This is a genomic window from Corynebacterium sp. LK2537, from assembly GCF_040946485.1.
Taxonomy (GTDB): Bacteria; Actinomycetota; Actinomycetes; order Mycobacteriales; family Mycobacteriaceae; genus Corynebacterium.
In genome coordinates this window covers 55826-112587 of record NZ_JAYWLQ010000007.1, presented here as the reverse complement: position 1 = coordinate 112587, position 56762 = coordinate 55826, and the positions used below count along the sequence as shown (strand labels likewise).

The following is a 56762-nucleotide window of genomic DNA, read 5'->3' as shown; positions in this document are numbered from 1 at the left end:
TTCGCGGGCGGCGTCGTAATCGTCGAAGGTATCCAGGATCTCCAGATCCTGGTCGCTGCGCTGGGAGACCACCACATAACGGGAGCCGGCGGGCGCTTCCACCCGCAGCTTGGTCTCGGCAAACGGGTGGTTGAAATAGAACTCGGCCATAATTATTTTTCCTGCACTCTCTGCCGCGCACGGCATAAGGTTTTCATTAATCGGTGAACACCAGACTAGTACGATCCTCGGGACCGGGCAGGGAAAGAAAAAACGCCAGGCGGATTCGCCTGGCGTTTGTGGTGATTGTGGAGCATAGGAGAATCGAACTCCTGACCTCCTGCTTGCAAAGCAGGTGCTCTACCAATTGAGCTAATGCCCCATGTTCCGTGGTGGGCCTAGCTGGAATCGAACCAGCGACCTCATCGTTATCAGCGATGCGCTCTAACCGACTGAGCTATAGGCCCCTGTGTGGAACGACTATGAACTTTACATACCCCCTTCAACCTTTAGCAAATCGCCAGGTCAAAGAGGGTATTCACGGAAAGTTTACCTAGTCATCGAAGTCGCAAGTAAACCCACCGAAAAGCTCCGCGATGGCGTTGTAGATAATCGCTATCACCGGAACGAAAATGGCTACCAAGATAGCCATGATGGCGCCCACGAGGGCGCTGGCGGAAAAGACTACGCCGAAGGTGACATGAAAATCACCGCCCACGTCACCGACCAGCGCGTTGACCGAGTCCCAGATGCCGGCGGCAGCCATGCCGAAGTAGAGCAGGGTCACGGCCAGCAACCAGGCGATGAGCCCGACCAGGGCCATCGCCATGCCAACCTTGAAGGCGGAGACCGGTACGATGCGCGAAAGCGTTACTTCCCGTCGTGCCATGTATTACTCCTCGTCCTTGGCGGAATCGTTCGCCTTGAGCTGTTCGGCCTGCACGTCTTCCACGGTCTTTTCGCCCTTAGCTACTGCTTTGGCTTCTTCTTCGCCGCTTTCTTCGACGTTGCGGTCGATGGCCAAAAGCTCCACGCCGTCGGCCAGGTTGACCAGGCGCACGCCCATAGTAGCGCGCGAGGACGGGCGAATCTGGTTGACCTCGGTACGGACCACGCCGCCGGCGGAGGTGATGGCGAAGATCTCGTCTTCCTCATCCACCGAGATGGCGGCGATGAGCTTGCCGCGCTTCGGGTTGTACTTGAAGGTCATCACGCCCATGCCGCCGCGGCCCTGCGGGGTGTATTCCTCGATGGCGGTGCGCTTGCCGTAGCCGCCGGAGGTGGCCACCAGCAGGAACTCGCCGTCGTGGACGACGGACATGGACAGCAGCTGGTCGTCGCCCTTGAAGCGCATGCCCTTCACACCGGCGGTCGCGCGACCCATCGGGCGCAGCTGGTCGTCGTCGGCGGTAAAGCGAATTGCCTGGCCCTGCTCCGAGGTGAGCAGGATGTCGTCGCCTTCACCCACCAGGGACGCGCCGATCAGCGCGTCGCCCTCGTTCAGGTTGATGGCGATAAGACCGGCCGAGCGCGCCGACTCGTAGTCGGTCAGGCGGGACTTCTTAACCCGGCCCTGCTGGGTGGCCAGCACCAGGTACGGGGCGTCCTCGTAGGACTGGATTTGGATGATCTGGGCGATCTTTTCCTCTGGCTGGAACTCCAGCAGGTTGGCCACGTGCTGGCCGCGGGCGGCGCGGCCGGCCTCCGGCAGCTCGTAGGCCTTGAGGCGGTAGACCCGGCCGAAGTTGGTGAAGAACAGGATCCAGTCGTGGGTGGAGCAGATGAAGAAGTTCTTGACGATGTCGTCCTGCTTCAGCTCCGCGCCGCGCACGCCCTTGCCGCCGCGCTTCTGGGCCTTGTAGGAATCCACCTTGGTGCGCTTGGCGTAGCCGGTGCCGGTGATGGTGACCACGACGTTTTCGCGGGCGATGAGGTCTTCGTCCGTGACGTCGCCGGTCGCGGCAACGATCTGAGTGCGGCGATCGTCGCCATACTTTTCCACGATCTCGGCGAGCTCGTCGTGCACGATCTGGCGCTGGCGGGTCTCGTTGGCCAGGATGTCCTTCAGGTCGGCGATGACTTCTTCGATCTCGGCCAATTCGTCGACGATCTTCTGGCGCTCCAGGGCGGCCAGGCGGCGCAGCTGCATGGCCAGGATGGAGTCCGCCTGGACGTCGTCCACGTCCAGCAGGGACTTCAGGCCCTCGCGGGCCTCGTCCACGGTGGGACTGCGGCGGATGAGGGCGATGACCTCGTCCAGCATGTCGAGGGCCTTGACCAGGCCGCGCAGGATGTGGGCGCGCTTCTCGGCCTCGTCCAGGCGGAACTGGGTACGCCGGACGATGACCTCGATCTGGTGGGCCACGTAGTAGGACAGCATTTGATCCAGGCGCAGGGTGCGCGGCACGCCGTCGACGATGGAGAGCATGTTGGCGCCGAAGGAGGTCTGCAGCTGGGAGTGCTTGTAGAGGTTGTTGAGGACCACGCGAGCCACGGCGTCGCGCTTGAGGGTGACGACAATGCGCATGCCCACGCGGTCGGAGGACTCGTCCTCAATCTTGGAGATGCCGGCGATCTTGCCGTTGGCCACGGACTCCGCGACGTTGGAGATGAGGTTATCCGGGTTGACCTGGTAGGGCAGCTCGGTAATAACGATGGTCTGGCGGGAGCCGTGCTCCTCGATGCTGGTCACGCCGCGCATGCGGATGGAACCGCGGCCGGTGGTGTAGGCGTCCTTGATGCCGTTGTCGCCCACAATCAGGCCGGCGGTCGGGAAATCCGGGCCCTTCACGCGTTCCATGCAGGCGGCCAGGGCTTCTTCCTCGCTGGCGTTCGGGTTGTCCAGCAGCCAGTAGATGGCCTCGGCCAGCTCATTAAGGTTGTGCGGCGGGATGTTGGTGGCCATGCCGACGGCGATACCGCCGGAGCCGTTCATCAGCAGGTTCGGCACGCGGGACGGCAAAACGTCCGGCTCCGAGGTCTTACCGTCGTAGTTCGGGGAGAAGTCGACGGTGTTTTCGCGGATATCGCGGACCATCTCCATGGCCAGCGGCGTCATCTTACACTCGGTGTAACGCATGGCGGCCGGGCCGTCGTTGCCGCGGGAACCGAAGTTGCCCTGGCCGTCAACCAGCGGGTAGCGCATGTTCCAGGACTGCGCCAGGCGGACCAAGGTGTCGTAAATGGCGGAGTCGCCGTGGGGGTGGAACTGGCCCATGGTGTCAGAGACCGGGCGGGCGGACTTCACGTAGCCGCGCTCCGGGCGGTAGCCGGAGTCGAACATCGCGTAGAGGATGCGGCGGTGCACCGGCTTCAGGCCGTCGCGGACCTCCGGGAGGGCACGGCCGACGATGACGGACATGGCGTAGTCGATATAACTCGACTCCATCTCCTGGTTAATATCAATCGGAAAAATCCGATCGAAATCTTCTTTATTGTTGTCACTCATAACCACCTATTGTACTGGGACAAAGGCGCAGACGGGCATTCACGGGCCCAGAATATCCCGAAAAGGTCATATCTGGTATCACGGTGATACCATTTCGGGCATGGCCATGACCTTGCGACTATCCCCCGATCTAGACCACGCGCTGACCCTGCTGGCGTCCGCGTGGGGCACCTCCAAACACGAGGCCGTCGTCCGCGCCGTGACTTTGGCGGCCGCCCGCACGCTTAACGATGCCGCCATCCAAGACCTCGCCCGCTCGTTGCTGCCCGGCCGCGCCCAGCTGGAATCCGAAATCCGGTCCGCCCGATGAGCCCGGAACAGCTGCTGCTCGTGGCCCGCGAATACCAGCGTCTGCACCCGGCGGCTCGCGTGAGCAATTTCGCGGCACTGGCCGCGGCCTCAGCGGCCGCCCACGCCCACATCGACGGCATCGCCGTGCACGCCTCTGACCTGACCGCCGCCCGGGCCTTGCGCACCTGCCTGCGCGCCTTCCCGGCGCTGAGCACCGGCAACGAGGATTTCGCCGAACTCAGCGCGCGCGTCTTCCTGCGCGCTCGGGAGCAACCGGTAGATTGATCTTCTATGACCGCAACCAATCTCTCTCCCCTGCTCAAAGAACCCCGCCGGAACTCCACCGTCTCCGACCTGGAAAAGCTGGCGGACAAGATCATCGATAGCCAGACCGGCATAAGCGGCTTCGCCTTGAAGGCCGCCCTCAAGGCGGCCACGAAGGTCCGCCCCAACGTCTTGGCCCAGGCCATCGACCGGCTGCTGCCCGACGTGCTGGGCGAGCTGGAGGGCTACTGGCAGGAGTTTAGCGGCAGCAACTCCGACGACTTCGGCGTCTTCCTGTCCCCGCGCAGCCAGCAAGTCACCGACAGCCTGCTGGCCGTGGCCGACCAACACGCCGAGAAGGTCAACAACGCCACCCTCGCCAAGGCCTACCAGAGCCTGCGAGGCAAGGCCGCCGGCCTGCTGGAGCCCTACGTCACCGACATGGGACAGATCCTGCAGCGCAACCTGGGTTAGACGCAAAAAGACGGCAGTGGGAGTGAGTACTCCTGCTGCCGTCTCTTCTATGACCTAGCGTCTCCAGTCAAAGGCCCGGTCGCGTCTTTAGACGTCGAGGAAACGGACGTCCTTGGCGCGGCGGGTGATAAACGAACGGCGGGCCGAAACGTCGTCGCCCATGAGGATGGAGAACAGCTCGTCGGCGCGCTGGGCGTCTTCCAGATCCACGCGGCGCAGGATGCGGGTCGTCGGATCCAGGGTGGTCTCCCACAGCTCCTTGGCGTTCATCTCGCCCAGGCCCTTGTAGCGCTGGATGCCGTCGTCCTTGTTGATCTTGCGGCCGGCGTTCAGGCCCTCCTGAAGCTGCTCGTCGCGCTCGTCGTCGGAGAAGGCGTAACCCGGGGTGCCCTTGGACCACTTCAGCTTGTAGAGCGGCGGGTTAGCCAGGTAGACGTGGCCTTCCTCAACCAGCTGCGGCATGAAGCGGAACAGCAGGGTCAGCAGCAGCGTGGCGATGTGCTGGCCGTCGACGTCGGCGTCGGCCATCAGCACGATCTTGTGGTACCGCAGCTTGGAGATATCGAATTCCTCGTGGATACCCGTGCCCAGCGCGGTGATGATGGCCTGGACCTCGGCGTTTTTGAGCACCTTGTCCATGCGGGCCTTCTCCACGTTCAGGATCTTGCCGCGCAGCGGCAGGATCGCCTGGTAGAGGGAATCACGGCCGGCCTTAGCGGAACCACCTGCGGAGTCGCCCTCCACGATGTAGAGCTCCGAAATCTTCGGGTCCTTGGAACGGCAATCCGCCAGCTTGCCGGGCAGGCCGCCTAGGTCGGTGGCGGACTTGCGGCGGACCATCTCGCGGGCCTTGCGGGCGGCCTGGCGCGCGTGGGCCGAGGAGACGGCCTTGTTGATGATGGCCTTGGCCTCCGCCGGGTTGGCGTCGAACCAGTCGTTGACGTGCTCGTTGACCGCGCGCTGCACGAAGCCCTTGATCTCGGAGTTACCCAGCTTGGTCTTGGTCTGGCCCTCGAACTGCGGGTCGCCGACCTTGACGGAGATGACCGCGGCCAGGCCCTCACGGCAGTCTTCGCCGGAGAGGTTGCCGTCCTTTTCCTTGAGCAGCTTGTGCTCCTTGGCGTAACGGTTCATCAGGGAGGTCAGCGCCGCGCGGAAGCCCTCCTCGTGAGTACCGCCCTCGTAGGTGTTAATCGTGTTCGCGAAGGTGTGGACGGACTCCTTGTAGCCCTGGTTCCACTGCAGCGCGACCTCGACCTCGTGATCCTCACCCATGGCGTCGAAGCTGACGATGGTCGGGTGGATCGCAGTCTTGGTCTTGTTGAGGAACTTCACGTAGTCCACCAGCCCCTCGGGGTAGTAGAACGTGGCCTTCTTCTGCAGCTTCTTCTTCGGCTTGTCCTCCGCCTGCTCCTCGGCGGATTCCGGGTCGGCCGGATCCTCGTTGATGTCGGCGTCGTCGAAGGAGGCGGCATCCAGCTGCGACTCCCCGGACTCGGCCTCGGCGATGGCCTCGAGCTCGAGCTGCTCCTGGGTCACGCGCTCGTCCACCAGCTCGATGGTCAGGCCCTTGTTCAGGAAGGCCATCTCCTGCAGGCGACGCGCGATCGTGTCGTAGTCGTAGTCGGTGGTTTCGAAGATCTCCGGATCCGCCCAGAAGCGGACGGTGGTGCCGGTCCCGCGGGCGTTGCCGCCCTCGACCAGGTCCTCCGGGATGGCGTTGACGAAGTTCTGGTACCAGTGCTTCCCGTCGCGCTTGATCTCCGCCTCCACGCGTGTGGACAGCGCGTTGACCACGGAGATACCCACGCCGTGCAGGCCGCCGGAAACCGCGTAGGAATCCGAGTCGAACTTGCCGCCCGCGTGCAGCTGGGTCATGACCACCTGCACGGTGGGCGCGCCGGAAGCGTGCATGGAAACCGGGATACCGCGGCCATCATCGATGACCTCCACCCCGCCGTCCTTGAGCAGGCGCACGGTTACCTTGGTGGCGTAACCTGCCATCGCCTCATCGACCGAGTTGTCCACGACCTCCCAGATCAGGTGGTGCAGGCCGCGTATGCCGGTGGAACCGATGTACATGCCCGGGCGTTTGCGAACTGCCTCGAGACCTTCCAGGATCGTAATTGATCCGGCATCATATGCTGGTTGTTCAGCCACGGAACTACGTTCTCCTTTTGGCTATAGCTAGTTTTAAGACCTTCATCATTCTACACTGTGGTCCCCTACCGAAGGCCAGCTACCACGCCTTAAAACCGCCTTTTAAGGGCTAATTTAGCCGTAGGTGTCTTGGGAGCCTTGAGGTTTGACCCACATCCGGCCCTGGTAGTTGCGGTGTTGCTTGGGGCCTACGATCTTCAGCTCGGTGACGACGTCGGGGCCGATGGTCTCGGCGATTCGCTTGATGATCTGATGCTGCAGGTAGCGCAGCTCCGTGGCCCAGTTGGAGTTATCGGTCTGGATATAGACCGTCTGCCCATCAATCTTCTCCGGCCGGGTGTGCGCGGCGATGCGCTCTCCGACCAGCAGGGCCCAGTGCCCCATGATCCAGCCATGGGCCAGGTCCTGCTGCCACCCGCGCTCGATGATCTCGCGGCCCAGCGCCATGCCGAGGCTGGGGACGCCGATGGAGCGTGCCACCCGGCGGCCGTCGGCGCCGCTGGGGCGGCCCTCCTGATAGCCCTGGTAATTGTCTATCTCGGTATACCGCTTGAGCGAGGAAATCGAGTGAATATCCCGCTCGTCGCCGGTGTCCTGGGTCTCCTCATCCGCGTCGCATTGTTCACGCTTCTTTGAGTTTCCCAACAGCTTGCCGGCGATGCCGGGTACCGAAAGGTCCTCGCGGCCGGGTTCCATCCGCAGCTTGCGGGCCCGGCGAGCCAGCTTGGGCGGGTTCTTGGCCGTCAGGCGAATGCGGTGGAAGAACTCACTGACCGGGTCATCGGGATCAAATTCTTCGCGTTCTACCCAGCGCGCCACTACTGCTCCTCCGGGGCGTCCGCGGAATCATCTTCCGCAGAGATTTCCGAGATTCGGCCCTCGTCGGTATCGCGCACAGTGACCTCGTAGCGGTGGATGGTCTCGAGGTTGTCCGGCAGGTCCTCGTCCACCGCGGCGGTGATGAGTACCTGTTCGGCGTCGCTGGCTAGGTGCACGAGCTTCTGGCGCCGCTTCGCATCCAGCTCGGCAAAGACATCGTCCAGGATCAGCACCGGGTCGCTTCCCTCCTGGCGCAGCAGGTTGAACTCCGCCAAGCGCAGGGCGATGGTGTACGACCAGGTCTCGCCGTGGCTGGCGAAGCCCTTGGCCGGCTGCGGTCCCAGGTTCAGGACGAGATCGTCGCGGTGCGGCCCGACCAGGGAAATCCCGCGTTCAATCTCCCGGTTGCGAGCGTTGCCCAGCTCCGCCAGCAGCACGGCTTCTAAGACCTCGCGGTCGCTGGTGTCGATCGTGGACTTGTAGCTAATCTCCGCCGGGCGCGACTCGGGAGCCAGCCCCGCGTAAGCGGCGGGGATGAGCTCGGAGAGGGCATCGACAAGCTCGAGACGGGCGGCAATCACCTGGGCGCCCAGGTGCGCCAACTGCCCGTCCCACACGTCCAAGGTGGAAAGCGCCGAGGCTCCTTCGTCGTCCTGGTAGCCGCGGCGCAGGGCCGGCGATGCCGACTTCAGCAACGCGTTGCGTTGCTTGAGCACCTTGTCGTAATCCGCCTTGACCCCGGCTAACCGCGGGGTGCGCGAGGCGATGATGGTGTCCAAGTAGGCCCGGCGCTCGGCCGGCTCGCCGCGGACCAAGGCCAGGTCCTCCGGGCAAAAGAGCACGGTCTTGACCACGCCCAACAGCTCGCGGGGCGAGTTCAGGCGGGTGCGGTTGATCTGGGCCTGGTTCGCGGCATGGGGCTTGAGCAGCAGGTGCGTGGTAAGCTCCCGGCCCTGGTTGACCGCGGTGATAGAGATGCGCGAATTCTGGGTGCCCTGGCGGATGAGCGGGGCGTCGTGGTTGACGCGGTGCGAGGACAGGTGGGCGGTATAGCCCACCGCCTCGACGATATTCGTCTTGCCGAAACCGTTGCGGCCCACGAACAGGGTGATCCCCGGCTCGAGCTGTAAGTGCAGGTTGGGCCAGGAACGGTAGTCCCGCAAATCCAGATCGCGAATATACATGCGTTAGACGCACCCCGCTTTCTGTTTAACCGGGCAGGCGAACCGGCATAAGCAGGTAGGTGAAGTCGGTCTCCGGGGTCGGGAAATTACCGTCTGCGTCTGCCTCCGGCATGTTTTCGGGTTCCGGGATCATGATGGCCGGCCGGGACGGCTCGGTGAAGCCGAAAACCACGCGGTCGGTGTGCACCACGCCCAGGCCGTCCTTCAGGTAGCTCGGGTTGAACGCGATGATGAGTTCCGGAACGCCGGAGAAGGCACACGGCAGGGTTTCCTCTGCGGTACCGGAATCCGAACCGCCGGCGGACAGGATCACCTGGCCGGAGGTGAACTGCATGCGGATCTGCGCGTTGCGCTCCGTCAGCAGGGACACGCGCCGGATGGCTTCTTGCAGCGGACCAATCTCGATGGAGGCCATCGCCGTGTGGGTCTTGGGCAGCAGCGGGGCGACGTTCGGGAAGTCCGCGTCCAGCATGCGCGTGGTGGTCTCCCGGCTGTCGGCGTGCAGGCCGAATAGGCCGTCGCCGCCGATGTTCTCGCCGGTACCCACGGCGATCTCGACGGGGGTGTTCAGGCTGGTATCCAGCGTGCGGGCATTGTCCTGGAGGGTCTTCGCGGGGACCAAAAGCTTGGCCTCGATGCTGTCATCCTGCGGCTCCCATTCCACCGTGCGCATGGCCAGGCGGAAACGGTCCGTGGCGGTGAGGTGGATGGTCTTGCCCTGGATGTCCATGTGCACGCCCGTGAGCATGGGCAGGGTGTCATCCTTACCGGCAGCGGAGGCGACCTGGAAGATCGCGTCCACGAAGAGCTGCGGGTTGATGGTGCCGGTGACCTCCGGCAGCGTCGGCAGCTGCGGGTAGTCATCCAGGGGGATTAGCGGCAGCTCGAAGCGGGAGGAGCTACAGGTCAGCAAAACCTTGTTGCCATCCAGGCGCAGATCCACCGGCTGGTTGGGCAGGTTAGCCACAATCTCAGCGATCAGCTTGCCGGCAACGGCAATTCGGCCGGGGTTTTCCACTTCCGCCGGGATCCGCACGCGCGTGGATACCTCGTAATCAAAGCCGGTAAGTTCCAGTCCCTGCTCGTCAGCGGTGATCAGCATAGCGCGCAGGACAGGCTGCGTGACCTTGGTCGGCAGGTTGCGAGCAACCCAGGCGACTGCGCTGGACAGGTCGTCCTTGGCCACGCGGAATGACACGGAAGAGGAATCATCCATGGTGGGTCTAGCTCCTAGAAATTCGCGAATTATGTAAGTGCTTCCAACTTACCCGATCACTACCCGCGCTCGATCCGCGGGTTGAACGACATTTTGTCATTCTAGTCCGGGCCGTCTCGGCGGGCGAGGCGAGCCAGGGCCGGACTTTTTCACACACCCTAGTTTTGTTGGATCTCTAGAAATTTAAAGTAGCAGTAGTAGTAACCGCTGTGGGATCTGTGGATAGCGCCCTAAATGACAAGTTCGGAGCGCAGATCCGGGCTGTGGGTTCGGCTGTGATCATTCTGTGATCAAATTGACCGTTCTGTGATCAAACTCGGATTCTTGTCATTTGATCACAGGGGCGCGCGGTTTGATCACCGGAATTACACAAATTCCCTCACAGATCGGGCCGGGAGGCGTTTGCCCTGTGTAATTCATTTTTGTGAGGCGGATCTATGAATTACAAGTCTGTAATTACACAGGTGTGGATAACCGTTGTGGATAAACTTCTTTCCCCGTTGCGAGCTGGTTCGATGCCCAGTATGGGGCGGAGCCGGGAGGGCTCGTGTCGGGCCGTTAGATGTGTAATTCCAAGAATCGTGGACTCTGTGTCCGAGTTACCGAGTTTCCGAGTTATCGGGAGGACTAGGCCGGAGGAGTAGGGATGCAGAAAGGCCCGCCGTCCCTCGGGGAGATGGCGGGCCTTGGTTTTTGTGTTCTTTGTCGCGGTTAGCTGCGTCCGCGGGCCTTGATCCGTTGGGTCAGGGTTTGAATCTCGTCGTAGGTGGCGCGCTTTTCCGTCATTTCCTTGCGGATCTTGCGATCGGCGTACATGACGGTGGTGTGGTCCTTACCGCCGAAGTGATCGCCGATCTTGGGCAGGGAAAGCTCGGTGAGCTCGCGGCACAGGTACATGGCCAGCTGGCGCGCGTGGGCGACGGTGCGCTTCTTGCCGGCGCCGGTCAGCGTGGAGACCTCGATGTCGAAGTACTCCGCGGTCACGTCCATGATGGTGGCCGGGGTGATCTGGGCATCGGCGGCATCCGGGGCCAGGTCCCGCAGGGCGATCTCGGCCATCTCGACGTTGATGGGTTCGTTGACCAGCGAAGAATAGGCCGAGACGCGGATGAGCGCGCCCTCCAGCTCGCGGATCGAGGACTCGAAGCGGGAGGCGATGAGCTCCAGGACCGCGCGGTCGACGGTGGTGCCGTCGGCGGCCGCCTTCTTCATCAGGATGGCAATGCGCGTTTCCAGGTCCGGCGGCTGAATATCCGTGATGAGCCCGCCCTCAAAGCGGGTGCGCAGGCGGTCCTCCAGGGTGGTCAGCTGCTTGGGCGGGCGATCAGACGACAAGATGATCTGCTTGTTGGCCTGGTGCAAGGCGTTGAAGGTGTGGAAAAACTCCTCCTGCGTCGACTCCTTTCCCTCCAGGAACTGGATGTCGTCGACCATGAGGATGTCCAGGTTGCGGTAGCGCCGCTTGAAGGACTCCTGGCGGTCGTCGCGCAGGGAGTTGATGTAGTCGTTGGTGAATTCTTCGGAGGAAACGTACTTCACCCGCAGGCCCTTGTGCAGGTACTGCGCGTAGTTGCCGGCGGCGTGGAGCAAGTGCGTCTTGCCCAGGCCGGAGCCGCCCCAGATAAACAGGGGGTTGTAGGCGCGGGCCGGGTTTTCGGCTACTGCCACGGCCGCGCCGTTGGCGAAGCGGTTGGACGAGCCAATGACGAAGCTGTCGAAGGTGTGCTTCGGGTTCAGCGACTGATCGCGGTTCGGGTCGTGCGCCGGCTCCTCGCGCGGCATCCGGTTGCCGTAGTGCGGCGTCTGCTGCGGCTGCTCCACCGGGGCGGGGGTCTCCGGCTGTTGCTGCTGGTAGTGATCCGCCAGCTCGTCGAGGCTGGCCGGTGCGTGGGTCTGGGACCACGGCTCGCGGCGGTGCGGCTGCTCGCTGAATTCGCGCTGCTCCGGCGCCGGCTGCGTAGCGGTCTGGGCGGCGGCCGGATCCGTGATCTGGTGCGGGAAGTCCGGCATCTTGGTCACGTCGACCTGGTGCAGGCCCGGTTCGGGCTCCGGTTCGGGCTCGGGCGTGGGCTGCGGCGCGGCAGGTGCCTCGGGCGCGGCGACCGTCACGGCCAAGGCGCACGGGCTGGCCAGGTGCCGGTTGAGGGACTTGGTGATGTAGTGTCCCAGTTCCTGCTCGAGGGTGCGCTTGCCGGTTTCATCGGGCGCGGCGATCAGCGCGTAGCCGTTCATGACCATGATGGGCTGGGCGATCTGCAGGTACAGGCGCTGGGAGTGGGTAAAGGTTGGTACGTCGGAGTCTGGCTGCTCAGATTGAGCCAGGAGATCATCGACCACAGTTCGCCAGGTGGCGTTTATGTTCGCTTGCGGATCAGACACACCGTTGCCTTTTATTCTCGTTGACGGATAGGGACATATCGCAGCCAAAAGCGCGCCGGAGGACGCGCAGATTGCCGAAATTACAGTTTTCCACGGGGTTAATCACAACGGGATTTTGTGGTTAACCTCGGTTTCCACAGAAGTTTTCACAGGTGTGAAAGATCAGTTTATCCACAGCCTATACGATAGGGTGTGGATAAACTGCACTCGGGTGTTTACCGCTTGTGACCTCGGAAAACTCCGTAAGTCTCAACTATCGATTAAGGGTTATCCACACCCGAGTGCTTTCTGTGGAATATCGATTCTTCATTGATACCCCTTCGATCGTGGCGCTGTCTAGCGGGCGATTTTGCCCCTTCGCGTGTCGCTTCCCGGCGTGGGTGTCACGGTGATGGCACAATCCCAGTAAGACTGGCAAATCTATGGCCTTAGCTGGGCGAAACAACATCTTTGTAATTTCGGGTACCCCTGTGTGTCGATTTGTTTCGAGGTGGGTTCGTCACGTAATCTGTCAGGGTCTATCGCAACTTTATGGTTGCGCGTAAATGCATAACTCGCGCGGGGATCGCGCGCTTTGGTTGCGCTTTACGGAATCTAATCGTCGTGGAGGCGAGGGTTTATACTCTCCGCCTCCACACCCAAATTTCAAGGAGTTTTACCGTGGCAAAGGGAAAGCGGACGTTCCAGCCGAACAACCGTCGTCGTGCACGCAAGCACGGCTTCCGTACTCGTATGAACACCCGTGCAGGTCGCGCCATCGTGGCCGCACGTCGCAAGAAGGGTCGCGCTAAGCTGACCGCTTAAGACAACAGTGCTCCCTAAACCCCATAAGCTCACCTCGCCGACGCAATTTCGTCGGACCATCAAGGGCGGGCGCCGGGCTGGGTCACGCACCCTCGTGGTGTATGTCTTAGACACTTCTCACCAGCGTGACGAGATCGCGGTCACAGGTCCGCGGTTCGGGCTGGTGGTCTCGAAAGCCGTCGGGAACGCCGTGGTTCGCCACCGCACCTCCCGGCGGCTTCGCCATGTGTGCCTCGGGCTGCTGGACGAACTGCCCGGGCACTACGACGTGGTGATTCGCGCCCTGCCCGCCAGCGGCAGCGCCCCGAGTGCCCAGCTGGACGCCGACCTGCGGAAGGCCTTGGCCCGCGCATGCCGTACCTAAACAGCTCCGGGGAGGAAATCCCGGCTGCTCGTGGCGCTGCGGTTCCGCTGGTGGCTATGGTGCGCTTCTACCAAAAAAATTTATCAGGCCTTAAACTGGTTTCGACCTGTCGTTTCGAACCGACCTGCAGCGCTTATGCACTGGAAGCTATTTCGGTGCATGGGGCCGTGCGCGGCACCGGGATGGCACTGGCACGCTTGGCCAAGTGCGGCCCGTGGCATCCCGGCGGGTTTGATCCAGTAAAGAAGAAAACTTAGGAATTCGTTTCAGTGCTTAATATCATCTACTGGCCGATTTCGGCCGTCCTGTGGTTCTGGCACTGGCTGCTGAGCTTCGTGCTCGACCCGGCGGCCGGTATCACCTGGATCCTGGCGATTGTTCTGCTGACGTGGACCTTGAAGGCGATCATGGTCAAGCCGACCATCACGCAGATCAGGTCCTCGCGCCGCATGCAGGAGATCCAGCCGAAGATGCAGGAGATCCGCAGCAAATACGCCAACGACAAGACCAAGGCTGCCGAAGAGATGCAGAGGGTCTACAAGGAGTCGGGCGTCAAGCCGGTGGCCGGCTGCCTGCCGATGTTGGCCCAGATCCCGATGTTCATCGGCCTGTTCCACGTTCTGCGCTCCTTCGACCGCACCGTCTCCGTGGCGGGCGGCCTGGGCCACACCGCCGGCGAGCCGATGACGGTGGAGCAAAACCGCCAGACCGCGAACTACATCTTCAGCCCCGAGCTGGTCCAGCAGTTCCTGGACGCGAAGATCTTTGGCGTTCCGCTGGTAGCCAACCTGCGCGTGAACTCCCCGGTCCTCGAGGACGTCACCGTCGCGCAGGCGGCCGTCATCATCGTGCCGCTGATTGCCATCATTGCTACCCTGACCCACTTCAACGCGCGCATGAGCTTGAACCGCCAGGAGAAGCGTCGCCAGTCCGGCAAGGTCAACGCGCCGCAGGGCGATAACGCGGAGATGATGCAGCAGCAGATGGCCGTGATGAACAAGATGATGCTCTGGGTTATGCCGGGCATGCTGGTCTTCTCCGGCTTCATCTGGCCTATTGGTCTGCTGTTCTACATGCTGGCCAACACCGTCTGGACCTTCGTCCAGACCCGCACCATCTACGCCAAGATGGACGCTGAGGAAGAAGCCGAGGAAGAGGCCAAGCGCGAGCTCAAGCGCACCACGGCCCCCAAGCCCGGCGCTCGCAAGAAGGACAACCGCAGCAAGAAGCAGCGCCGCCAGGGCTAGCTCTTCGGCTAGTTTCCCAGGAGTACACCACAAGAAAACGGAGAATAGAGTGTCCCAACTGGACCCGTCTGTAGTATTCGGTTCCCGCCTGCCGCTGGCGCAGGCCTACCACGACTCGCTCGCTACGGACGGGTCCACTCGTGGTTTTATCGGCCCCCGCGAGGTCCCGCGCCTCTGGGACCGCCACCTGCTCAACTGCGCCGTGGTCGAGGAGCTCATTGCCGCCGATGCCCGCGTCGTCGACGTCGGCTCCGGCGCTGGCCTGCCGGGCATCCCGCTGGCCATCGCCCGCCCGGACCTGCACCTGGATCTGGTCGAGCCCCTCCTCAAGCGCTACAACTACCTCAACGAGGTGGTGGACCTGCTGGGCTTAGACAACGTCACCGTCTGGCGCGGTCGCGCCGAGGAAGGCCCCATTAAGAAGGCCGTTAGCGGCTGCGACGTGGTGACCTCCCGCGCGGTGGCGCCGCTGGGCAAGCTGGCCAAGTGGTCCCTGCCGCTGGTGCGCAAGGGCGGCGAGATGATCGCCTTAAAGGGCGAGTCGGTACGCGACGAGCTTGAGCGGGATGCCGCGGATATTAAGCGGGCCGGCGGCGGCAAAGCCGAGGTCACTACGGTGCGGGGAACCACCGTCATCCGGGTCCCGCGCGTGAACTAGAGTAGTGGGCATGACTACTCCCCGGCTTATCACCATCGCCAACCAAAAAGGCGGTGTCGGCAAGACCACCAGCGCCGTGAACCTCGCCGCCGCACTGGCGGACTCCGGGCACAAGGTGTTGGTGGTCGACTTGGACCCGCAGGGCAACGCCTCTACCGCTGTCGGGGCGGCTCACAATTCCGGCACGGACTCCAGCTACGAGGTGTTGCTGGGTGATTGCCGCGCGGAACAGGCCATGCAGAAGTGCCCGGACGTGGACAACCTTTACTGCATCCCCGCCACCATCGACCTGGCCGGGGCGGAGATCGAGATGGTCTCTCTGGTGCGGCGCGAGTTCCGCCTGTACGACGCTCTGCACAAGGGCTTTTTGGACGAGCACGAATTCGACTACGTCTTCATCGACTGCCCGCCCTCGCTGGGCCTGCTCACCATCAATGCGATGACGTGTGCGGAAGAAGTCATCATCCCCATTCAGTGCGAGTACTACGCCCTGGAGGGCGTGGGCCAGCTGCTGGGCAATATCTCAATGATCCGGGAGCACCTGAACGAGGATCTGCACATCTCTGGCGTGCTGTTGACCATGTTCGACGCCCGCACGAAGCTGGCCGAGCAGGTCGCTGACGAGGTCCGCGATCAGTTCGGCGCCGTCGTTTTGGGCAACGTCATCCCGCGCTCCATCCGGGTCTCGGAAGCGCCGGGCTACGGCAAGACCGTCGTGGACTATGATCCGTCCTCGACCGGTGCGCGCGCCTACGTGGCGGCCGCCCGGGAACTCGACGAGCGGGGCGACTACCGCCCCCACCCCACCACGGGCGCCATTGGGGTAAGCCCGGAAATTTTCGCGGAATTGGAGGAAGGCTAAAACCATGGCGGACAAGAAAGCAGGAGCACCCAAGGCGGGCAAGGCGCCGAAGGCGCAGCACGGCGGCCTCGGCCGCGGTCTGGCGGCGCTCATCCCGTCTGGGCCGGACGCGCCGACCCGCAAGCCGCGCCTGGGGGATTCCGCGGCGGATGTCATCCTGGGCAACGCCACCTCGCGCACGCCCGCTGAAGGTTCCGCTGAGGGCGGTTCCGAGGGCAAGCGCGTGAAGGGCGCTCCCACCATCCAGTCCGGGAACACTGGCAAGAAGAAGCAGCCGAAGCCGGCCGCTATCGGGGCCACCTACCGCGAGGTGCCCGTGGGCGACATCCTGCCCAACCCGAAGCAGCCGCGTACCGTCTTCGACGAGGACGAGCTCAAGGAGCTGGTTCACTCGATCAAGGAATTCGGCCTCCTGCAGCCCATCGTGGTGCGGCCTTCGGAGGAGGGCGGCTTCGAGCTCATCATGGGTGAGCGCCGCTGGCGCGCTTCCGCCAAGGCGGGCCTGGCCACGGTGCCAGCCATCGTGCGGGACACCACCGACGACAGCATGCTGCGCGACGCCCTGCTGGAAAACCTCCACCGCGTGCAGCTCAACCCGCTGGAAGAGGCCAACGCCTACCAGCAGCTGCTGGAGGAATTCGGGGTCACGCAGAACGAGCTGGCCGACCGCCTGGGCCGCTCCCGCCCGCAGGTGACCAACATGCTGCGCCTTCTGCGCCTGCCGGTGGCCGTGCAAAAGCGGGTGGCCGCCGGGGTGCTCAGCTCCGGCCACGCGCGCGCCCTGCTGGGCCTGGATTCGGCCGAGGCGATGGAAGAAATCGCCAACCGGATCGTGGCCGAGGGCCTGTCCGTGCGCGCCACTGAGGAGGCCGTGACGCTCTACAAGCGCCAGGGCAAGGCCGACCAGCCGGCCAAGCGCCAGGCGCCGGTGCAGCCGCAGTACTTCACCGACTCCGCCGAGCGGCTGTCCGATCGCTTCGACACCAAGGTCACGGTGACCATGGGCAAGCGCAAGGGCAAGATGGTCGTGGAATTCGGCGACCAGGAAGACTTCGAGCGCATCATGTCCCTCATCGAGGGCGAGAAGAACTAGCCGCGGCTTGCCGGGCACAACAAAAGCCAGCGTCGAGAATCTCGACGCTGGCTTTAGTGTTTACCGTGGCTTTTTTAAGTCCTAGGACTGCTCGGCCTCGAGCAGCTCGGCGAATTTGTACGTGCCGGTGGCCAGGTTGTCCTCGTCCATGAGGTAGAGGCGCTTGACGGCCACGACGATGGCCTCGGCGATGTCGTCGCGCTTGGCGGGATCGGTGAGGATCTCCGTGTCGTGCGGGTTGGTCAGGTAGCCCAGTACCACCTGCACGACGGGCATCTGGGTAAAGCGCAGCAGCTCCCAGGTGCGGCCGTGGTTGCGGCAGTTGTTCAGGTTCGTGCGGGCTACGATTTCGCGCTGGATGAACCCGGAAAGGGTCTCCCCGATGAGCGAGGAGTTGCCGGACTCGGAGCCGAAGTAGAACGTCGCCACGCCGTTGGCCTTCTCGTTGGCGTAGGAGTCACAGGCCAGGGAAATAACCAGGTCCGCGTCGAAGGCGTTGGCCATCTCGGAGCGTTCCTTGATCGACGGATCGTGCATGCGCGGGCGGGAGAGGATGGTCTCCATCCCGGCGGCAATCATGCGGCCCTCAACGCGCTGGGCGAGATCCCAGATGAGCTCTTCCTCGGTGATGTCGCCGTAGCGCCCGGTCACGGTCCGGCCCTTGCGGGAGCCGCCGAGGCCCGGATCGATCACCACGCGCTTGCCGCTCAGCTTCGGGCCCGCGTTGCGCACGCGCTCGCGCTCCTGGATGTTGTGCGCCGAGCCGCCGGTGATCCGGCGGCCCAGCAGGCTCAGTGCCCGGAGGGTAACCGGCCCGCACACGCCGTCGGCCTGCAGGCCACTGTTGAGCTGGTAATCAGCCAGCGCGTCGTGGGTGTACTGGCCGAAGTGCCCGTCCACGCGGTTGTGGTAAAAGCCAAGCTCTTCCAGCTGGGACTGGAGCTGCGAGACGTCGTCGCCGACCAGCTCGCTGCCCTGCTGGAACTGCAGGACACGGGTGCCGAGGGAATAGGACGCCAGGCGCATCTCCCGCAGCGTCATGTCATCAATGCGACCGGAGGGGATGATCCCGCGCGACTGCTGGAAGGCCTTGATCGCTTCCGCCAACTCAGTATCGAAGTACTTGTCTTGCTCCGAGTAGCTCTGCTTCTTCCAGGCGCTTACCTCGCCGGAGTACTGCGTCAGCTGGCCGAGGCGGGCCAGGTTCGCGCGTGCCTCAGCGACGCGCACGCTGGTGTCGCCCACACTTAAAACGCGATTCACATTCATTCCTTCATCCTTCAAGCATCCCTGAACCACGGCTAAAGGTGGTTGTTGATCTTGGACAGAATGTCTTCCTTGCTGCGCAGACCAGCAAATTCCTCGACCTTCTCGCCGTTTTTGAAGATCAGCACCGAGGGCAGGGACATGATCTGGAACATGGCCGCCAGGTTGCGCTGCTCCTCGACGTTGACCTTCACGACGCCGACCTTGTCGCCCAGCTCTTCTGCGATCTCGTCCAGCAGCGGGGAGAGCTTCTTGCAGGGACCGCACCAGTCCGCCCAGAAATCGACGACGACCGGCTTACCGGCCTCGATAACCTCGGAACGGAAGTTATCAGTGGTCACTTCTTTGACATTGCTCATAATAATTTAACGATTCTCCGCGAGGAAATGTTCCGCATCGATCGCCGCGCGGCAACCGGAGCCGGCGGCGGTGATGGCTTGCTGGTAGTGGTCATCGACCAAGTCGCCGCAGGCGAAGACGCCCGGCAGGTTGGTCTGGGTGCCCGGGTGGGTCACGGTGACGTAGCCGGCCTCGTTGAGGTCGACCTGGCCCTCGAGGAAGGCCGAGCGCGGGTCGTGGCCGATGGCCACGAACATGGCGGTGACATCGAGGGTCTTGGTCTCCCCCGTCACCGCGTCGCGCAGCTCCAGGCCGCTGACCTTTCCGTCTTCTTCGATAACGCGCTCGACGGTCTGGTTGAGCTCCCACTTAATCTGCGGGTTCTGCTGCGCGCGCTCCAGCATGATCTTGGAGGCGCGGAAGTTCTCGGAACGGTGCACGATGGTCACGGTCTCGGCGAACTTGGTCAGGAAGGTTGCCTCCTCCATGGCGGAGTCGCCGCCGCCGATGACCGCGATGTTGTGGCCCTTGAAGAAGAAACCGTCGCAGGTCGCGCAGGTGGACACGCCGCGGCCGGTCAGCTCCTGCTCACCGGGCACGCCCAGGTGACGCGGGGCGGCGCCGGTCGCCAAGATGACGGTGCGGGCCTCGAAGACCTCGTCGCCGACGTGCAGCTTCTTAATCTCGCCGTCGAGCTCCACGGAGTCGACGACCTCCATGCGCAGGTCAGCGCCGAAGCGGGTGGCCTGAGCGCGCATTTCCTCCATGAGGTCCGGGCCCATGATGCCCTTCTGGAAGCCGGGGTAGTTTTCTACCTCGGTGGTGTTCATCAGCTCGCCGCCGTATTCGAAACCTTCGAAGACGATGGGGTTTAACTCCGCGCGGGCCGCATACAGCGCCGCGGTGTAGCCGGCCGGGCCGGATCCAACGATGGCGACATTGTGAACGGTCATGTGTGTGTAACTCCCCTTGATTCAAATCGAGTCGCTTAACGCCCCAGATTCTACTCGGTCTAGGGAAAACTCCCGCATCGACAGCACGGGCCTGCGGGAAGTTGATACACAACCTTAACCATTCGTCGGTTTCTCACGACGAAAAAGAGATGGCTTCCTTGAGCACACCCTTGGCCCGGGCGCGGCGGGACTTGATGGTCCCGGGCGCCACGCCCTGGTGGCGGGCGACCTCGGCCACGTCGAAGCCGGCGACGTCGATCAGCCACAGCGCCACCCGCTGATCCGGGCGCAGCAGGCGCAGGGCGTTGCTGAGCGTCAGCCGCAGATCCACGTCCCGGTCGTCGGTGCAGGCCAGCAGGTGGTTGTAGTCCTCCTCCACGACGCCCGCGTCCAGTGAATAATTCTCCCGGTTGGAGCGGTGGTTGAGGAAGTCGTAGCCGGAGTTCATCACCAGCCGGTGCAGCCAGGTGCCCAGCCGGGCCTCCCGCCGGTAGGTGTGCAGCTTCCGGCTGGCGCGCAGCAGCGCCTCCTGCACGATGTCCTGGGCGTCCGTGTCGTTATGCGTGTACCGCCGCGCCACGGTGGTCAGGCGCGAGCGGTGGCGCTCCACGATGGCGGAAAAGGCCTTGCCGTCTCCCCCGATATACGCGTCGACGAGTTCCTGATCGGTCTTGTCGCGCCCCGCAGTGGCAGTGCTATTTGCGCTGTTTGCGCTGTTTGCGCTGCTTGTCTTGTCTGCGTGATCTGCTGTGTGATCTTTGTGGTCAGTTTTATGGCTGGATAGAGTCTCCCCCGAGCCCATCGCTTGAAACACCCCCGAGTTTTAAAAAGTGATGGTGACTCCTATTCCACCTTATTTTTGCGACCTGCGCCACCCGGGGAGACGAAGTTTTCTCGGGGAGGTGCTCCTAGCGCTGGGCCGGCGAGGCCTTCACGGCCTGCCGGCGGTGCAGCTCGTCCTGGCATTCGGTCAGCACGCGGGCCAGCGCGCGCGGGGGCTGGTGGCTTTCGATAAAGGCCGTGGTGGCGGCGTCACTGCCCGGCAGGTACGGGTAGAGGCCGCGGACGAGCCGGTTGGCAATCTCGATGGGGTGAGCCTCCCAGAGGTGCGAGATCTTATCGAAATAGACCTGGGCGAAGGGCTCGCGCAGGGCCTTCGAGCGCGGGGCGTTGAAGGCGGCCAGCAGGGAGTCGACCTGGGCGTTGGAGAACTTCTCCGGGGTGGTCACCAGGTCGAAGACCTCGCGCTTGGTGGCGGCGTCCGGGGTGGAATAACGCGCGCCGAGGGCGGCTGCGGCGCCGGTGAGCGTGGCATCGTTAGCCTCTTCCGCCGCCAAATCCTCGGCGCTGAAGGCGTCGCGGGCGCGCAGGGCCTTGACCAGGGACCAGCGCACATCCGTATCGAGGCGCAGCCCGGCAAGCTGCCCGTCCAGCAGCGCCTTGAGGCGCGCGACGGGGGCGTCGCCGGGCGCGGCGGCTAGGGCGGCAATCGTGCTGCGGGCCAGGATGAGCTGCTCGTCGGAGCCGGGCGCGGCCCGGTGGACAAGATCCCAGAGCCGGTCCGCGAAGTCGGTGCGGGCCGCGTCCTGCTCGGCCTCCGGCAGAAAGCAGTTGATCGCGTAGTGCGCGTTGTTCAGCGCGGTGGCCAGCAGGGTCGCGTTGGTCTCCGCGGCGGCATGCCGGGTGACCGTCTCCACGTACTGGCTGACCGGCCAGGCGCCGTCGCGGGTCATGTTCCACACCCCGGTCCAGATCACCGCCCGTGTCAGATCGCTGTCGATCTCGGACAGGCGGGTGCGGATGGTCTCCAGGGAGCGGGCGTCGAAGCCCACCTTGGCGTAGGCGTGGTCCGAGTCGTTGACCACCACCAGCGCGGGCAGGTCCAGCCCGGCGGCCTCCGGGATCTCCGTGGCTCCGGCGCCCGCGGCGATGTCGACGTCGAAGGTGGCCTGCTTGCGCAAGTGCTCGTCCAGCAGCGTCACGTCCAGGCGGTGCGGGCGGGTGGATTCCGGGTCCGCGCTTAAAACGGAAAGGTGCTCGATAGCCGTGGTGCCGGTGACCTTGGGGCGCAGGCTATCGATGCCGGTGGTGCGCAGCCAGTGCCGCGCCCACTCCGGCAGGTCGCGGTCGGTGTGCCCGGCTAGCGCGTCCAGGAAGTCGTCGAAGGTGGCGGCGGCGAAGGCGTGGGCGGCGAAGTAGTCCCGCGCGCCGGCGTAGAAGGCCTCGCGGCCGACGTAGTGGACCAGCTGCTTCAACACGGCTGCACCCTTGGCGTAGGTGATGCCGTCGAAGTTCTGGCGGGCGGCGTCCACGTCCGGGATCTCCGCCTTGATGGGGTGCGTGGTGCGCAGCTGGTCCTGCTGGCAGGCCCAGTTCTTGCGGCTGCCGGCGAAATTCGCCCAGGCCTCCGTGTAGGCGGTGGCCTCCACCGAGGAATCCGCGCCCATGAACTCGGCGAAGGACTCCTTCAGCCACAGATCGTCCCACCAGCGCGGGGTCACCAGGTCGCCGAACCACATGTGCGACATCTCGTGGAGGATGGTGTTCGCGCGCCCGGCGTGCTGGGCGCGGGTGGCCTGCGAGCGGAAGAGGTACTTCTCCGTGAAGGTGACCAGGCCCGGGTTTTCCATGGCGCCCAGGTTGTATTCCGGCACGAAGATGGAGTCGTACTTGCCCCACGGGTACGGGTATCCGTAGTGCGCGTGGAAAAACCCCAGGCCCTGTTGGGTCAGCTCGAGGATCTCGGCGTCGAGGTGGTCCGCCATGGACGCACGGGCGAAGGCGCGCAGCTGGATCGGCTGGGCGCTGTCGCTCTGAGGGGTCCAGCTATCTTCCACCACGCGGTAGGGCCCGGCCGCGAAGGCGGTCAGGTACGTCGACAGCGGCGGCGTCGGCGCGAAGGTGCAGGTCACGTAGTCCTCGTCGCAGTCGGTGCGGCTGACCTCCGGCTGGTTGGACAGGATCTGCCAGGCCTCCGGGGCCGTGATGTGGACGGTGAATGCGGCCTTCAGGTCCGGCTGGTCGAAGCACGGGAAGATGCGGCGGGCGTCCGAGGGCTCCAGGTGGGAGTAGATATAGACGGCGTCGTCCGCCGTGTCCACCATGCGGTGCAGGCCCTGCCCCGTGCGGGAATAGCGGCTCTGGCCGTGGACCTCGAGGCGCACGGTCTGGCCGACCGGTACGTCGTCGACGGTCAACCAGCCGTCGGCGAAGGCAAACGGGCACGGCTGGCCGTCGAGGGTGACGCTATCCACGCTGGCGCCCAGGTAGTCCAGGAAGACGTGCGGGTCAGCGGTGGAAAACTCCACGACGACGTGCACGCCGAAGGTCGCCTGGGTGGCCGCGGCACTCAGATCCAGGTGCAGATCGTAGGAGTCCACCCGCAGGTTCTCGCTGCGGTGGCGCGCCGCCTCCTGGGTGAGGGTGGCGGGTTCGGGCACGGAGGCAGTCTGGGAAGTCATAGCCACCACAGTAGTGCCTGAAAACGCCGGAAACCCCGGAATCGGCTCCGCAAAGTCTGCGAGCCGACCCGGGGTCTGGGTCTTGTTGGAAGGGGGCGAGCGCCTTACTGCTTGATGGCGGAGGCCTCGATCTCCAGCTTGATTTCCTCGGAGACCAGCACGCCGCCGGTCTTGAGCGGGGCGTTGAAGTCAACGCCGAAGTCGGTGCGGTTGATCTTGCCCTTGGCCTCGAAGCCCAGGCGGGTGTTGCCGAACGGATCCTCGGCGATACCGTCGGTCTCGACCTCCAGGGTGACCGGCTTGGTGGTGCCCTTGATGGTCAGGTCGCCGGTGACGGAGCCGTTGCCGGACTCGTCCAGCTGGAACTCGGTGGCGGTGAAGGTGATCTCCGGGAAGGACTCAACGTTGAAGAAGTCCTCGCCCTTGACGTGGTTGTCGCGGTCGGCGTTGCCGGAGTCGATGGAGCCAGCCTTGATGGTGACCTCGGCCTTGGAGTCAGCGATGTTGTCCGCGATGGTGATGTTGGAGTCGAACTCGGTGAAGTTGCCGCGGACCTTGGTCACCATGGCGTGGCGGGCGACGAAGCCGATGGTGGTGTGGGCCGGGTCCAGAACGAAGTTACCTGCGAGGTTGGTCATTGTTACTCCTTGAAGTAGTCGGTGTAGTAGGCGGTGTTTGTTTGGCAAGCGCCAGTCTATGAAATTCTCCGCGCACCTGTTGTTGATGCGTCTACAAACGATGATACACCAAGGTTTAAATCTGTCAACCCCTGCTAGGAGATAATTTTTTAGTTAACGGCTAAACTAACCGCTAGCTGCGGGAATCCGCCGGGGCCGCAGCGGAAGAAAAGCTACTGCGGTACTCCGGCGACGCGGATATCGGCCAGGGTGGCCTTCTTGTTCTTCGGAAGTTCGCTGACCCAGACGAGCAGGCCGTCGTAGAACTCCGGCTTCTCCTTCAGGTCCAGCGAGGTGCGCGAGCCCTGCAGGGTCTCGTTGGCCAGCTGCGGCAGCTGTTCCAACTGCGGGTTCGTGGGATCGAAGGTCTCCGAATCCACCGCGTAGATTTCCACCGTCGCCTGGGAGCTCCCCGACTGATCGATGATGACGTCGCGCAGCTGCACCGGGTCCTCAAGGCTTAAGACCACGCCGGTCTCCGCCTTCTCGGTGGACCAGCGCGTGGACTTGTCGCCGTCGATGAGTTCTTTGGCGTCCTTGTTCGCCGGCACGGTGTCGGCCGATTTGGCGTCGAGGAGCAGCGGCGGGCCCGAAAGCAGGGTCGGCTCGGCCTGCTTGACGGCCTCGGTATTGATGGGCGCGTTCTCGGCGTTGTTGCCCAGGATCGACATCACCCAGGTGGTCAGGGCCGCCATGAGCACCACGAAGATCGTGGCCAGCACGCCGATGAGCAGCACGCCGGAGCCGGAGTAGCCGCGCCCGCCGAAGCCGGCGGTCGGTTCCGGGGTCTCCTCCGGGGTATCGTCCGGCAGCTGGCTGACCGGTAGGGCCTCGTCGCCTTCCGGATCGTCCGGGGCGAAGTCGTAGAGGCGGCGGGCGATGCCGGCCAGGGTCTTGCCCTGCGCGGTGGCCAGCGCCTCCTGCTTGTCTTCCTTGTCGTCCGCGTCCGCGGCGTCGAGTTCGCGGTAGGCCTGTTCCACCTCTCCCGCGACCTCCTCGCCGGAGAGCCCGGCATCGGCCGCGATATCGCGCAGCACCTTCGGCGTGGGCGAGGTCGACTCGACCAGCATGTCGAGCGCGGAGCTCAGGCTCTCGCGGTCGGTGGACTCCGCGGCGTCGCTCAGCACCGCCGGGAAGGCCAGCACGGCCACGCCGTCGGTGGAGATCCGGATGCGGTCGCGGTGATCCAGGCCCATGAGTACGCCGGCCTCGTGGGCGGTTGCGGTGTCCTCGACCATGTAGCCCATCGCGTGGGCGACCGCGTGCGGGTCCAGCCCGTCGGAGGCGGCGACCGTCTTCAGCTCGGTGCCGGCGACCCAGTCGGCCACCACCAGGCAGCCGGAGCGGTAGGACAGCACCTCGATGTTCGGCGCCACCGAGGTCAGGCCGAGCTCGCCCAGCTTGCGGGTGTTGCGGGCCACCGCGGCGGAGCGGCGCGCGGCCTGGCCCGGGTTCGCCGGCGCGAACGGCGCCTGGTTGGTGGTGTCCACGAAGGTCAGCGCCACCGTCCGGCCGGTGGACTGCTCGCGCGCCTGCCAGAAGCGGGCGCCGGCCACGGAGCCGTGGTCCTTGAGCAGGCGGAAGCGGCCGTCGGAGACCGGCGCGCCCGGGACCAGCCGGGGGCCGCGGACAATGCCGGCGGACATGGGCGGCGGGACCGGCGAGGAGTTGAAGGAGTCCTGCGTGAACACGGACTGGATCTCCTGCAGCTCCGGCTCCTCGACCTCGATGGCCTGGGAGTTGTCGACCTTGATGAAGCGTGCCATGCCCGGGATGCGGTGCAGGGCCCGGCCCAGGTTCTGGACCTCGGGCAGGCCGGAGCGGGACAGCACTAGGCCGGTGATGACGACGAAGAGCAGCCCGAAGACGATAACGCGCAGCAGGTAGAAGATGGACGGCATGGGATCCGGCAGCACCAGGCCCACCAGCCAGTTCGCGGCCATCGTGAGGGCGACTCCCACCACGCCGGAAATCGTGGCCCACACGATCGTGCGGCTGAGCTCCTTGCCGCCCAGGGAGCCCAGCTTGCGCTTGAGCAGGAACGCGCCGATGACCGCGCCGGAGATGAAGCCGAAGCCGTTGGCGGTACCCAGCAGGATGACTACGTGCTCCGGGGTGCTGGCCACCAGCGGCGCCAGCAGGGTCAGCACCACCTTGGTGAAGGTAATGCCGGCGATGATAAACGTCGGGGTCCAGGCTTCCTCGCGGGCGTAGAAGACGCGCAGGTGCAGCAGCACCAGCGCATAAGGGATCAGCGTGAAGGCGGAGAAGCTAATAGTTAGGCCGAGCTGCTCGGCGCTGTCGGCGCCGTAGGAACCGTACTGGAAAAGAGCGCGCGCGATAGGCGTGCCGAAGGCCGTCATGAAGATGACGATCGGGATGAGCGCGATGAAGGTCAGCTTGGAGCTCAGCGTCAGGTCCCGGACCACGCCGTCGACGTCGCCGTCGGCTGCGTTGCGCGACAGCCGGGGCATGATGGCGGTCAGCAGCGTGACGCCGATGATGCCGTAGGGCACCTGCAGCAGCAGCCAGGCGTTCTGGTAGACCAGCGGCGCGCCGGCGTCGGCGTGCGCGGCCACCCGGGAGGTGACCACGTAGCCGGCCTGGGAGATGGCCACGTAGGCGATGATGGCCACCGCCATGCTGCCGAACTGCTTGATGCGTTCGTCCAGGCCCCACATCGGCCGCATGTTGATGCCGGCCTTCTTCAGGTACGGCAGCAGGATCAGCGCCTGGACCACCACGCCCGTGGTGGTGCCCAAGCCCAGCAGGATGACGTGCGGGTCGGTCACCGCGCTGGGCGCGTCCGGGTGCAGGCTGCCCGGCAGGAAGCGGTACATCAACAGCACCGAGATAGAGATGATGTTGTTGACCACCGGCGCCCACGCGCCCGGGCCGAAGATATTCTTCGTGTTCAGCACCGCCTGGGACAGCGCGAAGAGCCCGTAGAAGAAGATCTGCGGCAGCAGGAAGTAGGCAAAGGAGATCGCCTGGATCGAGTTCGCCTTGGAATCTTCGGGCAGCATCAACTCCGTCAGCAGCGGAGCGAACAGCACCGAGAGCAGCGTGACCACGCCGAGCAGGCTAAAGGCCAGCGTGAACAGCCGGCGGATGAAGACCTCGCCGCGGTCGGAGTCCTCCTTCTCCGCGCGCACCAGCACCGGCACGACCAGCGAGGTCAGCACCGCGCCCAGGACGATCTCGGTGACGAGGTTCGGGATCTGGTTGGCGGAGCTGAACGCCGTGCCGACGGCGGCGCCCAGGGTGGCGCCGATGAGCATCTGGCGGAGGAAGCCGGTGATACGCGACAGCAGCGTGGCGATGGCCATCGTGCCGGTCGCGCGCACGACGTCGCGGTCGCTGGTGGACTGCTCGGCGTTCTTGCCGCGCAGATCCGACTTGTCCTCCACCGGCTCCGCGGCCGGCACGTTCACCGGTTCGCGGCGGGTGGGCACGGGAGCCGGCGGCGACGCCGAAACGATCCGCCCGCGGAGGCCGGCGGGTTTCGGTTCTTCGTGCCTGGATTCTGATTCAGCCTCGCGGCCCTGCTGGTTGGTCATAGAAAAACTTAAGCTCTTTTACGTCTCTGATTTCTTCTTGCGCCCGACCTTAAAAAGAAGGGCCAAACCTACTGCGAGTGCAGCGGCGATGCCGATGCCATAGACACTGAGGATACCGGCTCGGGTCTGCACGGCGATACTTATTGGCTGCGAGATCATGTCGGATTCCGGGGTGGCCAGCCACAGCTCCATACGGATGCGGTCGGTCTGCTCGGGAAGATCGGCGGTCATGTTCACCGTAATAGAGCCGGTGGCGGGGATCCGAACCCGCTCCGGCGTGTTCAGCCGGGCGTTATCCGGGCCCTGGTACTCCAGCGTGGCCTCCACCGGCAGCGGCAGGCCGTTTTCCGCCACGATGAGCAGCGGCGAGGACTCCGAGACGCGCGTGTAGACGTTGCCGGGCGGCAGCAGCGTGACCGAGGAGCGCAGCTCCTGCAGCGTGTTCGAGTTGGCGTCCAGGCGCCGGACGGAGGCCTCTTCCGACTCCTTAGTGGTCGGCAGGCTGGTCCGCCGGGTGGCCGAAAGCGCCGTGAGCAGATCGTGGCGCAGCGGCTGGGTAAAGCCGTAGCGGGTCAGCGCGATATGCGGATCGTTGACCATGATCTTGGTCAGCTCGTCGGCGTACTTCGCCTGCTGCTTGATGCGCCCGGTCTGGGTGGCATCGAAAGCAGCCGGGTCCACGTAGGGGCTGCCAGCCGGCAGGCCCTGCTCCGCCGCCTCGTTGGTTTCCAGCGGCAGCGCGGAAACCGGCTTGGCACGCGCGGTGTGATCTACCAGCACGGCCTCGCCCGCGGCGAGCACCTGGTCGGCGGTGGCCGGCTCCAGGGTGGCGGGCAGCACGGCCAGGGTGTCGTCTTCCTGGGCGCCCAGCCGGAGGGCTGCGGCGGCGCTCAAGTCCCGCGCGAGGACGGAGTCCACCCGGTAGTCGTAGCGCAGCTCCGGGTTGGAATAGGCCGTGGTCTGCGGCCGCGTGCCGGTCTGGGCCAGCAGGCTACCCAGGGAGGGGTCGAAGGAAAGCGCCTGGCCGGCCCAGATGCTGTTGTTGGCCACCACGGCGGGCCGGCCGAGGTCCTCGGTCACGTAGCCCTTGCTGCCCACCAGGGCGTTGCTGGCCAGCGGGCGGCCGGCCAGGCGCTCGATAATTTCGGCGCCGTGCGCGAAGGCCTCGTGATCGAGCCAGGCGTTGTCCACGCTGCGCACGGCCGAAGGATCCGCGTCCGCCCAGGGCATGGCCATAACGCAGTCGAGCTGCTTGATCTTGGCCAGCCACTGGCTGGCGGCCCTACTGCCCTGCCCGGACTCGCCGCGATAGTCCGCGTCCTCGTTGAACCACGAATCGCGCAGGCGCTTGGCCTGGTGCGCCACCGAGGGCCGGGAGTCATGGACGGTGTAGCCGTCCTCCATGCGCTCGACCACGCTGAGCAGCGCCGGGTCCAGCGCCGCGCAGGCCGCGCCCTGCAGGTCGTGGGACAGGTAGCTATCCACCAGGCGGTCCAGCCGTCCCCCGGGCGAGAGGGACTGGGCCAGGTGATCGGACTCCAGAATCAGCGATTGCCCGCCGGTATCCCCCGGCACGATGTCCACCGTGTCAGTAATCGGATAAATAACAGACAGGTCGTGGGGCTCGGAGTTCTCTGTCTCTTCTGTGTCTTCTGCGTCTTCGGCCGCGTCGCTTGGGGACTCCTCCCCCGGCTGCGGCGCGAGATCCAGCAGCGTGCGGTCCTCCGACAGGCTGACCGGTTCCCCGTCGCGGGTGCCGGTCAGCGTGTAGAGCAACGGGTAGATGCCGGCCTCGGTGATGGCCAAAGAGCCTTCGCCCTCCAGCCCGGTCGGGATCGTCAGGCTGACCTCCCGGGTCTCCCCGGGGCCCAGGGCCCCGGGGTTGGCGCTGGCGCCGAAATACGGGAAGGAGCCTTGGGCCAGCTGCGTGCGGGCCTCGGCGGTGGTGGCCACCGCATCCCCGCGCCGGGTGGTGACCTGCAGGTCGTCTACGGCCTGATCGGTCGGGTTGTGGATCCGGAAGCGCACGGTCAGCGTGTCGCCCACCTGGACCGGGCTGGCCTCGATGAGCTCGAGGTCCAGCTGGCCCGGCTGGCGCGCTTGGCCCCAGGCGGCGGAGTCAGCGTCCTGCGCGGTCGCGTCGGGGGTGGCCGCCGGGCCGCCGATGCTGATTCCGAGCGCCACGGCCAGGCAGGCGGTCGTACCGGCGGTCAGGCGGCGGAGTCGGCGTCCCATCACCGCGGCGTGGCCTTCCCGGCGGCTGCCTCCTGACGGGCCATGTCCGGCAGGATGTCGTGGGCAATGCGGGCCAGCTTGCGCTCGTCCGCGTAGGCCAAATGCTCGATGAGTTCGGAGACGGGGATCCAGGCCACCTCGGTGACCTCCGGGTCCTCGTCGTTGAGGATGCCGTCGACGAAGCGCAGCAGGTGGTGGTGCACCGTCTTGTGGATGCGTACCCCGTCGGAGACGAACCAGTAATCAATAGTGCCGAGATCGGCGAAGACCTCGCCGTGCACGCCGGTTTCCTCCCAGACTTCGCGCTCGGCGGTGGTGTGCCGCGGCTCCCCGGGCTCCACGTGGCCCTTCGGCATGGACCACAGCAGGCGGCCGCGGCGGTCGAGCCGGCCGATCAGCGCCACGTAGATGCGGGTGAGATCCACCTCGCCGCCGTCGTGGACGGCCTCGGCGAGGCCGGAGACCACCAGGCCGCCGGCCGAAGTCTCGTCCCGGGTGGTCATGTGGCTGGCCGCCGCCTGGCGCCGGGAGTTGTTGCCGCCGCGCCCGCCGCGGGACTTGGAATGGGTGCGGGTATTCTTGCCGCCCTTGCGGGCGTTGTTCGCGCGCCCGCCGCGGCGCGACTTGGCCCCGCCGCGCCGGCGCGAGCGGCCGCGGCCCCCGCGACGGGAGGAGCTGGAACCGCTCCCGCCTGCCGTGGCAGCCGCAGGCTCGCCGCCGGGCGCGGCGTTGGTGTTGCTGGCCTTCGGGCTGGCCTCGTTGTGGTTAGTCATCCTGGTTAATCGTAGTAGACTAACGTGCGTGAATTTTCAGGACACTCAGCTAATTGGCGTTATGGCGCGGGCAGAATCCGCGATTGCCCAACTCAGTGACCTGTTGAGCGGGCTCGTGGAGCGCTTCGCGCAGCGAGGCTTTCCGCTCTACCTGGTAGGTGGTTCCGTCCGGGACGCCCTTTTGGGGCGCCTGGGCAATGACCTCGACTTCACCACCCCAGCCCGCCCCGACGTCGTCCAGGAGATCTTGGAGGATTACGCCGAGAAGGTCTGGGACACCGGCATCGCCTTCGGCACCGTCTCCGCGGTCTACCGCGGCCAGCAGATCGAGATCACCACCTTCCGCGCGGACTCCTACGACGGCGACTCCCGCAACCCGGAGGTCGTCTACGGCGACACCCTGGCCGGGGACCTAGTTCGCCGCGATTTCAAGATCAACGCCATGGCGGTCGAGCTCAAGGCCGACGGCGGCCGCGAATTCCACGATCCGCTGGGCGGCCTGGAGGATCTCGTCGCCGGGATCATCGACACCCCGGACGCGCCGGAGATCTCCTTCCACGACGATCCGCTGCGCATGCTGCGCGCCGCCCGCTTCGCCTCCCAGCTGGAATTCCACGTCGCCGACCGGGTCTTCGGCGCCATGCAGGACATGGCCGGCGAGATCCGGCGCATCACCGTCGAGCGCATCCGCGTCGAGCTGGACAAGCTGGTCGCCGGTACTGCGCCGTGGGTGGGCATCGACCTGCTGGTCGATACCGGGATCGCCGAGATCGTCATCCCCGAGATCCCCGCCATGTGCATGGCCCCGGACGAGCACGCCCAGCACAAGGACGTCTACGCCCATTCCCTGCAGGTCATGCGGCAGGCGATGGATCAGGAAGAGGACGGACCCGACCTGGTCCTGCGCTGGGCGGCGCTGCTGCACGACTGCGGCAAGCCGGATACCCGGGACACCACCGGCGGCAAGGTGACCTTCCACCACCACGAGGTGGTCGGCGCGAAGCTGGTGCGCAAGCGCCTGCGCGCGCTGAAATTCCCGAAGGCCATGACTCAGGACATCGCGCAGCTGGTCTACCTGCACATGCGCTTCCACGGCTTCGGCGAGGGGCAGTGGACGGATTCCGCCGTGCGCCGCTACGTCACTGACGCCGGCGCGCTGCTGCCGCGCCTGCACAAGCTGGTGCGCGCGGACTGCACCACGCGCAACGAGCGCAAGGCGCGCCGCCTGCAGCGGACCTACGATCACCTGGAGGAACGCATCCAGGAGATCCAGGAGAAGGAAGACCTGGCCCGCGTGCGCCCGGACCTGGACGGCAACGAGATCATGGAGATCCTGGGGCTGCAGCCGGGGCCCGAGGTGGGCCGCGCGTGGTCGTTTATGAAGGAACTGCGCCTGGAGCAGGGCCCGCTGCCCCGCGAGGAAGCAATTGCAAAGCTACGTGCTTGGTGGGAGTCTGGTAGTTAATGTACGCGGACCGACTATTTAATGCCCTCGAACGCAACGACCCGGAGCCCGGCCAACTGCTGGTCGCCGCCCCGGGCATGTTCTCTGCCGAGTTTGCCCGCTCGGTTATCCTCATCATCCAGCACGACGACTACCTGACCTTCGGCGTGAACCTGACGACCCGCAGCGAGCTGGCGGTCTTCAACGTGCTGCCCGAATACCTGCCGGTGGTCGCCAAGCCGCAGGCCCTCTACATCGGCGGCCCGCTCAACCAGCAGTCCGTGGTGGGCCTGGGCATGACCAAGCAGGGCGTGCGCTTCGAGGATCACCCGCAGCTCAGCCGCCTGGCCCCGCGGCTGGCGCACGTGGACATGCGCGCCGACCCGGAGTTTTTGGCGCAGACCCTGGACGGGATGCGGCTGTTTGCCGGCTACGCCGAGTGGGCCCCGGGCCAGCTGCAGCAGGAGATCGACCGCGGCGACTGGTTCGTCGCCCCGGCCCTGGCCCATGACGTGTTGACTCCCGGCCCGGCCGACCTGTGGGCGGACGTGATGAAGCGCCAGCCGATGCCGCTGCCGCTGTATTCCACCTTCCCCGCCGACCTGGATGATAATTAGAATTTTTATCTCCATTCTCGGGGGCGGGTGGGCGTCGCCGCCGCTACGATAAGCGCATGCACGCTGATGTTCGCCAGGGATTGAAGGACACCTGGACCGTAGCCTTGGGCCTGGTTCCCCTGGGCCTAGCCTTCGGTGTCCTGATCGTCCAAACCGGCTTCGACTGGTGGTGGGCGCCTATCTTTTCGATCGTCATCTATGCCGGCTCCATGGAGTTTTTGGCCATCAGCATGGTCACCTCCGGGGTCGGCCCGCTCTCGGCGGCGCTGACCGGCTTCATGGTCAACTTCCGCCATATCTTCTACGGGTTAAGCTTCCCCCGCCACCGCATCTCTTCGGTGGGCGGGAAGGTCTACTCCACCTACGCGCTGACGGACGAGACCTACGCGATCGTCTCGGCACTGCCCCACGCCTCCGCCCTGACCGGGCGGCGGATACTTACCATCCAGCTCTTCGCCCAGTTCCTCTGGGTCGGCGGCGGCGTGGTGGGTGCGCTGGCGGGCCAGGCCATCCCGGACAACGTGCAGGGGATTGAATTCGCGCTGGTGGCCCTGTTTGTGGTGCTGGCGCTGGATTCCTTTCGCAACAACCCGGACTTTTCCCTGCCGGCGGTCGCCGCCTTGCTGGGCATAGTGGCGGTGGTTATCACGCCCAACCAGGTGCTGATGGTCGCGCTGATCGCCTATTTCCTTTTCCTGCTGGCGCGCGTGTATTCCCCGCGCTTCGATGAACTCATCGAGTGGCGCCGCGGGCCCCACCGGGCACAGGGAGGTGAACGCTGATGCCAGCTGGCGTGAGCCTATCCATGATCCTGGCCGTGCTCATCCCGGTCTGCGTGGTCACGGTCCTGCTGCGGCAGATCCCCTTTAGCTTTGTTAAGGCGCTGCGCGGCAGCGATCTGGTCAGCGTTTTGGGCCGGACGATGCCGGTCGGCGTGATGGTGGTCTTGGTCGTCTACACCATCGTCGGGCAGTCCGCGGCCCCGGGCGGCATCCTGGCCGCCCTGCTGGGCGCGGCCGTCACCGCCGGCCTCCACCTGTGGCGGCGCGAGTCCGGGCTGTCCATCCTGGGCGGCACCGCCGTCTACATGGTGCTGGTGAACTTCGTCTTCTAGAGCCCCGGAAAGCGCAGCTGCGCCTCGACCCAGAGGGACTCGAAATCCGCCGCGGCGAGGTACTCGGCGTCGATGTCCGGGTAGGACGCGTAGGTATCCGGGTGCGGCACGGTGCTGTTGGGCTTGTCGATGCTGCCGACGCGCTGGCTGCCGCTGACCGCGCCGGCGATCTGCCCGTCCGGGGTTTGTGCGATGAGTCGGTGGATGCGGCAGCTGCGGGCGTCGAGCTGCTGCATCTCGGCCACGTGGATGGCCGCGCCGGCGCCCGGGATGTGCAGCGTGGTCTTGACGTAGAGCAGCGCCTTGTCGCTCTCGGAGTTCTCTGCGGAAGTCATGGCACCCAAGTCTAGTGCCTAGCCTTCCCGGTGTTTAACGCGCCTCGGCCGCGGGGTCTTGCCGGGCGTAGCGGGCGGCCAGCCACGAGCAGACCATCAGCTGGACCTGGTGGTAGATCATCAGCGGCAGGATCAGCAGCCCCAGCTGCCCGCCGCCGGTGGCGAAGATGACCGAGGCCATCGGCAGGCCGGTGGCCAGGGACTTCTTCGAGCCGCAGAATTCGATGGCGATGACGTCGGGGCGTGCGAAACCCAGGCGCGCGCTCACCCAGCGGGTCAGCCACAACACGGCGCTGACCAGCACGACGGCGAAGACGATGAGGAATAGCAGCTGGCCCACCCCGATATCGGACCAGATCCCGCCGACCACGCCGGAGGAGAAGGCGGAGTAGACCACCATCGCGATGGAGCCGCGGTCGACCACCTTCGTGGCCTTGTGGGCGGCGAAGTTCTTCACCCAGCGGCGGGTCAGCTGGCCCAGGACGAAGGGCATGAGCAACAGGAGGGAAATCTCCAGAAAGACCGAGGAGTCGATGTGGATGCCGTGGCCGGCGCCCATGCACAGCATCACCAGCAGCGGGGTGAGGATGACTCCGGCGAGGTTAGACAGCGAGGCTGAGACGATGGCCCCCGCCACGTTGCCGCGCGCGATGGAGGTGAAGGCGACCGAGGACTGCACCGTGGACGGGACCAGCGTCAGGTAGAGAATGCCCAGGTAGAGCTCGTCGCCCACGACGAAGGACAGGGGCCGCAGGGCCATGCCGATGAGCGGGTAAAGCACGAAGGTAGCCGCCAGGATGGTCAGGTGGAGCCGCCAGTGCTGCAGGCCCGCGAGCGCCTCCCGGGTGGATAGTCGCGCGCCGTAGAGGAAGAAAAGCAGCGCGATCGCGATGTTGGTGAGTACCGCGAAGACCTCGGCGAACTGCCCTCGGGCGGGCAAGACGATCGCGATAAGGACCGCCGTGATGATCAGGACGATGAGCGGATCTAGTCGGCGCAGTGCGTTGAGCATGTACCGCAGTTTACGCCCCGCCTCCCCCTCGGCGGCGGGGTTTCACGTGAAACCTTAGACGGTCTTCACGGTGGTTCCGTCGTCCTCGACGGAGATCTCCTCGAGCGGATCGCGGCCGGGTCCGGAGACGACCGAGCCGTCGGTGATGTCGTACTCGGTGTAGTGGGAGGTGCAGATGACGTGGGAGCCCTCCACCTCGGTAATGGGGTTGCCCTGGTGGGGGCAGGTCTGCGAGTAGGCCTTGAAGAGCCCCTCCTCCGGCTGGGCGAAAATCACGTTGTCGACGATGACGGCGGAGCCGACCGGGATCTCGGTGGCGGCGATCTCCGCCGAGGCCTGCTTGCCGCAGGCGGCGAGGTAGGCGCCAGCGAAGGTGGTGGCGGTCCCGAGCAGGAACATGCGACGCGAACACTTCATAGTCATGCCCCCTACTCTATCCCTCGGCCGGCGGGGAGACTATTTACGGCAGGCTATCCTTCCGTCGCCTCGGGCCCCACGCGGGCAACGCGAGAGACAAAAACACCCACCACAAACATTGCGTCACAGTGACAATAGTGGTGGGTGCTGCGGGTCTAGGCCGCGGCGGGCTATTCGACCGGGGATCGGCTACTGATCCGCGCGGTTGGCCGCCTGGCGGACAGCGTCGAGATCGATCTGCGCGGGCGCGGCTTCCGCTGCGGTATCGCTGCCGCAGCCGCCGGAGCCGCAGTTGCAGCTGTCGCCGCAGCCCTCGTCGGCGTTGTTGGCCTGGTCCCACAGGAGCGCCGAGCGCGCGCCCAGGTTGGCGCCCACCGACAGGGTAATGACGGCGATGATGGCGGTTGCCACCGGGATGAGCCACATCCAGCCGGTCGCGGTCAGGGCGACGATCCCGCCGAAGGCGAGCGCCACTCCCCCGAGGAACCAGACGGGGCCGGCGACGGCGTGCGCGGCATCCCAGGCCTCGCGGGACTTGCGGACCTCCTCGACGCGCAGGCCCACCACCGAGTTGCCCGGCAGTTTGCGGGTGGTGGCCAAGGCTCCGACCACGATCAAGACCGCGGCGAGGATGAGGATGACAATACCGATAACGACCATGCCTCATATCCTAACCCGCTGGGCCGGGCGAGCAGCAATTCTCGGCGGGTGCACTTAGCCATCCCCCCTTCCGGCGGGGCATACCCGTTGGGTACACTTTAATTCAGGTCGGTCTATAGAAAATATTTAGCGATTGGCCCGCTGTCTTTGAAAGTCTCATCCTGCGCACCGCGGAAACGCCGGGGCGCGGGATATAAAAATAGTTAGTGACATCATGAAATTGAAAACACTGAGCCAAAACTTGTTGTTCCGGATCGCCGTAGCCATCGTGCTGGGCATCGGCTTAAGCTTCGTCGCGCCGGAATGGCTGGGCCGGGTCTTTGCCACCTTCAACGGGTTGTTCGGCAATTTCCTCAACTTCTTCATCCCCGTCCTCATCTTCGCGCTTATCGCCCCCGCCATCGCCGCGCTCGGCCGCGGGGCCGGCAAGTGGCTCGGGATCACCGCCGGCATCGCCTGGGGTTCGACCATCATCGCGGGCCTGCTCGCCTACGGCGTCTCGATGCTGGTGTATCCGTGGATGCTGGCCGGCCAGACCATCGATACCAACGTCTCCGATATTGATGCCGGTGCGCTGGAGCCCTACTTCGAGGTCGAGATGCCCGCGCCCATCGAGGTCATGACCGCCCTCCTGCTGTCCTTCTGCATCGGCGTGGCCATGACCCAGGTCAAGTCCGACAACCTGTACAACGTCACTAAAGAGCTCGAGAACGTAGTGGTCAAGGTCATCTGGGGCTTTGTCATCCCGCTGCTGCCGTTCTATATCTTCGGCATGTTCTTGGATCTGGGCATGAACGGCAACCTCGTCGACGTGCTCGTCGCCTTCGGCAAGGTCCTGCTGCTCTCGGTCGCTATGACGCTGGTCTACCTGGTCATCCAGTACCTGATCGCCGGCGCTATCACCGGCAAGAACCCGTTCAAGGCGCTGAAGAATATGCTGCCGGCTTATGCCACCGCGCTGGGTACCTCCTCCTCGGCCGCCACCATCCCGGTGACTCTGGACAACGCGCTGAAGAACAACATCTCCAAGCCGGTGGCCAGCTTCGTGGTCCCGCTGTGCGCGACCATCCACATCGCGGGTTCGATGATCAAGCTGATGCTCTACGCCTTCGCCATCATCTACCTCACCGGCATGGACGTCAGCTTGGGCGCGGCCATGGGCTTCATGCTCTTGCTGTCTATCACCATGATTGCCGCCCCGGGCGTGCCGGGCGGCGCGGTCATGGTGGCCGTCGGCCTGCTGAGCCAGAACATGGGCTTCGACGACAACCTCGTCGCGCTGATGATCGCCGCCTACATTGCTGTCGACTCCGTCGGCACCGCGGCCAACGTCACGGGCGACGGCGCCATCGCGATGATCGTGGACAAGTTCGCCCGCGGCAAGGTCAACGCGGAGGGCGAGCCCGCTGACGCCGAGGCCGCGCGCCCGGTCGCCCAGGAGGAGCGCCCGTAGTCCGGGTCCCCTAGCCCAGCTCGGCAACGCTGTTATGCTGGGTAAATGACCAATCATCGAATACGCATATTGCGTTGGATTTCCCTCGTCCTGCTGGTCCTGGGCCTGGGCGTTAGCGCCCTGGGCGGCGTGGACCAGCCGGAATCCGCCACGGCCACCGCGCCGTCCGGCATGGATTCCACCCAGGTGGCCGAGTTACAAGAAAAATACTCGGCTCAAAACTCTGAGGGCGAGTCCGGCAGCACCGCGCTGGTCTACCTCAAGTCCGCGGAGCCGCTGGACCTGCCCGCCCTTAAGGAAGTGACCTCCCAGTGGGGTGAGGCGCTCATCCCCAGCGAGGACGGCACCGCCGCCCTGCTGCCCGTCACTGTGAATGCGGGCACCGCCTCGGAAAACGCCGAGGAGGTCGAGAAGCTCCGCGCGGATATTAACGCGGAGATGCCCGCGGGCGTTTCCGCCCAAGCCACCGGCCCCGCCGCTATCCAGGCGGATCTCGCCGGCGTCTTCGAGGGCGCGAACTTCCTGCTGCTGGGCGTCACCACGGCCATCGTCGCCTTCCTGCTCATCGTGACGTACCGCTCCCCCATCCTGTGGATCCTGCCGCTGGCCGTTATCGGCGTCGCCGACCGCACCGCAGCCACCGCGTTTACCTATGTGCTGGACGCCTTCGGCCTGTCCTGGAACGAGTCCACGGCCGGCATCCTGTCGGTGCTCGTCTTCGGCGCGGGCACGAACTACGCGCTGCTGCTCATTTCCCGCTACCGCGACGAGCTGACCGGGACCGCGGACCGCTTCACCGCGATGGCGCGGGCGTGGACCCCGACCGCCAAAACGGTCTCCGCCTCGGCGGCCACCGTCATCGTGGGCGTGGCCTGCCTGCTGTTGTCCTCGGTGCCGACCACCCAGGGCCTGGGCGCGGCCGCCATCGTCGGCATCTCGATCGCTTGGCTCTTCGCGCTTTTCGCCCTACCCGGATTCCTGGCCCTGTTCGGCCGGTGGATCTTCTGGCCGCGCATCCCCCGGGAGGGCGACACCCCCAACCACGGCGTCTGGGCGAAGGTCGGCTCCTGGGTTAACCAGCGCCCGCGCAAGGTCGTGGCCGTGGCCCTGCTGGTGCTCGGCCTCTGCTGCACCGGCTATTTCCAGACCAACACCGGGCTGATCCAGTCCGAGCAATTCATCGACACCCCGGAGTCCATCACCGCCGCGGAAGAACTCAGCCGCGACTTCCCGGATCAGTCGGCCACCCCACCGGTGGTGGCCACCCAGGACGTGGACCGCACGCAGGAGCAGCTTGAGCAGCTGGGTGCGAACGGCCGCGAACAAGGCAGCGTCGACGGCTGGACCCTCCTGCAGGTCAGCGGTGCCGACTTCGCGGAGTTGCGCGGCGAGCTGGATGGGGCGCTCGTGGGCGGCCCGGACGCGGAGCTCGCCGACGCGGAGACCGCAGCGGCCGAGGACCGGCAGCTCATCTTCCCCCTCGTGCTGGTGCTGATCTTCGCCGCCCTCGTGGTCATGCTGCGGGCCTTGGTGGCCCCGGCCATCATGATTGCCTCGGTCCTGCTGACCAATATCGCGGCGCTGGGCCTGGGCTGGTGGGTCTCCCACTACGTGCTGGGCTTCAACAATTTCGATTCCACCACCCCGCTCTACGCCTTTGTCTTCCTCGTCGCCCTAGGCGTGGATTACACGATCTTCTTGGTCACACGCGCCCGCGAGGACTCCGCCCGGGAGGGGACGGCGTCCGGTATCTACACCGCCTTGGCCGCGACCGGCGGGGTTATCACCTCGGCCGGTGTCCTGCTGGCCGCGGTCTTCGCCGCCCTGGGCGTCCTGCCGCTGGTGGTGCTGGCCCAGATCGGCGTCATCGTGTGCATTGGCGTGCTGCTGGACACCCTCATCGTGCGAACCCTGGTCGTGCCCGCGGTGGTGCAGCTGCTGGGCGAGCGCTTCTGGTGGCCGGCCCGCCCGGCAAAGAGCGCGGGCGGGAAGTCTCCTGCCCCGTCTTCTGGTGACGATGCCAATGGTGTTGCCCGGCCAATCAGAAGTAGTAGCGACTAAGAAATGACAAGACCGCCGGTCCTTTTCGGGCCGGCGGTCTTTTTGTGCCTTCTTGCCAGTACTGCCTTGCCAGTACGGCGGGCCAGTTCCTAGCGGCGGGTGGCCGCCTTCATCGCGGAGACGTACTCGTTAAGTTTGGCATCGAGTGCTGCTCGGTCGGTCACGCGGGCCGGCGAGTGCTCGTCGTCCGGATCGGTGCGCTCGACGTATTCGTTGATGATCTGGGTGATGGCGGAGCCGGTGATGGCGCCGGAGGCCCCGGCGGCGATGGCGTCCCGGACGTGCTCGGGCTGGGAGATGCCGAAGCCGAGCAGGACCGGCGGGCCGTCGTGGCGAGCGACGTTGTTCACGACCTCCTCGAGGCCCAGTGTCTCGGAGGAGCGTTCGGTACCGGTCACGCCGTCGCGGGAGATGGCGTATATATAGCCCTCGGACAGGGCCGCCACGCCGGCCAGGGTGGCATCGGTAGCGCGGGCCGGGGCGATGAAGATCGGATCGATGCCGGCCTTCTTCGCGGACTCGGCAAAGGGCTCGCCCTCTCGCACCGGAACGTCCGGCAGGAGAATGGAATCCACGCCGGCGTCGTGGAACTCCGTGTAGAACTTGTCGCGGCCGCGGGTGAAGGCGACGTTGCCGTAGATGAGCATGCCGATGGGCAGCTCGGGGAATTCGGCGCGGACGGTGCGGATGATTTCCAGGGCCTGATCCACCGTGGCGCCGCCGTCGAGGGCGCGGATGTGGGAGGCCTGGATGGTCGGGCCATCGGCGACCGGGTCGGAGAACGGCACGCCTAGCTCGAGCGCGTCGGCGCCGGCGCCCACCACCGTGCGGATGGTGGCGAGGCAGTCCTCGGCGTTCGGGTCGCTGAGCATAATGAAGGGCACGAAGGCGCCTTCGTTGCGCTCCGCGAGGGCGGAAAACATCTTTTCGTAGCGGTTGTCGGTCATGGTTAGTCCTCCTGGTTCAGTTGCAGTTCGGGGTGGGCGCTCAAGGTGGCGCGCACGTGGTCGATGTCCTTGTCGCCGCGACCGGACAGGGAGACGAGGATGGTGATGTCCTCGTCCTTGCGCTTGAGTGCGTAAGCCAGGGCGTGGGAGGACTCGAGGGCCGGGATGATGCCCTCCTTCTGGCTCAGCAGCTGGAAGGCGTGCAGGGCCTCGGCGTCGGTGATGCCGACGTACTTCGCGCGGCCGGTGGCGGACAGGTAGGCGTGCTGCGGGCCGACGCCCGGGTAGTCCAGGCCGGCGGAGATGGAATAGGATTCCTCGACCTGGCCGTCCGCGTTGCGCATCAGGTAGCTGCGGGCGCCGTGGAGGATGCCCACGGTGCCGTTATTAATCGTCGCCCCGTGGTGGCCGGAGTCCAGGCCCTCGCCGCCGGGCTCGGCGCCGACGAGCTCCACGCCTTCCTCGTCGATGAAGTCCGCGAACATGCCGATGGCGTTGGAACCGCCGCCCACGCAGGCCACCACGAGGTCGGGTAGGCCGCCGGTGCGCTCGAGCATCTGGGCCTTCGCCTCGGTGGAGATGACGCGGTGGAATTCGCGCACGATCGTCGGGAACGGGTGCGGGCCCGCCGCGGTGCCCAACAGGTAGTGGGACTCGTGGAAGGTGGCGGTCCAATCGCGCAGGGCCTCGTTCACGGCGTCCTTCAGGGTGCCGGAGCCGGTGTCGACCGGGACGACCTTCGCGCCCATGAGCTCCATGCGGTAGACGTTGGGCTGCTGGCGCTGGACGTCCTTGGCGCCCATGTAGACCACGCACTCCAGGTCGAGCAGCGCGCAGGCCAGAGCCGTCGCCGTGCCGTGCTGGCCGGCGCCGGTCTCCGCGATGATACGGGTCTTGCCCATGCGCTTAGCCAGCAGCGCCTGGCCGATGACCTGGTTGGTCTTGTGGGCGCCGCCGTGGACGAGGTCCTCGCGCTTGAGGAAGATCCGGGCCTTACCGCCCAGCTTGGTCGCCTCGGTCAGCGGGGTCGGGCGGCCCAGGTAGTCCTTGAGGTAGCCGGCCAGCTCCTTGTGGAACTCCGGGTCGTCCATCGCCTCGACGAAGGCGGCCTCGAGCTGGTCGAGGGCCGGGATGAGGGACTCGGGCACGAACTGCCCGCCGAACTCCCCGAAATAGGCCGGGAGGATAGTCTTCTTGGTTTCACGTGAAACTTCCGCCATGGGAATCTCCTTGTGTCTTGTCTGCTTCTGTGTTCTGGTGTGGGTCTAGTTGTTAACGGGGGTTGCTTCGGTGTTGGCGCGGATTACCTGGAAGGCGCGGGCGATGAGCCCGGTGTCCTTGGCTCCCCGCTGGGCCTCGAGCCCGGAGTTCAGGTCCAGCCCGCGGGTGCCGACCGCGAGCGCGGCCGCCAGGTTGGTGTGGTCGATGCCGCCGGCGAGCAGGCTGCGTTCCTTCACCGCGTCGGGCACATCCGACCATCGGAAGGACTGGCCCGTGCCGCCGTGGCCGGAGTCCAGGACCAGAAGGTCCGCCTCGCGGGCGAGGTCTTCGGCGAGGGCGGCGTGCTCGGGGTCGGTCATGGCGACGGCGCGCCAGACCTCCGCTCCCCCGGCCTGCTCCCGGGCCTTGGCGATGAGCGCCCGCTCGGCGTCCAGGCTGCCCTGGTACGGCGCCTGCACCTGGATGGCGTGGACGCCGGGGAGGGCGAGCTCGGCGAAGTTGTCCTCGCGGCGGCTGACAGCCACGTAGTGGAGGCCCGGCTCGGCGTTGATGATCTTTTCCGCGGTTTCACGTGAAACATTGCGGGGGCTGGCTTCCTCGAAGATCAGGCCGCCGTAGCAGGGGCCGGCGGCGCGGGCCGCCTGGGCGTGCTCCGGGGTGGTGAGGCCGCAGACCTTGTGGGTGCCGTAGACCAGCTCGCGGGCCGCGCGGTCCACGTCCGGCTGCGAGGACAGCTGGGAGCCGACCAGGAAGGCGTTCGCGTGCGCGCCCAGGCGGCGGACCGTGGCGTGGTCGCGGATGCCGGACTCGGAGACCACCACCTTGCCCGGGGATACCAGGCTGGCCAGCCGCTCCGTGCGGCTCAGGTCGATGCTCAGGTCGTGGAGGTTCCGGTTGTTGATGCCGATGATGTCGACGCCGAAGTTCTCCGCGCGCTGGACCTCCTCCGGGGTGATCGCCTCGGTGAGTACGTCCAGCCCGAGCTCGTCCGCGAGCGCCTTGAGCTCCGCGAACTCCTCGTCGTTGACGATCGACATCATGAGCAGGATGGCGTCCGCCCCGTAGTAGCGGGCGGCGTAGACCTGGATGGGATCGACGATGAAGTCCTTGCAGAGCACCGGCAGGTGCGTGGACAGAGAGACCGTCTGCAGGTGGTCGTAGTCGCCGCCGAAGTGGTCGGGCTCGCACAGCACCGAGATGCCCGCGGCGTAGCGGGAGTAGATGCGGGCCATGTCCCCGGGGTGGTAATCCGAGCGGATGAGCCCCAACGACGGCGAGGAGGACTTGCACTCCATGATGAAGTGGTTGGTGCCCTTGAGGGACTCGTAGAGCGAGCGCTCGGAGCGCGGCAGCGCGGAGGTATCCACGTGGGCGAGGCGCTCGCGGATTTCCGGCAGGTGCGTCCGGCGGTTCGCCACGATGTTTTCCAACACCGTGGGTAGCGCCCCGGAAGGATTCGCAGAAGAGGGATTACTGGGCATAGTTGGCCTCCTCGTGCTTGGCCAACCATGCGTTGACCTCGCCGGAGGTAATCAGCTGCTGGGCGCGGGCCACGCCGTCGGCGATGGTCTCGTCGTGGCCGTCCAGGTAGAACATGGCGCCCGCGGTGGCCGCGATGGCGTCGAAGTGGGCCTCGCTGCCTTGCCCCGCGAAGACGGCGCGGATGGCGGCGGCGTTGTCCTTGCCCTCGCCTCCAACCAGGTCGGCCAGCTGGTGGCGGCCGATGCCCATGTCCTCCGGCGTAATCTCGTAGTGGGTGATCTCCCCGTCGCGCAGCTCCCAGACCAGCGTGGTGCCGTGGGTGGCGATCTCGTCGGTGCCGGCGCCGTGGACCACCAGGCCGCGGCTGCGGCCGAGCTCCTTAAAGACCTCGGCGATGAGCTGGCCCTGGTCGGGGTTGGCGATGCCCATGATCTGGAATTCCGGGCGGGCCGGCGAGAGCAGCGGGCCCATGGTGTTAAAGAGCGTGGACACGCCCAGCGCCTTGCGCACCGGCTGCACGTGCGCGACGGCCGGGTTGTAGGCCGGGGCGAAGAGGAAGGTGAAGCCGGAGGCCTCGAACTGGCGCACGGCGCGCGGGGCGTCGAGGTCGAGCGGGATATTCAGCGCCTCCAGCACGTCCGCGGAGCCCGACTTGGAGGAGACCGAGCGGTTGCCGTGCTTGACCATCTTCACTCCCCCGGCGGCGGCGACCAGCGACGCCGCGGTGGTGATGTTGATCGTGTTGGCGCCGTCGCCGCCCGTGCCGGCGGTGTCCATGAGGCCCTCGCCCGTGATCGGGAACGGGTAGCCGACCTTGAGGAAGGCCTTGGCCGCGCCGGCCACGTCCGCGAAGGTCTCGCCGCGGGTGCGGATGTGCGTTAGAAGTGCCGCGATCTGGATGTCGTCGTAGTCGCCGACCGCCAAGGGGGCGAAGGCCTCCATGGCCTCCTCCACCGTCGGATCGTAGTTGTCGAGGAACTGCTGCAGAATCTTGCGGGATTCGTTGTTTGCCATGTGCTGGACTCCTTGAGTGATAGTTCTAAGTCTTTAGGGGGTGGTTGCTTCGGGTTAGCATCGCCCTAGTCGGGGCTGAGCCGGGCGATGCACCGCTCCAGGATGAGCGGGCCGGTCGGACTCAGGATGGACTCGGGGTGGAACTGCAGGCCCAGGATGGTGCCCTCCGCGTTATCGGCGGCCATGGCGACCGGCCCGATGGCGGTCTCCGTGGTGGCCAGGGCCCGCAGCGGTTCCGGGAGCTTTCGGCAGCCCAGGGAGTGGTAGCGCGCGACCGGCACGGCCGCCGGGTCCGCGTCGGTGCCCAGCCCAGCGAAGAGCTCGCTGGCAATACCTTCCTCGGTCAGCTGCATGGGAACCGACTGGCCGTGGACGGGGCCGCAGCGCTCGACGTCGCCGCCGAAGTGCTCGCTCAGGGCTTGGAAGCCCAGGCAGATGCCCAGCAGCGGGATGCGGCCGGCGGCGCGCTCGACGAATTCCATGAGGTTGCCCGCCTCGCGTGGGTGGCCCGGCCCGGGCGAGAGGCAGATGACGTCCGGTTGGGTCTTAAGGACCGCGTCGACGTCCACGGTGTTGCGGAAGACGTGCACGTCGTAGGCGCGCAGCGCGTCGGTCAGGTTGTAGACAAAGGAGTCATGGTTGTCGATGACGGCCACGGTGGGGCGCTTGTCGCTCATCGGATAACCTCCAATTCAGCGTGGTGGGCGGTGGCGATGGCCTTCAGCACGGCGAAGGCCTTGTGGACGGTCTCATCGGCCTCGGCCTGGGGCGAGGAGTCCCGCACCACCCCGGCGCCGGCCTGGACGATGGCGCGGGAGCCGCGGATGAAGGCGGAGCGAATGGCAATGCAGTTGTCCATCACCCCGTCGCCGCGGAGGTAGCCCACTGCCCCGCCGTAGGAACCGCGCCGGGTCCCCTCGGCGTTGCGCAGCAGCTCCGTGGCCTTGAGCTTCGGCGCGCCCGAGAGCGTGCCCATGTTCATGCACGCGCGGTAGGCGTCCAGGGCATCGAGGCCTTCGTCCAGCTGGCCCGTCACGCGGGAGACCAGGTGCATCACACGGGAGTAGCGGTCCACCTGCATCAGGGCGGAGACCTTCCGGGTCCCCGGCACGCAGACGCGCGCCAGGTCGTTGCGGGCCAGGTCAACTAGCATGGTGTGCTCGGCTAGCTCCTTGGCGTCCGTGCGCAGGTCCAGCTCATTGCGGACGTCCAGCTCCTCGTTGAGGCTGCCGTCCGGGTTCAGCCCGCGGGGGCGAGTGCCGGCGATGGGATAGAGCTGCAGCTCGTGGGTCTCCGGGTCGTACTTCAAGTTGGACTCCGGGGAGGCGCCGATGAGCTCGTAGTCGCTGCCGCGCACGTAGAACATATAGGGCGAGGGGTTCGCCGCGCGCAGTTCGCGGTATGCGGCAAACGCGTCCGGGCAGGGGATGCTAAAGGCCCGGGCCGGCACGACCTGGTAGATATCGCCAGCGTGGACGTGCTCCTTCATCTGCTCGACGATGCCCCGGAACTCCTCGTCGGTGCGGTCCGCTCGCGCCTGGAAGGTGGTGTTGGGCCCCCCCACCGTGGATGGCTCCCGCAGTAGGCTATCCCTAGCGCCATCGACGCGGCGCACCAGCTCGCCCAGCTGCTGGTCGACCTGGCCCTCATCAACCCCTAACACGTGCAGGTGAGCTTCGCCCGCCTGGTGGTCGACGTGCAGCAACTCCTGGGCCACTATGAACTCGTAGTCCGGGTAGGTGTTGGCGCCGTCCGCGACGGCGGGCAGCTCTTCGAAGCCGGCGAGGTAGTCGAAGGCGAATCCGCCCGCGACGAAGGGAAGCATCCCGTCGCCGTAGCCGGCGTCCGCCTGCAGGGCCCGGAGGACGGAGACCGTTGATTCCTCGCGCAGCCGCTCCCGCTCGTCAATGGCCGTGGAACGGCTAAAGCGGAACGTGGCCTGAGCAGCGGACTCGTCTACTAAACGGTGGGAGAACTGCTCCTTCAGGCGCGAGACGATCTCCTGGCCTGCCGCGGTGAGGGCGGTGGCGGTGACTTCATCGTCCTGGCAGACCACCTTAGCGGCGGCGGTGAGGACGGCCAGGGAGTTGAGGCTGTCCTTGGATTGAATATCCGCGGATTCCAGCAGCAGGCTGTCGTGCGGCGTGCTGAGTTCTTGGAACACGGCCGCCGTGTCGCCGTGAAAAGCCAGCGTCTGGCTGGCGGTTACTAGCGTCATTGAAGACCTCTCTTGCGGGTCGAAGGTGTGGGAGCGGTGGGAATTTAGCTTTACCGCGAGCAAGAGAGGTGCAGAAACACCACTAGGCCCGCGCTAAGCGGACCTAGGACATGACTAGAAGCTGGTGGTCCGCTACGTTAAGCGAGCCACCACCACTGGGCGTTGAGTGTGTTCTGCTTCATGAAACCTATATTAACGTAGAAACTCCGGATGGTGGGAGCGAATCGGGAGATTTATTCATCCCGGGCGGGCTCCTGGGCCTCCGCCGGCCGTAGCCGCCACAGGTGCACGGTCACGCAACTGGCGATGATGATGAAGACTACCCAGACGATGGGCTTGTTGATTAACGCGGCGGAAACGAGGATGCCGATCCACATGATGCTGAGCGTGCGGACCTTGTGGCGGGTACTCATCTGGCCCGACTCGTAGTTGCGGAGGTAGGCGCCAAAGACCCGGTGGTTGTAGAGGTAGCCGTGGAAGCGCTCGGAACTGCGGGCGAAGCAGAACGCGCTCAACAAGAGGAAGGGCGTCGTCGGCAGCAGGGGCAACACCACCCCGATCGCCGCCAGGGCCACGCTTACCCAACCGAGCCCAATGAGTAACGCCTTCCGCATAGTTGCCACCCTAGCGGATGTCCTCCCCCGCTCACCATTCGCCGAAACCGGGATCCGAGCGCGGCCCTCCCGTCCCGCAGGCCACAGCAAATAACGTCACAGTGACTATACGGATGCGGGTAAATGTCCGTGGCTCATCGCCAGCCAAGGGTGTGATCGGGGCCGCACTACTCTAGACAAGTGTAGAGTGGCGATCAGAAGGGAACCTCGATTAGTAGTTTAGGAGTGGGACATGGCAGTTAATGTGGAAGAGCTTCTCAGTCGCGTACCGAAGGGTCTGTTGATCTGCGGGGAGTGGCGCGACTCTAGCGACGGTTCCACCTATGAGGTGGAAAACCCCGCCACTAAGGAAGTTATCGCCACGATGGCCTCCGGCTCCTCGGCGGACGCCCTTTCGGCTTTGAACTCCGCGTGCTCTGTCCAGGACCAGTGGGCCGCAACGTCCCCGCGGGAGCGCGCCGACATTCTGCGCCGCGCCTTCGAGCTCGTCCACGAGCGCGCGGAAGATTTCGCCACCTTGATGACCCTGGAGATGGGTAAGCCCCTGGCCGAGTCCCGCGGCGAGGTTACCTATGGCGCGGAGTACCTGCGCTGGTTTAGCGAGGAAGCCGTGCGCGATTACGGCCACTCCTCCCCCGTGCCGGAGGGTACGCTGCGCATGATTACCCGCCGCAAGCCGGTGGGGCCCTGCCTGCTGATTACCCCGTGGAACTTCCCGCTGGCCATGGCGACCCGCAAGGTCGCGCCCGCCGTGGCCGCCGGCTGCACAATGGTGCTCAAGCCGGCCAAGCTCACCCCGCTGACCGCGCAGTACTTCGCCAAGACCATGGAGGACGCCGGCCTGCCCGCGGGCGTGCTCAACGTGGTTTCCGGGCAGTCCGCTTCCGCGGTTTCCAACCCCTTGCTTGGCGATGCCCGCCTGCGGAAGGTTTCCTTCACCGGCTCCACCGCAGTCGGCCGCTCGCTGCTCAAGTCGGCCTCCCACAACGTGCTGCGCACCTCGATGGAGCTCGGCGGCAACGCCCCGTTCATCGTCATCGAGGACGCCGATATCGACCAGGCCGTCGAGGGTGCCATGGGCGCCAAGATGCGGAACATGGGCGAAGCCTGCACCGCCGCCAACCGCTTCTTCGTCCACGAATCCGTTGCCGAGGAATTCACCCGCAAGCTGGCCAAGCGGATGGACCAGCTGAAGATCGGCAACGGCTTGGACGAGAAGACGACCTGCGGTCCGGTGATTGAGGAAAAGGCTCTCGAGAACCTGGAAAAGCTCGTCGAGGACGCCGTTTCCAAGGGCGCGACCGTGGAAACGGATCAGCGCGCCGTGAAGAAGCCGGGCTACTTCTTCCGCCCCACCGTCTTGAGTAACGTCTCCAGCCGTGCCCGCGTGATGCGCGAGGAAATCTTCGGGCCCATCGCCCCCATCATGACCTTCCGCTCGGAGGCCGAGGTCATCGAGCTGGCCAACGACACCGAGTACGGTCTTGCCTCCTACGTCTACTCTGAGGATCCCGACCGCCTCTGGCGCCTTGCCGACGGCCTGGAATTCGGCCTGATGGGATTCAATTCCGGCGTCATCTCAAACGCCGCCGCCCCCTTCGGCGGTGTCAAGCAGTCCGGCCTGGGCCGCGAAGGCGGCGCCGAGGGCATCGAGGAGTACACCGAGGTCCAGTACCTGGGAATCCGCGACCCCTACGCAAGCCAGGCCTAGCTAGGGCCCAGCCCGGCTCCTTGGGTAAGCAAAAACCGGGGTGGATAGTTGATATCCACCCCGGTTAAGTCTGCTGCGGGCCGGCCCCTAGGCTCGCGAATCGATGCTCGCTTTGACCCGACGCAGGGCGGCGACCATCAGGGTACCGATGGACAGCGCGGTCAGAACTCCCAAGATTCCTGGGTAGCCGAAGTCGTCGACCTCAATGGTGAACCAGACGCTGCAGGCTACTGCCGCTACCATCCACAAGATGATCACGGCGATTAGGGAGCGGAGCAAGAACACGGCCTGCGATCGCCCGCCCCGGGTGAGGCAGAACCAGGTGCAAATGCCAAGAAAGACTGCGAAACTTAGCCCGCAGACTGTAAAGCAGACGGAATAAGGTATTCCGGCCCGCGGAGTGCCGGTGACGTCGGTGAGCCAAGGGGCGACGGTGGAAACTATCGCGGCCGTGCCTAAGCAAGTACACAAAAGAGCCAGGGCGGCTGTTATCAGCAAAACTATTCTATTGACGACGCCCAAAGTGGATCTCCAATTTTCGTTGTTGGGATTCGTATTTTACGGGTGCTTAGGGGGTCGATAGGCGGCAATAAGGGAATTATCGTTAAACCCTGCGCGAGGCGCAGCGGGGCTAACGGAATCCTCCTCGCGACTTGCGAAATGCAATGTTCCACGTGAAACATTCGCGTTCGGGGGAGAAAAGTCCTTGCCGGGTTCACCGGGTGCGCATAGTCTTGCGTTAACCGGTCAGCCCCATCCGCCAAACCAGGGAAGGTTTCTTCCATGAAGTTCAACCCGTTAACTGAAAGCTCCGGACTGCCGCACTCCCCATTCAAGGGCTGCACAGTGCCTCGCCCCATCGGATGGCTCTCCTCGGTGAGCGAAGACGGCCAGGAGAATATCGCGCCCTACAGCCAGTGGCAGAACCTGACCTTTGACCCTCCGATGGTGATGTTCTCCGCGAACCACTACCCCGACGGGCGTCGCAAGGACACGGTCATTAACGCTGAGCGCACCGGATGGTTCGTCTGGAACATGGCTACCTATCCCCTCCGCGAAGAGGTCAACAAGTCCGCGATGGCGCTCGAGGCGAACGAGAGCGAGTGGGACCACCTCGATGTCACCAAGGTCTACGCAGACAACTACCCCATCCCTATGGTCAAGGAATCCCCGGTCCACTTCGAGTGCCGCTACCTGTCCACGCAACGGCTCATGGGGAACTCCAACCAGGGCAGCATCGACGTCGTATTCGCGCGGGTCGAAAAGATTCACATCGATGACGATTACCTGACCGAGGATGGGTTGCTCGATATCCTCAAGGCCGAGCCGATCGCCCGCATGGGCTACTTCGACTACACGGTAGTCCGCGAGAAATTCGAGATGCGCGTCCCGGGCGCCTCGGCGGAAGCCCGGCAGGGCCTGGAAGGTACCGCCAATTAACCTCATGGTTTCACGTGAAACCATGGATGTGTGACCTGTGCAATACTGGAGGCCAAGTTCTTGACCCTCCGATCCTCTCCCAGGAGTTCTCGTGACCACAGTGCACAACTACGCAGACCTGCTCCCCCACGTCGACTCGGGCACGGGGCGCGAAATCATTAACCCGGCGACCGAAGAAGTCGTCGGCGTCGCGCCCGTCGGAACCGTGGACGACGTCGACGTCGCGGTGAATAAGGCCCGCGCGGCGCAGAAAGACTTCGACCGGCTAGGGGATGCCGCCCGCTGCGACCTTTTGCTCAAGGCGGCCGACGTCATCGAGGAACACGCGGAGGCGCTCGCGGAGCTGCTATCCCGCGAGCAGGGCAAGCCGCTCAACGGCCCGAACGCGCACTTTGAAGTCGGTGCCTGTTCCGCGTGGCTGCGCGCCACGGCGTCGTTCGAATCCCCGGACTACACCGCGGTGGATGACGACATCACGGCCACCGTGCACTACCGCCCCCTGGGCGTGGTGGGAGCTATCGGCCCGTGGAACTGGCCCATGATGATCACCGTCTGGCAGGTCGCCCCGGCACTGCGGATGGGCAACGTGGTTGTTGTGAAGCCTTCCGAATACACGCCGCTGTCCGTGCTGGCGTTGATGAAGATCATGAACGATGTGCTGCCCGATGGCGTCCTCCAGGTGGTCACCGGCGACGGCGAAGTCGGCGCGGCGATGTCCACCCACGCGGGGATCGACAAGATCATGTTCACCGGCTCGACCGCCACGGGGCGCAAGATCGTGGAATCCTCCGCGGCCAACCTGACGCGCCTGACGCTGGAGCTGGGCGGTAACGACGCCGGCATCGTCCTGGATGACGCGGACATCGACGCTATCGCCGGGGATCTCTTCTGGGGCGCGTTCATCAACACCGGCCAGACCTGCGCGGCGATGAAGCGCCTCTACGTGCCGGCGGCACAATACGACGACGTGGTCGCGGCGCTGATCGAAGTAGCGAAGAATTCCCCCATGGGCGTTGGTCTCGAGGATGACAACGTCCTCGGCCCACTGCAGAACAAGCAGCAATTCGAGATCGTCGACCGCTTGGTCAAGGAGGCGAAGAAGGGCGGCGCCACGGTGCTACTCGGCGGTGAGCCGGACTACGACGCGCCGGGCTACTTCTACCCCACCACGTTGGTCGGGGACATCGACCCGGATAACCCGCTCGTGGTGGAAGAGCAGTTCGGCCCCGTGCTGCCGATCATCGCCTACGAGGACGAGGAGTGGGCCATCGAGCAGGCGAACAAGCTGGATGTCGGGCTGGGCTCGTCGGTGTGGTCCAGCGACCGCGAGCGCGCGCGTCGCGTGGCCGCCCGGCTGGAGGCCGGAACCACGTGGATCAACGGCCACGGCGGGGTGGATCCCCGCGTGCCCTTCGGCGGCATTAAGTCCTCCGGCTACGGGGTGGAATTCGGCGCGGAGGGGCTGAAGGGCCTAGCCTACCCGCACATCATCAACGGCTAAAGGCCAAAACCTGCCGAGAGATAATTCACCGCAGCGCAACGTGGCGCCCGCCATGCAGGACCCCACGGGCCTTGAGCACCACCCCAAGGTCGGCGACGCCGTCGGGCTGAGGATCAGCCGGCCGATGGTCTACCCGGCAACCTAACGGCCCGTTCTAGGCTTCGGCGCCATTTTGGGTTCGGTGGTCCGGCGGGGTGCTGTCAGCCTGCGCCGCGCCGGGCGGGGTGCCGGCGGCTAGGCCGTCGGGTCCTTTCCCCCACCGGGGCCGCCTTCGGCACCCGGTCCGGAGCCCTCCTGCTGAGTGGTCGTGCCGGCATAGTCGTTCTGGGGATCGCGGTAGATGGTGTGGATATGGCCCCAGCCGGAGGTGGTCACCCCGTCGACATCCGCGCCGGCAGAGCCCTGCTGGTTGGCGAATTCGATGTAGGCGCTCGGTCCGGAAATCTGGAAGTAGATGCCCTCGCCCTGGGTCATGTCGTAGGTGGTGGCACCGGACCAGTTGATATACGTCTCGTCCAAGGTATCCCGGATAGCACTCAGCGTGGTCTCGTTGGTGGACTCGTCGGAGAGTGTGGTCCATTGCGCGATGAGCTCGAGAAGGAGCTCCTTCTGCTCGTCGTTGAGATCCGCGCCTTTTAGCCCGGTACCCGTGTCGTAGTCGCAGGTGCTGCCCGGGGCGCAGCTGAGGTTCTTTACTTCCTCGCCCTGGTAGAGCTGCTCCTTCTGCTCATCGGTGAGTGAGTCGTAGAAGGCAAAGGCGGCCTCGTAGATGTTGCTCATCGGCTGCACCTCTTCGCCCGCGTCGTTGGTGTAGACAGCCGGCTGGGCGCCGAAGTGGGTGGGCGCGAAGGTGATGGAACCGTCGCTGAACGTGGCGTTTAGGCCCAGGTGGTGGCCGCCGAACTGCAGCGCCCACTCGCCGGATTCACTCGGGGTGCCGTACAGCGTGAAGTAGTACTGCCCCAAGGAGTCTTCCGTCGAAGACGAGTTGTCCAGGAGGTACTGGTCGCCCTCCATGATGGCGACGACCCGCTCATAGGCGCTTTCGGATAGCAGGGTTTCGAGCACTTTCAACGCCGCGGCGCGCTGTTCGTCGTTGAGGTCGTTGAGGTTGAGCCCATTGCGTTCCACGAAGGTTACCGGGAAGTTGGACCAGGCGGTTGAGCGGGAGTCGTCGTCCATGCTGAGCTGGACCGCTTCCTTTTGCTCGTCGCTTAGCGTGTCCAAGAACTCTTGGACGGCCTGGGCGGTGGCCGCGGTGGTCTCGCTAGAGGAACTGGAGGTGGTGGTGGACGCGGTGCTGGTGCTTGCCGAGCTGGAGCTCGCGGCGGTGGCATCGTTAGCCGAGCCGGTGCCTGTGGAGCAGGCGGCGAGCGGGATGGTCAGGGCGGTGGCGGCCAGGAGGGCGGCCACTTTCGTGCGGAGTCTGTGCGATGTCATGAACTCGAGACTAAGCCGCCCGGGTGCCAAAGCCGTGGGGTTTTCGGGGCAGTAAACCGAGAGCTTCCTGAACGGTTGCTGTACGCCTCGGCCCTACCCGAAACCCTGTGACCTGCCTATTCGCCGTCCGAGGGGTCGAAGCCGCCGTCCACGCGCCAGGTGCGGGTGGTGTGCAGGGAGACGCTGGCTTCGGGGTCCTCGACGTCTGAGACGCGGTAGTAGCGCATCTCTACGTCGTCGGCGCGCAGCTGCGCGACCGCGTAGCCGTGGGCGTCGTAGTCGAGGTGGTTGACGTTGGGGTTCGCGTCCTTGATGGCGCTTTCCACCAGCACGGAGGTCGATTTGTCCTCCGCGTGGTAGATGCCCGTGTACTCAGTCAGGATTTCGTCGACGTTCGGCGCGGAGATGGACGTGGTCACCATCTCGCAGGCGACCTCCTTGTCACCGGTGTAGATGGAGTTGGCCCACTCGGAGTGGATATCGCCGGTGACGAAGAAGTTGTGGCGGCCGCGCTTCCCTAAAAGCTCGAGCAGCTTGTCGCGGTCGTGGGTGTAGCCGTCCCACTGGTCGGAGTTAAGCGCGATACCGGAGCGGGAGGCCTTCATCGCCTGGATTGCTTCTTCGGCCTCGCGGTTGCCCGGCATGGTCAGCAAGCGCATGGGCGACATCATGACCGAGTTGCCCAGCACCATCCAGCGCGCCGGGGAGGTCTCCACGACATCGGTCAGCCAGGCGAACTGCTCGCTGCCGAGCATGGTGCGGTCCGGGCTGGCGAAGTTGGCGGAGGTGGTCTCCGCGTCGCGGTAGCTGCGCAGGTCCATCAGCGTCAGCTCCATGAGGTCGCCGAACTGGAAGCTGCGGTAGAGGTGGCCTTCCTTCGAGGTGCCGGCCTTGCGCAGCGGCATCCACTCGAAGTAGGCCTGCAGGGCCTGGTCGCGGCGGCTGGCCCACTGGCCCTCGGCGAAGCCGTCGGTGTGGTTTTCCGCGCCCTCGCGCCAGGCGTTGTTTGCGGACTCGTGGTCATCCCAGGTCACGACCCACGGGGCGGAGGCGTGCGCGGCCTGCAGGTGGGCATCAGTGCGGTACCGGCCGTAGCGCATGCGGTAGTCCTCGAGGGTGGTGATCTCCCACGTCGGGTGGTGCGGGCGGGCGATGCCGGACTTGCCCACGTACTCGCCCGTGCCGTATTCGTAGATGTAATCGCCGAGGAAGACGACGGGGTCGAGCTCGCCAGACCAGCGGCGCTTGGCCATGTCGCGGTAGGCGCAGAAGAAGCCGGATTCGTAGTTCGCGCACGATGCCACGGCGAAGGTCAGCTGGTCCGGGCTGTCCCCGTGGGCGGGTGCGGTCTTGGTGCGGCCCACCGGGGACTCGGCCCCGGCGTGCGGGCCGTCGGCAACGCGGAAGCGGTAGTAATACTCGGTGGCCGGGCTCAGGTCGTGCGGCTCCGCGTGGATGGTGTGGTCGCTATCCGGGCTGGTGGTCTCCGTGCCGCGGGCGACGATGTCGCCGAACTCGGGGCTGGTAGACACCTCCCAGTCGACGCGGGTGGGCTCGCCCAGGCCGGAGCCGGGCAGCGAGTCACGATCCGGGGTAACGCGGGTCCACAACACCACGGAGCTCGGCAACGGGCCGCCGCTGGCCACGCCGTGCAAGAACGGCAGGCTGGCACCGGAATCTTGGTTATAAATATCCAACGGGGAGGTGGGCTGGTCTTGGGCAAAGGCGGGGGCCGCGGCGATGCCGGCTGCGGTAAGGGAGGCAGCGGTCAGGGCCGTGCGGCGGGAGAAACGAGTCGTCTTCATGGCTGTCAAACTAGCCCAGTCCAGGGTCCCTCGCTGCGGGAATAAGTGCTGGTTGTCAAGTTTTAAGTAGAAGTTATTTTCTGAGCAACCTGACTTTAACCTGGCATTTACCTGTATTTGTTTCCATATGCCTAACGTTTTGCTCAAGCCGGGTGGTTTACGCGGGCGACCGAAGATTTTCCCTCGTGACCGCCCGGCTCTAAAGCTGTAAAACAACTCGCCCACCACTCTGCTTTTGGTTCTGCCGCACGGATCACTTGGCACTGCAGCCCCGACACCAATGAATAACTGCAGTGTCATCCGGCCCCGCGGTAGGACCGTCTGACCAGGAAGAAGCTCATGATTAAAGCTCGCCTCAACCGCTCATTCGTGGCGCTTGGTTGCGCTTTGTCTGTCACCCTAGCCTCCGGCGCCGTCGTCCCGACCGCCGCGCAGGCGCAGGAGTCCCCGATTTTCCGCCAGGTCCTGCAGCCGGGCGCGGATGAAACCTCCGTCATCGTCTCCTGGCGCACCAACCACAAGGGTGAGGAAAAGCTCAAGGTCTACCCGACCGGGCAGGAAGACCAGGCGAAGGAATTCGACGCCAAGGAGAAGGACGCCGGCCGCATCCTCTACCTGTCCAACTACGCTACGGCTACCGGCCTGGCGGAGAACACCGAGTACACCTACGTGGTGGGCTCCGACGAGGGCGGCTGGTCCGCCCCGCACACGTTCAACACCGGTTCCTACGGTGATGACTGGTCCTTCGTCACGATTAGCGACGCGCAGATCGGCGTGGGCGCGAAGATCGAGGAACAAACCGAGCAGTGGAATAAGACCATCAACAAGGCCATCGGTGACGTTCCGGATTCGCGGCTCATCTGGTCCCTGGGCGACCAGATTGAGGGCTGGGGCGCTCCCCTGGCTCAGTACGACGGCTTCTTTAGCCCGGATGTCATCCGGCAGATCCCGCTCAGCGCTATCCCGGGCAACCACGAGGGTTACCCCTCCGCGATTGCTTTTGGTGACTACGACGAGCACTTCATCAACCCCAACCAGGCCCCGGACCTGCGCAACTCCTGGTTTGAGCGCAACAACGTGCTCTTCATCAACCTGGACTCCAACGCAAGCCAAGAGGACGACATTGAGCGCCACAAGCGCTTCCTCAAGGACACCATCGACAACCGGGGCGCCTTCAACGAGTGGGTAATCGTGGGTATGCACCACTCCCTGTACTCGCAGGCCACCCACTACACCGACTCCGATGTCGGACGCCTGCGCGACGGCCTGGCGGATACCTTCTCTGAGCTCGGCGTCGACGTGGTCCTGTCGGGCCACGACCACATCTACACCCGCACCCACCTGATGAACGGCCATGAGCCGGTCTCTGAGGGCTTGGGCAAGCGCAATGACAAGCTTTCCCCGAACGACAACGAGGTCCTTTACCTGACCACCACCAGCGCCGGCGGCGGCAAGTTCTACGATTTCCAGGACGTCAACGGCGAAAAGCAGCCGAACGCCCGCATGGAACACGTCCCGCAGGAACTGGTGCACGACTCCACCGCCTACGGGCGCCAGGACTACACCCCGGATTACCTGCGGGTGGACGTGACCGGCGAGCAACTGCGCCTGACCACCTACGACGAGCCCACCGGCGCACTCGTCGACCGCGTCACCCTGGAAAACCGCGACCGCGCCCTGGTCGATCCGCGCGAGGAGCAGCCGGAACCGACCGAAGAGCCGTCGACCGAGCCGTCGACGGAGCCCTCCA

Annotated in this window: 50 protein-coding genes, 2 tRNA genes and 1 pseudogene (2 of these 53 running past the window's edge); 20 read left to right on the top strand and 33 right to left on the bottom strand. The window is 65.2% G+C overall.

Annotated features, from left to right (window positions below; all coding sequences use genetic code 11):
• The 5 genes from VVS03_RS09880 to gyrA form a co-directional block, all read right to left on the bottom strand.
• Window positions 1-150 carry the 5' portion of a hypothetical protein gene (locus tag VVS03_RS09880; protein WP_368521638.1) on the bottom strand. The gene continues 111 nt to the left of window position 1, outside the view, so the window shows 150 of its 261 coding nt (coding positions 1-150); it begins with the start codon at window positions 148-150; its stop codon lies beyond the left edge, outside the window.
• Between the two features lie 138 nt (window positions 151-288).
• Window positions 289-361: transfer RNA gene (locus VVS03_RS09875), tRNA-Ala, on the bottom strand.
• A gap of 8 nt (window positions 362-369) precedes the next feature.
• Window positions 370-446 (bottom strand) — tRNA-Ile (locus VVS03_RS09870).
• Window positions 447-532: 86 nt separating this feature from the next.
• Complete coding sequence (locus VVS03_RS09865; protein WP_368520637.1) at window positions 533-868, bottom strand: DUF3566 domain-containing protein; 336 nt, start codon at window positions 866-868, stop codon at window positions 533-535.
• 3 nt (window positions 869-871) lie between these two features.
• Window positions 872-3427, bottom strand: a complete 2556-nt coding sequence (gene gyrA, locus VVS03_RS09860) for a DNA gyrase subunit A (RefSeq protein WP_368521637.1) — start codon at window positions 3425-3427, stop codon at window positions 872-874.
• 100 nt (window positions 3428-3527) lie between these two features.
• Here gyrA and VVS03_RS09855 point away from each other — a divergent pair, with 100 nt between their 5' ends.
• The 3 genes from VVS03_RS09855 to VVS03_RS09845 are packed head-to-tail and all read left to right on the top strand — an operon-like array spanning window position 3528 to window position 4456.
• A complete protein-coding gene (locus VVS03_RS09855) occupies window positions 3528-3737 on the top strand; it encodes a CopG family transcriptional regulator (RefSeq protein WP_368520639.1) in 210 nt (69 codons plus the stop codon).
• Window positions 3734-4003 (top strand): cell filamentation protein Fic, encoded by a 270-nt coding sequence (locus VVS03_RS09850; protein WP_368521636.1) that lies wholly within the window; start codon window positions 3734-3736, stop codon window positions 4001-4003. Before VVS03_RS09855 ends, VVS03_RS09850 begins: the two co-directional genes overlap by 4 nt.
• 6 nt (window positions 4004-4009) lie before the next feature.
• The gene (locus VVS03_RS09845) at window positions 4010-4456 is read left to right on the top strand and encodes a DUF6918 family protein (protein WP_368521635.1); all 447 of its coding nucleotides are present in this window, start codon (window positions 4010-4012) and stop codon (window positions 4454-4456) included.
• 87 nt (window positions 4457-4543) lie between these two features.
• On the opposite strand, the gene gyrB is transcribed toward VVS03_RS09845, so the two are convergent.
• The 5 genes from gyrB to dnaA all read right to left on the bottom strand — a co-directional run bounded on the left by gyrB (window position 4544) and on the right by dnaA (window position 12214).
• Window positions 4544-6616 carry a DNA topoisomerase (ATP-hydrolyzing) subunit B gene (gyrB, locus tag VVS03_RS09840; RefSeq protein WP_368520642.1) on the bottom strand — a complete coding sequence of 691 codons (2073 nt, stop codon included), beginning with the start codon at window positions 6614-6616 and terminating at the stop codon, window positions 4544-4546.
• Between the two features lie 114 nt (window positions 6617-6730).
• Window positions 6731-7435: a DciA family protein gene (locus tag VVS03_RS09835; RefSeq protein WP_368520643.1), complete on the bottom strand. Its 705-nt coding sequence runs from the start codon at window positions 7433-7435 to the stop codon at window positions 6731-6733.
• Window positions 7435-8619 carry a DNA replication/repair protein RecF gene (gene recF / locus VVS03_RS09830; RefSeq protein WP_368520644.1) on the bottom strand — a complete coding sequence of 395 codons (1185 nt, stop codon included), beginning with the start codon at window positions 8617-8619 and terminating at the stop codon, window positions 7435-7437. Before recF ends, VVS03_RS09835 begins: the two co-directional genes overlap by 1 nt.
• Before the next feature lie 25 nt (window positions 8620-8644).
• Complete coding sequence (gene dnaN, locus VVS03_RS09825) at window positions 8645-9835, bottom strand: DNA polymerase III subunit beta (RefSeq protein WP_368520645.1); 1191 nt, start codon at window positions 9833-9835, stop codon at window positions 8645-8647.
• Window positions 9836-10546: 711 nt separating this feature from the next.
• The gene (gene dnaA / locus VVS03_RS09820; protein WP_368520646.1) at window positions 10547-12214 is read right to left on the bottom strand and encodes a chromosomal replication initiator protein DnaA; all 1668 of its coding nucleotides are present in this window, start codon (window positions 12212-12214) and stop codon (window positions 10547-10549) included.
• A gap of 660 nt (window positions 12215-12874) precedes the next feature.
• Between dnaA and rpmH the strand changes: the two genes are divergently transcribed.
• From rpmH to VVS03_RS09785, 7 genes are read left to right on the top strand one after another with little or no spacing between them, the layout of a single operon-like run.
• On the top strand, window positions 12875-13018 hold the full coding sequence (gene rpmH / locus VVS03_RS09815) for a 50S ribosomal protein L34 (protein ID WP_035106118.1): 144 nt from the start codon (window positions 12875-12877) through the stop codon (window positions 13016-13018).
• 7 nt (window positions 13019-13025) lie between these two features.
• Window positions 13026-13382, top strand: a complete 357-nt coding sequence (rnpA, locus tag VVS03_RS09810) for a ribonuclease P protein component (RefSeq protein WP_368520647.1) — start codon at window positions 13026-13028, stop codon at window positions 13380-13382.
• Window positions 13370-13639 (top strand): membrane protein insertion efficiency factor YidD, encoded by a 270-nt coding sequence (gene yidD / locus VVS03_RS09805; RefSeq protein ID WP_368521634.1) that lies wholly within the window; start codon window positions 13370-13372, stop codon window positions 13637-13639. Before rnpA ends, yidD begins: the two co-directional genes overlap by 13 nt.
• A 12-nt stretch (window positions 13640-13651) precedes the next feature.
• A complete protein-coding gene (gene yidC / locus VVS03_RS09800) occupies window positions 13652-14629 on the top strand; it encodes a membrane protein insertase YidC (RefSeq protein WP_368520649.1) in 978 nt (325 codons plus the stop codon).
• A 49-nt stretch (window positions 14630-14678) separates the two neighbouring features.
• A complete protein-coding gene (gene rsmG / locus VVS03_RS09795) occupies window positions 14679-15287 on the top strand; it encodes a 16S rRNA (guanine(527)-N(7))-methyltransferase RsmG (protein ID WP_368520650.1) in 609 nt (202 codons plus the stop codon).
• A gap of 10 nt (window positions 15288-15297) precedes the next feature.
• Window positions 15298-16149: a ParA family protein gene (locus VVS03_RS09790; protein ID WP_368520651.1), complete on the top strand. Its 852-nt coding sequence runs from the start codon at window positions 15298-15300 to the stop codon at window positions 16147-16149.
• 4 nt (window positions 16150-16153) lie between these two features.
• The gene (locus tag VVS03_RS09785; RefSeq protein ID WP_368521633.1) at window positions 16154-17242 is read left to right on the top strand and encodes a ParB/RepB/Spo0J family partition protein; all 1089 of its coding nucleotides are present in this window, start codon (window positions 16154-16156) and stop codon (window positions 17240-17242) included.
• A gap of 81 nt (window positions 17243-17323) precedes the next feature.
• Here the strand turns inward: VVS03_RS09785 and VVS03_RS09780 are convergent, their stop codons facing one another.
• From VVS03_RS09780 to VVS03_RS09740, 9 genes and pseudogenes are all read right to left on the bottom strand, one after another.
• Window positions 17324-18505, bottom strand: coding sequence for an N-acetylmuramoyl-L-alanine amidase (locus VVS03_RS09780; protein WP_368520729.1), 1182 nt, complete (start codon window positions 18503-18505; stop codon window positions 17324-17326).
• 38 nt (window positions 18506-18543) lie between these two features.
• Complete coding sequence (gene trxA / locus VVS03_RS09775; protein WP_070767829.1) at window positions 18544-18867, bottom strand: thioredoxin; 324 nt, start codon at window positions 18865-18867, stop codon at window positions 18544-18546.
• A gap of 6 nt (window positions 18868-18873) precedes the next feature.
• The gene (trxB, locus tag VVS03_RS09770) at window positions 18874-19800 is read right to left on the bottom strand and encodes a thioredoxin-disulfide reductase (protein WP_368520653.1); all 927 of its coding nucleotides are present in this window, start codon (window positions 19798-19800) and stop codon (window positions 18874-18876) included.
• Window positions 19801-19933: 133 nt separating this feature from the next.
• Window positions 19934-20443 (bottom strand): RNA polymerase sigma factor, encoded by a 510-nt coding sequence (locus tag VVS03_RS09765; protein ID WP_368521646.1) that lies wholly within the window; start codon window positions 20441-20443, stop codon window positions 19934-19936.
• A 265-nt stretch (window positions 20444-20708) separates the two neighbouring features.
• Window positions 20709-23261: an aminopeptidase N gene (gene pepN, locus VVS03_RS09760; RefSeq protein WP_368520654.1), complete on the bottom strand. Its 2553-nt coding sequence runs from the start codon at window positions 23259-23261 to the stop codon at window positions 20709-20711.
• A 104-nt stretch (window positions 23262-23365) separates the two neighbouring features.
• Window positions 23366-23899 (bottom strand): YceI family protein, encoded by a 534-nt coding sequence (locus VVS03_RS09755; protein WP_368520655.1) that lies wholly within the window; start codon window positions 23897-23899, stop codon window positions 23366-23368.
• A gap of 212 nt (window positions 23900-24111) precedes the next feature.
• Window positions 24112-27498 (bottom strand): murein biosynthesis integral membrane protein MurJ, encoded by a 3387-nt coding sequence (gene murJ, locus VVS03_RS09750; protein WP_368520656.1) that lies wholly within the window; start codon window positions 27496-27498, stop codon window positions 24112-24114.
• Window positions 27499-27516: 18 nt separating this feature from the next.
• Window positions 27517-29733, bottom strand: a complete 2217-nt coding sequence (locus VVS03_RS09745) for a hypothetical protein (RefSeq protein ID WP_368520657.1) — start codon at window positions 29731-29733, stop codon at window positions 27517-27519.
• Window positions 29733-30242: pseudogene (locus tag VVS03_RS09740) on the bottom strand (NUDIX hydrolase); the annotation flags it as partial. The gene VVS03_RS09745 and the pseudogene VVS03_RS09740, both read right to left, overlap by 1 nt.
• A gap of 292 nt (window positions 30243-30534) precedes the next feature.
• On the opposite strand from VVS03_RS09740, the gene VVS03_RS09735 reads away from it, so the two are divergent.
• From VVS03_RS09735 to VVS03_RS09720, 4 genes are read left to right on the top strand one after another with little or no spacing between them, the layout of a single operon-like run.
• Window positions 30535-31971, top strand: coding sequence for a CCA tRNA nucleotidyltransferase (locus tag VVS03_RS09735; protein ID WP_368520659.1), 1437 nt, complete (start codon window positions 30535-30537; stop codon window positions 31969-31971).
• Entirely contained in the window at window positions 31971-32567 is a 597-nt protein-coding gene (locus VVS03_RS09730; RefSeq protein ID WP_368520660.1) for a YqgE/AlgH family protein, read from the top strand. Before VVS03_RS09735 ends, VVS03_RS09730 begins: the two co-directional genes overlap by 1 nt.
• 56 nt (window positions 32568-32623) lie before the next feature.
• Window positions 32624-33349, top strand: a complete 726-nt coding sequence (locus VVS03_RS09725; protein WP_368521422.1) for an AzlC family ABC transporter permease — start codon at window positions 32624-32626, stop codon at window positions 33347-33349.
• Complete coding sequence (locus tag VVS03_RS09720) at window positions 33349-33681, top strand: branched-chain amino acid transporter permease (RefSeq protein WP_368520662.1); 333 nt, start codon at window positions 33349-33351, stop codon at window positions 33679-33681. Before VVS03_RS09725 ends, VVS03_RS09720 begins: the two co-directional genes overlap by 1 nt.
• Here the strand turns inward: VVS03_RS09720 and VVS03_RS09715 are convergent.
• The 4 genes from VVS03_RS09715 to VVS03_RS09700 all read right to left on the bottom strand — a co-directional run bounded on the left by VVS03_RS09715 (window position 33678) and on the right by VVS03_RS09700 (window position 36105).
• Window positions 33678-34016, bottom strand: a complete 339-nt coding sequence (locus tag VVS03_RS09715) for a hypothetical protein (RefSeq protein ID WP_368520663.1) — start codon at window positions 34014-34016, stop codon at window positions 33678-33680. The genes VVS03_RS09720 and VVS03_RS09715 overlap by 4 nt on opposite strands.
• A 34-nt stretch (window positions 34017-34050) precedes the next feature.
• Window positions 34051-35028 carry a bile acid:sodium symporter family protein gene (locus VVS03_RS09710; protein ID WP_368520664.1) on the bottom strand — a complete coding sequence of 326 codons (978 nt, stop codon included), beginning with the start codon at window positions 35026-35028 and terminating at the stop codon, window positions 34051-34053.
• A gap of 54 nt (window positions 35029-35082) precedes the next feature.
• On the bottom strand, window positions 35083-35427 hold the full coding sequence (locus VVS03_RS09705; protein ID WP_141759337.1) for a Rieske (2Fe-2S) protein: 345 nt from the start codon (window positions 35425-35427) through the stop codon (window positions 35083-35085).
• A gap of 207 nt (window positions 35428-35634) precedes the next feature.
• Complete coding sequence (locus tag VVS03_RS09700) at window positions 35635-36105, bottom strand: SdpI family protein (RefSeq protein WP_368520665.1); 471 nt, start codon at window positions 36103-36105, stop codon at window positions 35635-35637.
• Between the two features lie 214 nt (window positions 36106-36319).
• Here VVS03_RS09700 and VVS03_RS09695 point away from each other — a divergent pair, with 214 nt between their 5' ends.
• Complete coding sequence (locus VVS03_RS09695) at window positions 36320-37558, top strand: dicarboxylate/amino acid:cation symporter (protein ID WP_368520666.1); 1239 nt, start codon at window positions 36320-36322, stop codon at window positions 37556-37558.
• A 69-nt stretch (window positions 37559-37627) separates the two neighbouring features.
• On the top strand, window positions 37628-39619 hold the full coding sequence (locus VVS03_RS09690) for an MMPL family transporter (RefSeq protein WP_368520667.1): 1992 nt from the start codon (window positions 37628-37630) through the stop codon (window positions 39617-39619).
• Between the two features lie 89 nt (window positions 39620-39708).
• On the opposite strand, the gene trpA is transcribed toward VVS03_RS09690, so the two are convergent.
• The 7 genes from trpA to VVS03_RS09655 all read right to left on the bottom strand — a co-directional run bounded on the left by trpA (window position 39709) and on the right by VVS03_RS09655 (window position 47115).
• Window positions 39709-40566 (bottom strand): tryptophan synthase subunit alpha, encoded by an 858-nt coding sequence (gene trpA, locus VVS03_RS09685; RefSeq protein ID WP_368520668.1) that lies wholly within the window; start codon window positions 40564-40566, stop codon window positions 39709-39711.
• Window positions 40567-40568: 2 nt separating this feature from the next.
• Window positions 40569-41786 (bottom strand): tryptophan synthase subunit beta, encoded by a 1218-nt coding sequence (gene trpB / locus VVS03_RS09680; protein ID WP_368520669.1) that lies wholly within the window; start codon window positions 41784-41786, stop codon window positions 40569-40571.
• Between the two features lie 45 nt (window positions 41787-41831).
• The gene (gene trpCF / locus VVS03_RS09675; RefSeq protein WP_368521423.1) at window positions 41832-43268 is read right to left on the bottom strand and encodes a bifunctional indole-3-glycerol-phosphate synthase TrpC/phosphoribosylanthranilate isomerase TrpF; all 1437 of its coding nucleotides are present in this window, start codon (window positions 43266-43268) and stop codon (window positions 41832-41834) included.
• On the bottom strand, window positions 43258-44283 hold the full coding sequence (gene trpD / locus VVS03_RS09670) for an anthranilate phosphoribosyltransferase (RefSeq protein WP_368520671.1): 1026 nt from the start codon (window positions 44281-44283) through the stop codon (window positions 43258-43260). Before trpD ends, trpCF begins: the two co-directional genes overlap by 11 nt.
• A gap of 65 nt (window positions 44284-44348) precedes the next feature.
• Entirely contained in the window at window positions 44349-44960 is a 612-nt protein-coding gene (locus VVS03_RS09665) for a glutamine amidotransferase-related protein (protein ID WP_368521424.1), read from the bottom strand.
• A complete protein-coding gene (locus VVS03_RS09660; RefSeq protein WP_368534458.1) occupies window positions 44957-46501 on the bottom strand; it encodes an anthranilate synthase component 1 in 1545 nt (514 codons plus the stop codon). The genes VVS03_RS09665 and VVS03_RS09660 overlap by 4 nt, the downstream gene beginning before the upstream one ends.
• Before the next feature lie 233 nt (window positions 46502-46734).
• Window positions 46735-47115, bottom strand: coding sequence for a YbaN family protein (locus tag VVS03_RS09655; RefSeq protein ID WP_368520674.1), 381 nt, complete (start codon window positions 47113-47115; stop codon window positions 46735-46737).
• A gap of 232 nt (window positions 47116-47347) precedes the next feature.
• On the opposite strand from VVS03_RS09655, the gene VVS03_RS09650 reads away from it, so the two are divergent.
• Complete coding sequence (locus VVS03_RS09650; RefSeq protein ID WP_368520675.1) at window positions 47348-48826, top strand: NAD-dependent succinate-semialdehyde dehydrogenase; 1479 nt, start codon at window positions 47348-47350, stop codon at window positions 48824-48826.
• An 87-nt stretch (window positions 48827-48913) separates the two neighbouring features.
• On the opposite strand, the gene VVS03_RS09645 is transcribed toward VVS03_RS09650, so the two are convergent.
• Entirely contained in the window at window positions 48914-49069 is a 156-nt protein-coding gene (locus tag VVS03_RS09645) for a hypothetical protein (protein ID WP_368520676.1), read from the bottom strand.
• Window positions 49070-49672: 603 nt separating this feature from the next.
• On the opposite strand from VVS03_RS09645, the gene VVS03_RS09640 reads away from it, so the two are divergent.
• Both VVS03_RS09640 and VVS03_RS09635 read left to right on the top strand, forming a co-directional pair.
• A complete protein-coding gene (locus VVS03_RS09640) occupies window positions 49673-50266 on the top strand; it encodes a flavin reductase family protein (RefSeq protein WP_368520677.1) in 594 nt (197 codons plus the stop codon).
• Window positions 50267-50357: 91 nt separating this feature from the next.
• A complete protein-coding gene (locus VVS03_RS09635) occupies window positions 50358-51767 on the top strand; it encodes an aldehyde dehydrogenase family protein (protein WP_368534457.1) in 1410 nt (469 codons plus the stop codon).
• A gap of 234 nt (window positions 51768-52001) precedes the next feature.
• Here VVS03_RS09635 and VVS03_RS09630 read toward each other — a convergent pair whose 3' ends face one another.
• Together VVS03_RS09630 and VVS03_RS09625 are read right to left on the bottom strand one after the other, a co-directional pair.
• Window positions 52002-53207, bottom strand: a complete 1206-nt coding sequence (locus VVS03_RS09630) for a DUF3500 domain-containing protein (RefSeq protein WP_368520679.1) — start codon at window positions 53205-53207, stop codon at window positions 52002-52004.
• A gap of 116 nt (window positions 53208-53323) precedes the next feature.
• Window positions 53324-55012 carry an alkaline phosphatase gene (locus VVS03_RS09625; RefSeq protein WP_368534456.1) on the bottom strand — a complete coding sequence of 563 codons (1689 nt, stop codon included), beginning with the start codon at window positions 55010-55012 and terminating at the stop codon, window positions 53324-53326.
• Between the two features lie 339 nt (window positions 55013-55351).
• Between VVS03_RS09625 and VVS03_RS09620 the strand changes: the two genes are divergently transcribed.
• Window positions 55352-56762: the 5' portion of a fibronectin type III domain-containing protein gene (locus VVS03_RS09620; RefSeq protein WP_368521430.1), read on the top strand. Its footprint extends 473 nt past the window's final position; 1411 of the gene's 1884 nt are visible here — the first part of the coding sequence; its start codon is at window positions 55352-55354; its stop codon lies off the right edge, out of view.

Coding starts and splice junctions, on each gene's coding strand:
- VVS03_RS09865 (WP_368520637.1), bottom strand. CDS start 868: ATGGCACGACGGGAAGTAACGCTTTCGCGCATCGTACCGGTCTCCGCC.
- gyrA (WP_368521637.1), bottom strand. CDS start 3,427: ATGAGTGACAACAATAAAGAAGATTTCGATCGGATTTTTCCGATTGAT.
- VVS03_RS09855 (WP_368520639.1), top strand. CDS start 3,528: ATGGCCATGACCTTGCGACTATCCCCCGATCTAGACCACGCGCTGACC.
- VVS03_RS09850 (WP_368521636.1), top strand. CDS start 3,734: ATGAGCCCGGAACAGCTGCTGCTCGTGGCCCGCGAATACCAGCGTCTG.
- VVS03_RS09845 (WP_368521635.1), top strand. CDS start 4,010: ATGACCGCAACCAATCTCTCTCCCCTGCTCAAAGAACCCCGCCGGAAC.
- recF (WP_368520644.1), bottom strand. CDS start 8,619: ATGTATATTCGCGATCTGGATTTGCGGGACTACCGTTCCTGGCCCAAC.
- dnaN (WP_368520645.1), bottom strand. CDS start 9,835: ATGGATGATTCCTCTTCCGTGTCATTCCGCGTGGCCAAGGACGACCTG.
- yidD (WP_368521634.1), top strand. CDS start 13,370: ATGCCGTACCTAAACAGCTCCGGGGAGGAAATCCCGGCTGCTCGTGGC.
- VVS03_RS09790 (WP_368520651.1), top strand. CDS start 15,298: ATGACTACTCCCCGGCTTATCACCATCGCCAACCAAAAAGGCGGTGTC.
- VVS03_RS09785 (WP_368521633.1), top strand. CDS start 16,154: ATGGCGGACAAGAAAGCAGGAGCACCCAAGGCGGGCAAGGCGCCGAAG.
- trxA (WP_070767829.1), bottom strand. CDS start 18,867: ATGAGCAATGTCAAAGAAGTGACCACTGATAACTTCCGTTCCGAGGTT.
- trxB (WP_368520653.1), bottom strand. CDS start 19,800: ATGACCGTTCACAATGTCGCCATCGTTGGATCCGGCCCGGCCGGCTAC.
- pepN (WP_368520654.1), bottom strand. CDS start 23,261: ATGACTTCCCAGACTGCCTCCGTGCCCGAACCCGCCACCCTCACCCAG.
- VVS03_RS09755 (WP_368520655.1), bottom strand. CDS start 23,899: ATGACCAACCTCGCAGGTAACTTCGTTCTGGACCCGGCCCACACCACC.
- murJ (WP_368520656.1), bottom strand. CDS start 27,498: ATGACCAACCAGCAGGGCCGCGAGGCTGAATCAGAATCCAGGCACGAA.
- VVS03_RS09745 (WP_368520657.1), bottom strand. CDS start 29,733: ATGGGACGCCGACTCCGCCGCCTGACCGCCGGTACGACCGCCTGCCTG.
- VVS03_RS09730 (WP_368520660.1), top strand. CDS start 31,971: ATGTACGCGGACCGACTATTTAATGCCCTCGAACGCAACGACCCGGAG.
- VVS03_RS09725 (WP_368521422.1), top strand. CDS start 32,624: ATGCACGCTGATGTTCGCCAGGGATTGAAGGACACCTGGACCGTAGCC.
- VVS03_RS09720 (WP_368520662.1), top strand. CDS start 33,349: ATGCCAGCTGGCGTGAGCCTATCCATGATCCTGGCCGTGCTCATCCCG.
- VVS03_RS09715 (WP_368520663.1), bottom strand. CDS start 34,016: ATGACTTCCGCAGAGAACTCCGAGAGCGACAAGGCGCTGCTCTACGTC.
- VVS03_RS09710 (WP_368520664.1), bottom strand. CDS start 35,028: ATGCTCAACGCACTGCGCCGACTAGATCCGCTCATCGTCCTGATCATC.
- VVS03_RS09705 (WP_141759337.1), bottom strand. CDS start 35,427: ATGTTCCTGCTCGGGACCGCCACCACCTTCGCTGGCGCCTACCTCGCC.
- VVS03_RS09700 (WP_368520665.1), bottom strand. CDS start 36,105: ATGGTCGTTATCGGTATTGTCATCCTCATCCTCGCCGCGGTCTTGATC.
- VVS03_RS09695 (WP_368520666.1), top strand. CDS start 36,320: ATGAAATTGAAAACACTGAGCCAAAACTTGTTGTTCCGGATCGCCGTA.
- trpA (WP_368520668.1), bottom strand. CDS start 40,566: ATGACCGACAACCGCTACGAAAAGATGTTTTCCGCCCTCGCGGAGCGC.
- trpB (WP_368520669.1), bottom strand. CDS start 41,786: ATGGCGGAAGTTTCACGTGAAACCAAGAAGACTATCCTCCCGGCCTAT.
- trpCF (WP_368521423.1), bottom strand. CDS start 43,268: ATGCCCAGTAATCCCTCTTCTGCGAATCCTTCCGGGGCGCTACCCACG.
- trpD (WP_368520671.1), bottom strand. CDS start 44,283: ATGGCAAACAACGAATCCCGCAAGATTCTGCAGCAGTTCCTCGACAAC.
- VVS03_RS09665 (WP_368521424.1), bottom strand. CDS start 44,960: ATGAGCGACAAGCGCCCCACCGTGGCCGTCATCGACAACCATGACTCC.
- VVS03_RS09660 (WP_368534458.1), bottom strand. CDS start 46,501: ATGACGCTAGTAACCGCCAGCCAGACGCTGGCTTTTCACGGCGACACG.
- VVS03_RS09655 (WP_368520674.1), bottom strand. CDS start 47,115: ATGCGGAAGGCGTTACTCATTGGGCTCGGTTGGGTAAGCGTGGCCCTG.
- VVS03_RS09650 (WP_368520675.1), top strand. CDS start 47,348: ATGGCAGTTAATGTGGAAGAGCTTCTCAGTCGCGTACCGAAGGGTCTG.
- VVS03_RS09645 (WP_368520676.1), bottom strand. CDS start 49,069: ATGGTAGCGGCAGTAGCCTGCAGCGTCTGGTTCACCATTGAGGTCGAC.
- VVS03_RS09630 (WP_368520679.1), bottom strand. CDS start 53,207: ATGACATCGCACAGACTCCGCACGAAAGTGGCCGCCCTCCTGGCCGCC.
- VVS03_RS09625 (WP_368534456.1), bottom strand. CDS start 55,012: ATGAAGACGACTCGTTTCTCCCGCCGCACGGCCCTGACCGCTGCCTCC.